Annotated in this window: 55 protein-coding genes, 1 pseudogene and 1 other annotated feature (1 of these 57 running past the window's edge); of the genes and pseudogenes, 15 read left to right on the forward strand and 41 right to left on the reverse strand. The window is 57.1% G+C overall.

Going from position 1 to position 57,671, the window contains the following annotated elements; genetic code table 11:
* Together PEL01S_RS34545 and PEL01S_RS16955 are read left to right on the forward strand one after the other, a co-directional pair.
* Positions 1–364 (forward strand): annotated as a pseudogene (locus tag PEL01S_RS34545) (MFS transporter); the annotation flags it as partial.
* A gap of 36 nt (positions 365–400) precedes the next feature.
* On the forward strand, positions 401–868 hold the full coding sequence (locus PEL01S_RS16955; RefSeq protein ID WP_127461133.1) for a YdeI/OmpD-associated family protein: 468 nt from the start codon (positions 401–403) through the stop codon (positions 866–868).
* A 79-nt stretch (positions 869–947) separates the two neighbouring features.
* Here PEL01S_RS16955 and PEL01S_RS16960 read toward each other — a convergent pair whose 3' ends face one another.
* The 4 genes from PEL01S_RS16960 to PEL01S_RS16975 form a co-directional block, all read right to left on the reverse strand.
* Positions 948–1,478 carry a DinB family protein gene (locus PEL01S_RS16960; RefSeq protein WP_127461134.1) on the reverse strand — a complete coding sequence of 177 codons (531 nt, stop codon included), beginning with the start codon at positions 1,476–1,478 and terminating at the stop codon, positions 948–950.
* Positions 1,479–1,691: 213 nt separating this feature from the next.
* Entirely contained in the window at positions 1,692–3,344 is a 1,653-nt protein-coding gene (locus PEL01S_RS16965) for a methyl-accepting chemotaxis protein (protein WP_127461135.1), read from the reverse strand.
* 22 nt (positions 3,345–3,366) lie between these two features.
* Complete coding sequence (locus PEL01S_RS16970) at positions 3,367–4,368, reverse strand: BMP family lipoprotein (protein WP_127461136.1); 1,002 nt, start codon at positions 4,366–4,368, stop codon at positions 3,367–3,369.
* 188 nt (positions 4,369–4,556) lie between these two features.
* Positions 4,557–4,979: a GNAT family N-acetyltransferase gene (locus PEL01S_RS16975; RefSeq protein ID WP_063177584.1), complete on the reverse strand. Its 423-nt coding sequence runs from the start codon at positions 4,977–4,979 to the stop codon at positions 4,557–4,559.
* Between the two features lie 119 nt (positions 4,980–5,098).
* Here PEL01S_RS16975 and PEL01S_RS16980 point away from each other — a divergent pair, with 119 nt between their 5' ends.
* Positions 5,099–6,508 (forward strand): aminotransferase-like domain-containing protein, encoded by a 1,410-nt coding sequence (locus PEL01S_RS16980; protein ID WP_127461137.1) that lies wholly within the window; start codon positions 5,099–5,101, stop codon positions 6,506–6,508.
* Positions 6,481–6,744 (forward strand): VOC family protein, encoded by a 264-nt coding sequence (locus PEL01S_RS16985; RefSeq protein WP_371860712.1) that lies wholly within the window; start codon positions 6,481–6,483, stop codon positions 6,742–6,744. Before PEL01S_RS16980 ends, PEL01S_RS16985 begins: the two co-directional genes overlap by 28 nt.
* Before the next feature lie 89 nt (positions 6,745–6,833).
* Here PEL01S_RS16985 and PEL01S_RS16990 read toward each other — a convergent pair whose 3' ends face one another.
* The 10 genes from PEL01S_RS16990 to PEL01S_RS17035 form a co-directional block, all read right to left on the reverse strand.
* Positions 6,834–9,062 (reverse strand): metallophosphoesterase, encoded by a 2,229-nt coding sequence (locus PEL01S_RS16990; protein WP_163767709.1) that lies wholly within the window; start codon positions 9,060–9,062, stop codon positions 6,834–6,836.
* 276 nt (positions 9,063–9,338) lie between these two features.
* The gene (gene hutI / locus PEL01S_RS16995; protein WP_127461139.1) at positions 9,339–10,622 is read right to left on the reverse strand and encodes an imidazolonepropionase; all 1,284 of its coding nucleotides are present in this window, start codon (positions 10,620–10,622) and stop codon (positions 9,339–9,341) included.
* 161 nt (positions 10,623–10,783) lie between these two features.
* Positions 10,784–12,442, reverse strand: a complete 1,659-nt coding sequence (gene hutU, locus PEL01S_RS17000; protein ID WP_174806963.1) for a urocanate hydratase — start codon at positions 12,440–12,442, stop codon at positions 10,784–10,786.
* 27 nt (positions 12,443–12,469) lie between these two features.
* Complete coding sequence (locus PEL01S_RS17005) at positions 12,470–13,438, reverse strand: agmatinase family protein (RefSeq protein WP_127461141.1); 969 nt, start codon at positions 13,436–13,438, stop codon at positions 12,470–12,472.
* Between the two features lie 117 nt (positions 13,439–13,555).
* Positions 13,556–14,260, reverse strand: a complete 705-nt coding sequence (locus tag PEL01S_RS17010; protein WP_127461142.1) for an ABC transporter ATP-binding protein — start codon at positions 14,258–14,260, stop codon at positions 13,556–13,558.
* Positions 14,253–15,032, reverse strand: a complete 780-nt coding sequence (locus PEL01S_RS17015) for an ABC transporter ATP-binding protein (protein WP_127461143.1) — start codon at positions 15,030–15,032, stop codon at positions 14,253–14,255. Before PEL01S_RS17015 ends, PEL01S_RS17010 begins: the two co-directional genes overlap by 8 nt.
* Entirely contained in the window at positions 15,025–15,948 is a 924-nt protein-coding gene (locus PEL01S_RS17020; RefSeq protein WP_063177594.1) for a branched-chain amino acid ABC transporter permease, read from the reverse strand. The genes PEL01S_RS17015 and PEL01S_RS17020 overlap by 8 nt, the downstream gene beginning before the upstream one ends.
* 8 nt (positions 15,949–15,956) lie before the next feature.
* On the reverse strand, positions 15,957–16,838 hold the full coding sequence (locus PEL01S_RS17025) for a branched-chain amino acid ABC transporter permease (protein WP_010493189.1): 882 nt from the start codon (positions 16,836–16,838) through the stop codon (positions 15,957–15,959).
* Positions 16,839–16,930: 92 nt separating this feature from the next.
* A complete protein-coding gene (locus tag PEL01S_RS17030; RefSeq protein ID WP_063177596.1) occupies positions 16,931–18,109 on the reverse strand; it encodes an ABC transporter substrate-binding protein in 1,179 nt (392 codons plus the stop codon).
* Between the two features lie 107 nt (positions 18,110–18,216).
* Complete coding sequence (locus PEL01S_RS17035; RefSeq protein ID WP_127461144.1) at positions 18,217–19,410, reverse strand: helix-turn-helix domain-containing protein; 1,194 nt, start codon at positions 19,408–19,410, stop codon at positions 18,217–18,219.
* A 273-nt stretch (positions 19,411–19,683) separates the two neighbouring features.
* Between PEL01S_RS17035 and yqgA the strand changes: the two genes are divergently transcribed.
* Entirely contained in the window at positions 19,684–20,166 is a 483-nt protein-coding gene (yqgA, locus tag PEL01S_RS17040) for a cell wall-binding protein YqgA (RefSeq protein WP_127461145.1), read from the forward strand.
* Between the two features lie 50 nt (positions 20,167–20,216).
* Here yqgA and PEL01S_RS17045 read toward each other — a convergent pair whose 3' ends face one another.
* On the reverse strand, positions 20,217–21,485 hold the full coding sequence (locus PEL01S_RS17045; RefSeq protein WP_127461146.1) for an MFS transporter: 1,269 nt from the start codon (positions 21,483–21,485) through the stop codon (positions 20,217–20,219).
* A gap of 185 nt (positions 21,486–21,670) precedes the next feature.
* On the opposite strand from PEL01S_RS17045, the gene PEL01S_RS17050 reads away from it, so the two are divergent.
* Positions 21,671–22,657, forward strand: a complete 987-nt coding sequence (locus tag PEL01S_RS17050; RefSeq protein ID WP_163767713.1) for a phosphotransferase enzyme family protein — start codon at positions 21,671–21,673, stop codon at positions 22,655–22,657.
* Between the two features lie 81 nt (positions 22,658–22,738).
* On the opposite strand, the gene dhaQ is transcribed toward PEL01S_RS17050, so the two are convergent.
* A complete protein-coding gene (dhaQ, locus tag PEL01S_RS17055; protein ID WP_127461148.1) occupies positions 22,739–23,737 on the reverse strand; it encodes a DhaKLM operon coactivator DhaQ in 999 nt (332 codons plus the stop codon).
* A complete protein-coding gene (gene dhaS, locus PEL01S_RS17060) occupies positions 23,734–24,324 on the reverse strand; it encodes a dihydroxyacetone kinase transcriptional activator DhaS (protein WP_127461149.1) in 591 nt (196 codons plus the stop codon). Before dhaS ends, dhaQ begins: the two co-directional genes overlap by 4 nt.
* Before the next feature lie 177 nt (positions 24,325–24,501).
* Between dhaS and dhaK the strand changes: the two genes are divergently transcribed.
* A complete protein-coding gene (gene dhaK, locus PEL01S_RS17065) occupies positions 24,502–26,259 on the forward strand; it encodes a dihydroxyacetone kinase subunit DhaK (protein ID WP_127461150.1) in 1,758 nt (585 codons plus the stop codon).
* 113 nt (positions 26,260–26,372) lie between these two features.
* Here dhaK and PEL01S_RS17070 read toward each other — a convergent pair whose 3' ends face one another.
* From PEL01S_RS17070 to PEL01S_RS17120, 11 genes are all read right to left on the reverse strand, one after another.
* Entirely contained in the window at positions 26,373–27,230 is an 858-nt protein-coding gene (locus tag PEL01S_RS17070) for an aminoglycoside 6-adenylyltransferase (RefSeq protein ID WP_127461151.1), read from the reverse strand.
* Positions 27,231–27,496: 266 nt separating this feature from the next.
* Positions 27,497–28,972, reverse strand: a complete 1,476-nt coding sequence (locus PEL01S_RS17075) for an amidase family protein (protein WP_127461152.1) — start codon at positions 28,970–28,972, stop codon at positions 27,497–27,499.
* 563 nt (positions 28,973–29,535) lie between these two features.
* The gene (locus tag PEL01S_RS17080) at positions 29,536–30,243 is read right to left on the reverse strand and encodes a YqeB family protein (RefSeq protein ID WP_127461153.1); all 708 of its coding nucleotides are present in this window, start codon (positions 30,241–30,243) and stop codon (positions 29,536–29,538) included.
* A 280-nt stretch (positions 30,244–30,523) separates the two neighbouring features.
* Positions 30,524–31,522, reverse strand: a complete 999-nt coding sequence (locus PEL01S_RS17085) for a hypothetical protein (protein WP_127461154.1) — start codon at positions 31,520–31,522, stop codon at positions 30,524–30,526.
* Complete coding sequence (locus PEL01S_RS17090; RefSeq protein ID WP_127461155.1) at positions 31,519–32,502, reverse strand: 3-oxoacyl-[acyl-carrier-protein] synthase III C-terminal domain-containing protein; 984 nt, start codon at positions 32,500–32,502, stop codon at positions 31,519–31,521. Before PEL01S_RS17090 ends, PEL01S_RS17085 begins: the two co-directional genes overlap by 4 nt.
* A gap of 40 nt (positions 32,503–32,542) precedes the next feature.
* Entirely contained in the window at positions 32,543–33,715 is a 1,173-nt protein-coding gene (locus PEL01S_RS17095) for a radical SAM protein (RefSeq protein WP_127461156.1), read from the reverse strand.
* A gap of 45 nt (positions 33,716–33,760) precedes the next feature.
* The gene (locus tag PEL01S_RS17100; RefSeq protein WP_127461157.1) at positions 33,761–34,048 is read right to left on the reverse strand and encodes an acyl carrier protein; all 288 of its coding nucleotides are present in this window, start codon (positions 34,046–34,048) and stop codon (positions 33,761–33,763) included.
* A gap of 33 nt (positions 34,049–34,081) precedes the next feature.
* Positions 34,082–35,095 (reverse strand): Gfo/Idh/MocA family protein, encoded by a 1,014-nt coding sequence (locus PEL01S_RS17105; protein WP_127461158.1) that lies wholly within the window; start codon positions 35,093–35,095, stop codon positions 34,082–34,084.
* Positions 35,096–35,116: 21 nt separating this feature from the next.
* Complete coding sequence (locus PEL01S_RS17110) at positions 35,117–36,235, reverse strand: radical SAM protein (RefSeq protein WP_082866791.1); 1,119 nt, start codon at positions 36,233–36,235, stop codon at positions 35,117–35,119.
* 150 nt (positions 36,236–36,385) lie between these two features.
* Positions 36,386–37,195, reverse strand: a complete 810-nt coding sequence (locus PEL01S_RS17115; RefSeq protein ID WP_063177611.1) for an ABC transporter permease — start codon at positions 37,193–37,195, stop codon at positions 36,386–36,388.
* A 4-nt stretch (positions 37,196–37,199) separates the two neighbouring features.
* Complete coding sequence (locus PEL01S_RS17120) at positions 37,200–38,006, reverse strand: ABC transporter permease (protein WP_063177612.1); 807 nt, start codon at positions 38,004–38,006, stop codon at positions 37,200–37,202.
* A gap of 447 nt (positions 38,007–38,453) precedes the next feature.
* Here PEL01S_RS17120 and PEL01S_RS17125 point away from each other — a divergent pair, with 447 nt between their 5' ends.
* Positions 38,454–38,930, forward strand: a complete 477-nt coding sequence (locus tag PEL01S_RS17125; RefSeq protein ID WP_127461159.1) for an SRPBCC family protein — start codon at positions 38,454–38,456, stop codon at positions 38,928–38,930.
* Positions 38,931–39,180: 250 nt separating this feature from the next.
* Here PEL01S_RS17125 and PEL01S_RS17130 read toward each other — a convergent pair whose 3' ends face one another.
* From PEL01S_RS17130 to PEL01S_RS17155, 6 genes are all read right to left on the reverse strand, one after another.
* Positions 39,181–40,029 (reverse strand): DUF8832 domain-containing protein, encoded by an 849-nt coding sequence (locus tag PEL01S_RS17130; RefSeq protein ID WP_127461160.1) that lies wholly within the window; start codon positions 40,027–40,029, stop codon positions 39,181–39,183.
* Positions 40,030–40,115: 86 nt separating this feature from the next.
* Complete coding sequence (locus PEL01S_RS17135; protein WP_127461161.1) at positions 40,116–41,186, reverse strand: sensor histidine kinase; 1,071 nt, start codon at positions 41,184–41,186, stop codon at positions 40,116–40,118.
* On the reverse strand, positions 41,183–41,863 hold the full coding sequence (locus PEL01S_RS17140; protein WP_127461208.1) for a response regulator transcription factor: 681 nt from the start codon (positions 41,861–41,863) through the stop codon (positions 41,183–41,185). Before PEL01S_RS17140 ends, PEL01S_RS17135 begins: the two co-directional genes overlap by 4 nt.
* A 102-nt stretch (positions 41,864–41,965) precedes the next feature.
* Positions 41,966–44,209, reverse strand: a complete 2,244-nt coding sequence (locus PEL01S_RS17145; protein ID WP_127461162.1) for a heavy metal translocating P-type ATPase — start codon at positions 44,207–44,209, stop codon at positions 41,966–41,968.
* 99 nt (positions 44,210–44,308) lie between these two features.
* Entirely contained in the window at positions 44,309–44,509 is a 201-nt protein-coding gene (locus PEL01S_RS17150) for a copper ion binding protein (protein WP_010493235.1), read from the reverse strand.
* Positions 44,510–44,522: 13 nt separating this feature from the next.
* Positions 44,523–44,846: a metal-sensitive transcriptional regulator gene (locus PEL01S_RS17155; RefSeq protein ID WP_036686215.1), complete on the reverse strand. Its 324-nt coding sequence runs from the start codon at positions 44,844–44,846 to the stop codon at positions 44,523–44,525.
* Positions 44,847–45,228: 382 nt separating this feature from the next.
* Here PEL01S_RS17155 and PEL01S_RS17160 point away from each other — a divergent pair, with 382 nt between their 5' ends.
* From PEL01S_RS17160 to PEL01S_RS17185, 6 genes are all read left to right on the forward strand, one after another.
* Positions 45,229–46,821 (forward strand): ABC transporter substrate-binding protein, encoded by a 1,593-nt coding sequence (locus tag PEL01S_RS17160; RefSeq protein ID WP_164824291.1) that lies wholly within the window; start codon positions 45,229–45,231, stop codon positions 46,819–46,821.
* 25 nt (positions 46,822–46,846) lie between these two features.
* Complete coding sequence (locus PEL01S_RS17165; RefSeq protein WP_127461164.1) at positions 46,847–47,833, forward strand: ABC transporter permease; 987 nt, start codon at positions 46,847–46,849, stop codon at positions 47,831–47,833.
* Complete coding sequence (locus PEL01S_RS17170) at positions 47,830–48,699, forward strand: ABC transporter permease (protein ID WP_127461165.1); 870 nt, start codon at positions 47,830–47,832, stop codon at positions 48,697–48,699. Before PEL01S_RS17165 ends, PEL01S_RS17170 begins: the two co-directional genes overlap by 4 nt.
* A 58-nt stretch (positions 48,700–48,757) precedes the next feature.
* Entirely contained in the window at positions 48,758–49,699 is a 942-nt protein-coding gene (locus tag PEL01S_RS17175; RefSeq protein WP_127461209.1) for an ABC transporter ATP-binding protein, read from the forward strand.
* On the forward strand, positions 49,689–50,303 hold the full coding sequence (locus tag PEL01S_RS17180) for an ABC transporter ATP-binding protein (protein WP_127461166.1): 615 nt from the start codon (positions 49,689–49,691) through the stop codon (positions 50,301–50,303). Before PEL01S_RS17175 ends, PEL01S_RS17180 begins: the two co-directional genes overlap by 11 nt.
* A gap of 100 nt (positions 50,304–50,403) precedes the next feature.
* Positions 50,404–50,627, forward strand: a binding site (T-box leader).
* Between the two features lie 67 nt (positions 50,628–50,694).
* Positions 50,695–51,867 (forward strand): aminotransferase class I/II-fold pyridoxal phosphate-dependent enzyme, encoded by a 1,173-nt coding sequence (locus PEL01S_RS17185; RefSeq protein ID WP_127461167.1) that lies wholly within the window; start codon positions 50,695–50,697, stop codon positions 51,865–51,867.
* A gap of 15 nt (positions 51,868–51,882) precedes the next feature.
* Here PEL01S_RS17185 and PEL01S_RS17190 read toward each other — a convergent pair whose 3' ends face one another.
* The 7 genes from PEL01S_RS17190 to PEL01S_RS17220 form a co-directional block, all read right to left on the reverse strand.
* A complete protein-coding gene (locus PEL01S_RS17190) occupies positions 51,883–52,692 on the reverse strand; it encodes a DUF3658 domain-containing protein (RefSeq protein WP_127461168.1) in 810 nt (269 codons plus the stop codon).
* A complete protein-coding gene (locus PEL01S_RS17195; protein ID WP_239551180.1) occupies positions 52,689–53,399 on the reverse strand; it encodes an HD domain-containing protein in 711 nt (236 codons plus the stop codon). Before PEL01S_RS17195 ends, PEL01S_RS17190 begins: the two co-directional genes overlap by 4 nt.
* 135 nt (positions 53,400–53,534) lie before the next feature.
* The gene (locus PEL01S_RS17200; protein ID WP_255320118.1) at positions 53,535–54,401 is read right to left on the reverse strand and encodes an alpha/beta fold hydrolase; all 867 of its coding nucleotides are present in this window, start codon (positions 54,399–54,401) and stop codon (positions 53,535–53,537) included.
* A gap of 115 nt (positions 54,402–54,516) precedes the next feature.
* Positions 54,517–54,909 carry a hypothetical protein gene (locus PEL01S_RS17205; RefSeq protein WP_127461171.1) on the reverse strand — a complete coding sequence of 131 codons (393 nt, stop codon included), beginning with the start codon at positions 54,907–54,909 and terminating at the stop codon, positions 54,517–54,519.
* A 194-nt stretch (positions 54,910–55,103) separates the two neighbouring features.
* A complete protein-coding gene (locus tag PEL01S_RS17210) occupies positions 55,104–55,466 on the reverse strand; it encodes a response regulator (RefSeq protein WP_054973428.1) in 363 nt (120 codons plus the stop codon).
* Between the two features lie 217 nt (positions 55,467–55,683).
* Positions 55,684–56,265, reverse strand: coding sequence for a spore coat protein (locus PEL01S_RS17215; RefSeq protein WP_108532723.1), 582 nt, complete (start codon positions 56,263–56,265; stop codon positions 55,684–55,686).
* 217 nt (positions 56,266–56,482) lie between these two features.
* A complete protein-coding gene (locus PEL01S_RS17220) occupies positions 56,483–57,118 on the reverse strand; it encodes a stalk domain-containing protein (RefSeq protein ID WP_063177627.1) in 636 nt (211 codons plus the stop codon).
* Between the two features lie 105 nt (positions 57,119–57,223).
* Here PEL01S_RS17220 and PEL01S_RS17225 point away from each other — a divergent pair, with 105 nt between their 5' ends.
* A protein-coding gene (locus PEL01S_RS17225; RefSeq protein ID WP_127461172.1) for a hypothetical protein crosses the window boundary here: on the forward strand, positions 57,224–57,671 show its 5' portion. 416 nt of this gene lie beyond the right edge of the window; only the first 448 of its 864 coding nucleotides appear in the window; it begins with the start codon at positions 57,224–57,226; the stop codon falls past the right edge of the window.

Below are 57,671 nucleotides of genomic sequence, written 5' to 3' on the forward strand. Positions count from 1 at the left end.
CCGCGGCCGCCTGCCGCTGTACCTCGCCGCGCTCGGTCTGGCGGCTGCCGCCTTCGCGCTGCTGGCGCTGCCGCTGCCCTTCGGCCTCTGGCTTGCGGTCCTGCTCGCGGTGATGCTGGCGAATACCGCCATCACCACGCTCTCGGACACGCTCGCCGCCGACGCCGCCGCGGGCAGCCGCGCCGTCGCGTACATGACGACGTATACGATCGTCGTCGATATCGGGGCCGCGCTCGGCCCGCTGGCCTCCTTCGTCCTGCTGGGCGCGTTCGGCCCCGGCGGCGTCGGCTTCGCCTGCGCCGCGCTGATGGCCCTCACCGCCGCAGCCTGGCTCATTTTTCACCGCAAACGGCGTATGCTATAAGGTGCGGCAAAAGAACGTACGAAGGAGCAAATCGAGATGCAGCAGTTCGAAGCAGTGCTGCACCGGCCCGAAGGGACAGGGACGTGGACGTACTTCACACTGCCCTTCTCTGTGGAGGCCGTTTTCGGCAGCAAAGGACAAGTCAAGGTAAAAGGAACGGTCAACGGCGTACCGTACCGCAGCTCGGCGATGCCGCACGGCAACGGCACCCACTACATGGTCGTCGGCAAAGCGATTCGCGATCAGGCCGGGGTCGCGCCGGGTGATCCGGTGCAGGTGACGATGGAGCTTGATACGGAAGAACGGACCGTCGAGGTGCCCGGCGACCTGGCCGACGCTCTGCGCCGGACGGAAGAAGCCGCAGCCCGATTCGACAAGCTGGCGTATTCGCACCGGAAAGAGTTCGTGGACTGGATCGAATCGGCCAAGCGGCCGGAAACGCGGGCGAGCCGGATCGCGAAAGCCGTAGTGATGGTGCTGGAAGGAAAAAGACCGAAGGGGTAGCAAAAAGCATTGGAAGCCGCCCCTGTCGCCACTCGCCTAAAAAAGCAGGCCATCTCGCGGAAGATGCCCTGCTTTCCCTTTATTCGCTACTTTCCAAATACGCTTTCAGCCGCTCCTTCTGATGAAGATGATGGCGGTAATGCATCTCCACAAGCTCGAACCATTCTTTCGCGTTAAGCCCGCCGAGTCTGGGATGCTGAACGGTATGCTGCGGGGAGATTTCCTCAAGCAGGGGCTCCACCTCTTTCATTCGGCGCACTACCGTATTCAACCCTTCGACGATCTGCTGTTTCGTTAGCGGCTGGTCCGGGATAGCCGTCTGAACTTGAATTCGGACAGGCGGAAATGAGCCATTCCTAAAAATCGCTTCCCCCGCTTCCGTCTTCCCTTCTACTTCGGCGGCCTCATGGGCGCTCTGATGCCTGCAAAGCTCGATATTCCGAAGCTGCATGTTAAGCGCGGTGTTGATCAGATGGACATACATTTGTCCCAGCGACCATTCGTTCTCGCTTGGCTTACGAATCAACTGTTCCATGCTGAAATCATCTAGCTCCTGAATATAACGGTTCGTGATTTCTTCCATACGTTGTACGGTTTCCGCTGTGATCATCGTTTTAATGACCCCTTTCGCATCAGGTATCAGGCTGCCGCCTGCAGCACCAGAACAAACGGCGGCAGGAATAGCCATTCGTTTATGCTATACATGCCGCCGTGCGCCTGTTCTGGATATATATTCTATTTTATCATTTTTATTCAATTTAATCGATAGAATGCTAAGATGTGATCGCGACCGGACACAGAGGCTTCCAAACATTTAGATCTACTACAGCCGGAATCTTTTCAACTCGTGCTGCATTTCCTCGGCGATGAGCCGCAGCGTCTTCACCTTCTCTCCCGCCACGTCAAACGCACGCTTCTGTTCAACCGTCGATGCCATGATCTCTTCGCTGCCAGCCGCCGATTGCTCCGTAATCGCGCTGATGCTCTCAATGGCCTGCTGAACCTGGGTACACATCTCCTGCGAAAGGTTCATGTCGTCCGATAGCGCGGCCAGATGACTCGCGACCTTCTGCACCTTCTCGGAAATTTCGGCAAAAGATTGTCCTGTCGAAGAGGCGGCTTCCTCCTGTACGCGGAATAACTCCATGCTCTCGGACACGGAATCCTTCACCTTATTCATCGCCGAGCCGATGCCTTCGACCGCCTGAAAAATTTGCTTCGCGGCCCTCACCGACTGGTCTGCCAGCTTCTTCACCTCTCCGGCGACGACCGCAAAGCCTTTGCCCGCTTCGCCGGCCCGGGCCGCTTCGATCGAAGCGTTCAAGGAAAGCATTGTCGTCTGTCGGGCAAGGTCGGAGACGTAAACGGTCATTTTGGCAATCTCCGCCGCGTTGCCCTCCAGCTCCTGCACGGTCCGGTCCACAACAAACATGGCGCTCCGATTGTCGGCCACGACCTGCAATTGTTCCTGCATGGCACGGCTGCCCAGCTCGATCGCGCGGACCGCTTCTTCGCCATACTCCGCCGACCGCGCGGTTTCCGCGAGATTCGCCTCAAACTTCCGCTGCATCTCGTCTACGAGAGATACCGTCATCGTCAAATCTTCCGCGATTTTTTGACTGCCGATGGCCAATTCCTCCGTGGCCGTCGCCACCTGGGCGACGATCCCCTGCATCGTATCGTTGTTCCGGTCAATGTCTCTTGCCATGTCGTCCACGCGAGTGCCAGCTTGATCTACCGAACGGACAATGCCGCGCAGGTTGTCGATCATTACCCGGAACGATCCGTTCAGTTCGTCCAGCTCGTCCCGTCCCTTCGTTTCGGCCAGTTCGATCGTCAGGTTGCCCTGCGAGAGATGCTTCGCAGCGTCGTTCAACCGGCGAATTCGCCGGACGAGCTGCCGGGCCGTAAACGTATTGTACGCACCGACCGCTACGAGCAGCAGCACGCCTCCCGCCAGAGCCAGCTGCCACGTGAACCGGATGCTTCGCGTCAAGTGATCGGTATATTCGTCGTACCGCGCCTGCATCCGGAGGTCGAGCATATGAATATCGTTCTGTATGCCCAGCGTGCGAATCGATTGCCGTTTCGCCTCTGGGCTATTCTTTTCGTTTAACGCCTGATCGGCGGCCGCCGTCAGCTCTTTAAACTTCGTATCGATGCTCGCAAGCAGCTTTTGCTGCTCCTCCGACAACGCATTCCCGCCGGACAAAGCCGTGATCGTTTTTGCCGCTTGGCCGAGTTGACTTTTCACTCCCACCTTGTTGCTCTCGGTCATGGAGGACGAGTAATTGTTCAACCCCTGACCGATCTGGATCATGCTGCTCTTCAGCTCCCGGATGTTCATCATCGCAGGAACCAGCTCATTGTTTTGTGAGTTAATGCTTACCAGTTGAAAAATAATATAGGCCACCAAAGCCAAGGACGCGAGCAGCGAGATCATCGCGCTGCGTACCAGTTTTCCCTGCAGTTTCATCGTTTCTTCCTCCGTTGCCGAATCATGGGGTTGGGATCGTGATGCTTCCGGACACAAGCTTCTGGATCAGGTCGTCCACCTTCTGCTGCTGCTCCGGCTGCAAGGAAATGACGCGGATCGGCGCAAGGCCGACGCCATTCTCCTTCAGACCGAATACCATATGCTTCTGTGGAAAATGGCCCGAATTTTGCACAAAAGATTTCACTGCCAGATCGATGGCAACGTCAATATTTTTCAGCATCGAAGTCACAACGGCTTTTTCCGCAACGAAAAATTGATCCGTATCGACGCCAATCCCATATTTTCCGCGCTTCGCCGCTTCCTGCAGCGCTCCGACGCCCGTAAACCCCGCTGCCGAATATAGGACATCGACCTTTTGTTTATCGATCATCCCGCCGGCAATTTGCACGCCAAGCGCGGCATTGCCAAAATCTCCGGCATAGGCTGCAGTGACCTCAGCTTTCGGATTGACCGCTTTGACCCCCTGCTCGAAGCCGTTCTGAAATTTGTGAATGAGCGGCACGTCCGCCCCGCCTACAAAACCGACCGCGTTCGAACGGGTAGTCAACCCGGCAATCGCTCCTGCGAGGAAGCTTCCTTCCTCCTCTTTAAACGTAATCGAAGCCACGTTCGGCAGATCCGACGTCTCGTCGACAATGATAAACTGCCGGTCCGGATGCTGCTTCGCGGCTTTCTCCAAGCTCTCCTTGATCATAAAGCCCAAGCCGATCACAAGATCGCAGCCATCCTGCGCCAGCTGCTCGAACCCTGCATCGTACGTTTTCGTCTTGGCGATCTCCCGATAATCAAAAACGATGCCTTGCTCGTCACGGGCCTTGATTAGCCCCTGAAACGCGGCATCGCTAAAAGATTGATCTCCTAACCCGACTTCCGACAGCATAATCCCGATCTTCATGGGTCGCTGCGCCGTCTTTTCCGCCTGTTGCGCGCAACCGGCAAGCAACCACAGGCTTACTAGAAGTGAAATCCAACGCATCATCGCTTGTCTGCCCTTCCTCTTCATTGTCCGTCACCTCTTATAGATGTAAAAAAATTTAGTACCTTTACTATATCGTGCAGAGACTGCCGTAAATAAAGAGCTTTATTTAAAAAGAGGCATAGCCGCAAAAAAGCTTAATCAAGCGATGCCGCGGCATGCCGATTAAGCTTTTTGGTTGCTGGGCGTTCAGGGCCGCTTGCTCCCCTGCCCCTTTACTGCGCCGCAGCCGGGATCGGCCGCCGCATCAGCTCCAGCCGCTCGAAGCCGTACTGCTCGTACAGCCCGTGCGCGTCCTTGGTGCCAAGCACCATCCGGGTACCTTGCACCGCCGGATGCTCCACCAGAAACTGCATCAGCGACTTGCCGAGCCCCTGCCCCCGGTGATCGGGGTGCACGATAACGTCGCAGACCCAAGCGAACGTGGTGTAATCCGTCACCACCCGCATGAAGCCCACCTGCGCCTCCCCGTGGTAAAGACCGAAGCAGAGCGAGTTTTCAAAACTCCGTAGCACCGTCTCCTTGCTTCGGTGCGCAGCCCAGTAGCTTGTCTGCAAAAGCGCATAAATCACATCCGGCTGCAGCTCTTCCCGGCAATCGTTAATGCGGTACGGCAGTGTCTCATGCTTCCATTCCATCTGTACCCCTCCTGTAGATGTTGGTTTCGTTCATGTCGTTCAGTATAATAGATACAGATGATACCGACTTATTTATTTCTCCCATCTGTACCCGTACAAAATTGAGGAGGACTTTACGTATGAGCATAAGCATAAGTACGAGCACGGGCTGCAAGTTCGAAGCCATCAAAGCGGACATCCAGCGCAAGCTCGCATCCGGCGCCATCCGGCCGGGTGCCAAGCTGCCTTCGATCCGCGACGTATCCGTACAATACGGATGCAGCAAAAATACGGCCATACGCGCGTACGACGAGCTGGAACGGGAACACTTGATTTATTCGGTGCCCAAAAGCGGCTATTACGCCGTCGTCCGCTCCGAGCAGCCCTCCTCCGCCGAACCGTTGGAGCGAATCGACCTCGCCACCGCAACCCCGGACCCGGCGGTTATGCCGTATGCGGACTTCCAGCACTGCTTGAATCAAGCGATCGAGCGGTACCAGGACCGGCTGTTTTCGTATTCGGACCCGCTCGGCTTTATGTCGCTCCGGCAGGCGCTGCAAAAGCATCTGACCACGGCGCAGGTATTCGCCGAGCCGGAGCGGATTGCCGTCGTATCCGGCTCCCAGCAGGCGATTCATATGCTGGCCGGCATGCCTTTTCCGAACGGCAAGACGGCCATTCTCGTCGAGCAGCCCACCTACTTCGGCATGCTCCGCACGCTGGAGCTGCTGGGCATCACGGCCATCGGCATCACCCGCACCGACGAAGGAATCGATCTGGACGAGTTGGAGCGGCATTTTCGGACGAACACGATCAAATTTTTTTATACCGTGCCGCGGTATCACAACCCGATGGGAACAAGCCTGAGCCAGGAGCAAAAGCAGGCGATCGCCCGGCTGGCCGAACGCTATGACGTTTACATCGTGGAGGACGACTATTTGGCCGATCTGGAAACGAACCGCCGCGCGGACCCGATCTACAGCTTGAACCGCTCCGGCCACGTCATTTATGTCAAAAGCTTCTCCAAAGTGACGCTGCCGGGCCTGCGGCTCGGCACGGCCGTCCTGCCGCAGCCGCTGCTGGAGACGTTCCGCCAGTTCAAATCCTCCGCCGATTCGAGTACGTCCGCCTTGTCCCAAGCGGCGCTCGAGCTATACTTGACGTGCGGCATGTTCGACCGCCACGCCGCGCGGATGCGCGAGCATTACCGCATCCGGATGGAGGCGCTTCGCACGGCGGCTGCCCGCTACCTGCCGCAGGAGGTCCGCCTGCATGTACCAGACGTCGGCGTCTTCGCACGGCTGCTCGTGCCGCCGCCGCTGGAGGCCGACGATCTGCTGGCGGCGCTGAAGCAGCAGAACGTCGCAGCCGTGCCGACCGCGCGAAGCTATCTGCGCACGTTCGCGAAGGACAACGGCCTGCGCCTGAGCGTCATGCGCGCGAACGAAGCGCAGATCGACGAAGCGATCCGCCGCATCGCCGACTGGATCGGGCAAGCGCGCCACCGCAAGCCGCCGCTGCAATGGGACCCGGTCGTCGACTGGATCTAGACGGGGGAGATGAGGTCGAAGCCGAACGTCAAATGATGCCGGGAGCGAGCTGGCTTGAGGTCGCGCCGAAGGGAGCGGAATCCGCGCTGGTGCTTTATCCGAAAAGCATGATGAAAAACTGGGCCGAGCTGAAGCCATCCATCGTATTCGTCTGCGACGATGTCGAGAAGACATACGAGACGATGAAAGCGAACGGCGTCACCTTCGAAGGCAATTCGTTTTTGATCAAAGGCTAGAAAAAAAGAGACCGCCCAAACGCCGAAACGTTTGAGCGGTTCTCGCATCTATGGCCGGTCCGGCGGCCGTACACGGACCGCCGCCGTTCTCATTTCCCCGTCGTATACTCGACTACGACCGGATCTGAATTCAGCCTCCCGCTCACCGCCTTGATCACGAACCGGTACGATGGGGACGAATCCTTTTTCGCTACGGTATAGCTGTAGGTGGTCGTTCCGTCGGCATGACGGACTTTGGCCGTCCAATTCGGGCCTACTGCATCGTTTTGCTCGTAAATGCGGTAGCTCTCCACAGCCGGACCCGCGCTGGGAGCGGTCCACGTCAGCTTCATTTGCCCGTCTGCCGTCAGCGTCGCTTTGGCATTTTCCACCTTATTCGGCTTCACTGCCGTTTTCTTCATGCTGTATGCGTCGTACAGTTCCGTGCTTCCGCCCTTCGTGGTCGTATAAGCTTGGAAGGACAGCGTATCGTCCTTGACGGTGACCCCGGTGAACATTTGCTTTTTTGGCTGGCCGGATACGGCCGCGTACGGGAAATCCTCGTCTTTGGGCTTATAAAATTTCGGGCCTGCCGTATTGCCGACGAAATATACCGTCCCCTTCGGGTTCAGAACGTGGCCTTCGCCGTCCTTCGTCACCTCTTGAGGCTGACCGGCGTACATTTGGTAGCTTCGGGTGTACGTATGGTCGTGTCCCGACAGGACAGCGTCGATGCCCAGCTCATCGAACAGAGGCGCCAGATGCTCGCGGAAAAACTTGACGTCCGTGCTGCCGGAATGGCTGGCTACCGAATAAATCGACTTGTGGAACAAGACGATTTTCCATTTTTTGTCCGTTTTGGCGACTTCGTTTCGAAGCCACTCCACTTGCTTCTTGAAGACAGGGTCGGAGTCGCCCGAATACTGCGTGTTGAAGACCATGAAATGGGCCGGACCGTAGTCAAAAGCGTACACCGAGCCTTCCGGGGTCGCGTCCGTTTGCGACTTGTTGGGCAGATGGAAGTGGTAGGCGTAGTTGTTGTAATTTTGGGTTTCATGGTTACCCAGAATCGGCATCAGCGGAAGGCGCGTTAAAATATCCTTCGGCTCATTAAGCAGCCACATCCACTGCTCCTCCACATCGCCATTGTCCACCAGATCGCCCGTGTTGACGATAAATTTGGCATCCGGGAATTTTTGAATCCCTTGCTGAACCGTATTTTTCCAGATCGTGTAGTCGGCTTGCGTCTTGGCTTGGGAATCCGTCGTATACAAGAAAGTAAAGCCGTTGTCGCTTGCAGGCTCCGTCGTAAACGTGCCGATCTCGCTCCAGTTGCCCGGCGTCCCGTCGCCCAGACGGTAAGCATAGGCGGTGCCGGGCTTTAAGCCGTCGGCGATGACTTTATGGCTTGAAAGTTTCGTGTTTTTATGATTGGATTTATCCGCCAGCGTCAAATAAACGCTGATCGCTTGCGAAGTGCCTTGATACGTCTGGACTCCCGTAGACGGAAACGAATTTCCGTTGAGCTTCGAAGCTTCCACGACCTGCAGTTGGGTGCCGGTGATCTTGTCTGACGTGTACCAGGCGAACGCCATGCTGGTTTTCGGATCGTCGTAATACGTCAGCGCGATCGCCGTCGGCTTGCCGCTCGAAGGATTTCCGCCGCTGCCCGAATCGTCCGGATTCGCAACGAGCTTCATATCCCAATACAGATCGGAGCTGCTTGCGCTTCCCTGATGCACCTCGGCCGCGAGTACGTTCGCGCCGTCGCGGAGCTTGCTTTTCAAAATAGCAGTCAGATCGGCCGTGACGGTGCGGGGATCGCTTTTCGATTCGGAGGCCAGCGTAGCGTAGCGGATGTCCCCTTCCGGCATATTGAAGCGGTACGCCTCTTCGCCGTTGACATAGAGCACGACGCCGTCGTCCACCCCGAAGGTGCCTTGGATCTGCTGATAGTCGCTTGCTTTGGCCACGTGGACCGTTGTGCGGAAATACGTGGTCGGGTATTTCTTTTTGGCGTCCGGCCCATAGCTGACGGCGCTCTTTACGGCGCCGAACTCTGCAGTTGCGGTGTCCGCCGGATAGCCGAAAGGCGCTTGTCCGGAACTCCAGGCGGAGTCGTCGTAGGAAACGTTCTTCCAATCGCCGCCCAAATCTTTCCCTCGGTCAAAATAGCGCCATGTGGCGTTTCCGGCCAACAATGTGACGGGACCGGCGGAAAGCGCGGCGTGGCCTTCGGATTCGTCCGCAAGGGCCGCTCCCCCTGTAAGCAGCAGCTGGAACACCAGAAGCAGAGACAATACGATCGGCCATCGTTTTCGCTTCAACCCTCTGTTCATCAACTTCACTCCAATCTTCATAAATTTAAGTATTTAACCTTTGATCAAATCAATTCGTGCGTCCCCTCCTCGCCCATAAAATCCCACTATATGGAAAACAAAACCATTGTAGCTTTCATTGCAAGAAATTTCAACATGGAATAATCCCAGATGAAATTAATCCACCTGCCACTCCCAAAGAAAAAAGGGACATTTCCGTACGCCCCAAGTCGGGCGCGCGGAATGTCCCCATTCTGATCGTGCTATATGCAGTTGCGAAACGTTTCATCCGGCCAGCTAAAACGCCAGCCGTCCATCCCGGACGACGACCTTCCCGCCTTTGACGACCGTATCGACGTGGTTGATGCCGAAATGATACGGCACATACGCCAGATTGGCCGCATCGAAAATGACCAGATCGGCCTGCTTGCCCGGCACCAGGCTGCCGACCCGGTCGCCGCGCCCAATGGCGTGCGCCGCGTTGACGGTCACGGCCGTCAGCACTTCTTCTGGCGTCAGCCCGAGGTTCAGGCAACCGAGCGTCATCACGAGCTGGATCGACTCCGTCGGCGAGCTGCCGGGGTTGTAGTCGGTCGACAGCGCGACGGCGAGGCCGAGCTCGATCATGCGGCGCGCGCGGGCATGCTGCTTCAGCCGCAGGTTGAACGAGGTCGCCGGCAGGCAGACGGCGATCACGCCCGCATCGCGCATCGCCTCGAATCCGGCGTCGGTCGCGGCCAGCAGATGCTCGGCGGAGATGCAGCCGAGCTTGCCCGCAAGCTCCGCGCCGCCGAGCGGCTCGATCTCGTCGGCGTGGATTTTCACGCCGAAGCCGAGCGCCTTGGCCGCTGCGAGAATCTCCTCGGACTCTTCGGGCGAGAACACGCCGTGCTCGCAGAACACGTCGCAGAATTCGGCCAGTCCGAGGCGCTTCACCTCCGGCAGCATTTCGTGGATGACGAGCTTCACGTAATCGGCCGAGCGGCCCTTATATTCCTCGGGTACCATGTGCGCGCCCATGAACGTCGAGACAAGCTCGACCGGATGCGCTTCGTTCAGCCGCTTCGTCACCTGAAGCTGCTTCAGCTCGTCCTCCAGCGTGAGGCCGTAGCCGCTCTTGGCCTCGCAAGTCGTCACGCCCTGCAGCAGCAGCGTATCGAGGCTGCGCTTCGCCTTGGCGTACAGCTCGTCTTCCGTCGCCGACCGCGTGGCACGGACCGTGCTCAGAATGCCGCCACCCTGCGCCAAAATTTCCAAATACGTCGCGCCCTGCAGCTTCATCGCTAACTCGTGTTCGCGCGAGCCGCCGTGCACCAGATGCGTGTGTGGGTCGACCAGACCCGGCGTCACCAAGCGGCCACGGGCATCAAGCTCCTGCGCGACCGGCAGGCCCGCAATCTGCGCGCGCACGTCGGCTTCGAGGCCTGCAGCGACAATAACGCCGTCGTGTATGGCTACGGCGCCTCCTTTTACAACGGGCACGTCCGCCATCCGGCTGCCTGTGCGCGCCCCCGCTTCTCCCGCCATCGTAATCAGCTCGCCGATATGGTGCACGAGCAAATCGATCCGTTGTTGTTCCATCCTTCATCACCTCGACAAAGTCGTCCGACCGATATCGTTCGGGCCGGACGGAATATGGCAGCATGCGGTTCACACGGTCCGCCGGCTTCCCGGCGGATACGGTGACCGCAGCTTACTACGCTTTATTCAGCCGGTTGGCTCGTAGCGCCAGCCACGCCTGCTTAAATCCCCAGCATCGGCACGCGAACGCCGCGTTCTTTGGCCGTCTGTATCGCCAGATCGTAGCCTGCGTCCGCATGACGGATAACTCCCATGCCCGGGTCCGTGTTCAGCACGCGGGACAACCGCTCTTCCGCTTCCTGGGAGCCGTCCGCGACGACGACCATGCCGGCGTGGAGCGAGTAGCCCATGCCTACGCCGCCGCCGTGATGCACCGAGACCCAGCTTGCGCCGGACGCCGTATTCACGAGCGCGTTCAGGATCGCCCAGTCGCCAACCACGTCGCTGCCGTCCTTCATCGCTTCCGTCTCGCGGTTCGGCGAGGCGACGGAACCGCAGTCGAGGTGGTCGCGGCCGATGACGATCGGCGCGGACAGCTCGCCGCTGCGTACCATCTCGTTGATGGCGAGCCCCATCTTCACGCGCTCGCCGTAGCCAAGCCAGCAGATCCGTGACGGCAAACCTTGGAAGGCCACTTTCTCGCGCGCCATTCCGATCCAACGGCGCAGGTGCTCGTTTTCCGGGAACAGCTTGAGCACAAGCTCGTCGGTCTTGTAGATGTCCTCCGGATCGCCGGACAGCGCGGCCCAGCGGAACGGTCCTTTGCCTTCACAGAACAGCGGGCGGATGTACGCCGGCACGAAGCCCGGGAAGTTGAACGCGTCCTTCACGCCTTCGTCGAGAGCGACCTGACGGATGTTGTTGCCGTAGTCGAACACGACGGAGCCCAGCTTTTGCAGATCGAGCATCGCCTGTACATGGACCGCCATCGACTGCTTCGACAAGCGGACGTATTCCGCCGGATTGCCCGCGCGCAGCTCCGTCGCCGCTTCCAGCGAGTAGCCCGCAGGCACGTAGCCGTTCAGCGGATCGTGCGCCGACGTCTGGTCGGTGACGAAATCCGGCACGATGCCTCGGCGTACGAATTCCGGGAAAATTTCCGCCGCGTTGCCGACGAGACCGATCGCGAGCGGACGACCCTGCTCCTGCGCCTCGCGGGCCAGCTTGAGCGCTTCGTCCAGATCGTGCACCATCACGTCGCAATAACGTGTATCGATCCGGCGCTGAATGCGCGTCGCGTCGACGTCGACCCCGATGACGACGCCTTCGTTCATCGTGACAGCCAGCGGCTGCGCCCCGCCCATGCCGCCGAGACCCGCGGTCAGCGTTAGCGTCCCGCGCAGCGTGCCGTTCGCATGCTGCCGCGCCGCTTCGGCGAACGTTTCGTACGTGCCCTGCAGAATGCCCTGCGTGCCGATGTAAATCCAGCTGCCCGCCGTCATTTGCCCGTACATCATCAGTCCTTTTTTATCCAGCTCATGGAACGTATCCCAGTTTGCAAAAGCCGGCACGATCACGGAGTTGGAGATAAGCACGCGCGGCGCCTGGCTGTGGGTTTTGAAAATGCCGACCGGCTTGCCGGACTGCACGAGCAGCGTTTCGTCCGCTTCGAGCTCCGTCAGGCACTCGACGATTTTGTCGTACGCTTCCCAGTTGCGGGCCGCCTTGCCGATCCCGCCGTAAACGACGAGGTCCTCCGGCCGCTCGGCCACCTCCGGGTCCAGGTTGTTCATCAGCATGCGCAGCACCGCTTCCTGCTGCCATCCTTTGGCCGTCAGCTTCGTGCCTCGCGGCGCGCGAATCGTACGTTTATTTTCCATCGTAATCTCTCCCCTTAGGTTTCATCATTAGCCGCGCTTCATCGTGCCGGCCAGAAAGTTAAGAATGACGTGCAGCGTCGTACGTACGGTCGCCCGGCGCGGGTCCTGCATCGGATCGACGCAGACGACATCGAAGCCCTTCACCTTCGGATGGCGGCCGAGCATGAACACCGCTTCCAGCAGCTGCCAGCTCGTCATCCCGGCGGGCACCATCGCCGGAACGCCCGGCGCATAGGCCTGATCCAGCACATCCATATCCACCGTGACATAGATCGCGTCGGTGCCGCTGCCGGCCACTTCAAGCGCCTGCGCGACGAACTTCTCCACGCCCTCCAGCGCGACCTGACGTGCCGTAAACTGCGTAATTCCCTGCTCCCGCGCATAGTCGCGGTACGGCTTCGAATTCGCGAAGCTGTGCAGGCCGATCTGCGCGATATGCTTGCCTTCCACGGCGCCGGATTCGATCAGGCCGCGGATCGGCGTGCCGTTGGACGGTCCGCCGTCCTGCAGGTTGCGCACGTCCATATGCGAATCGATCTGGACGATGCCGACCGGTCCGCCGATTTTGTTCCGGAACGCCTTGACGGACGGGCACGTGATCGAATGGTCGCCCCCGGCAATGATCGGGAACAAGTCCGGCAGCGCCTCGTACACGTTTGTCAGCCCCTGCTCGATGTTCGCATGGCAGCGCAGCAGGTCGGTGACGTGCATTTGAATATCGCCGAGATCGCGGGCGTTCAGCTCCTGCAGATCGACGTCGTGGTCGATGCTGTACGTCGTCACGTTCGCGAACAGCTCCCGCAGCGCATTCGGCGTCATCGACGCAGCGGACACGCTGATCGACGTCTTGGACAGCGGCACCCCGATGAAGCCGAAGTCGACCGGCGCTTCGCCGTCCCACGGCGTGAGCCACTGGGCTACCTTCGTCTCGAACCGGTCGCGCCAGTTCGACCGCCGCGCCAGCTCCGGTGGATTTAACAGATCAATCGTTTTCACGCATATGCCTCCTTTTGCCTTAACGCGCGGATTCCGGCCGGCATCCCTGCCGCCAATGAACCCGCCGCTTAACCTCCTGTATGATTAACCGCATAGTAAGATTAGCCGCCTTAACGGTTAATGGCCCAAATAAGCCTGCTTGACGACATCCTGCGAGCGCAGATTTTCGGCGGTGTCGTGATGGCTGATCTCGCCGTGCTCCAGCACGTAGCCGCGGTCCGCCACCGACAGCGCCATCGCCGCATTCTGCTCGATCAGCAGAATCGTCAGCCCCTGACGCTTGATCGTCTTGATCGTCTCGAAGATTCCTTTGACGACGATCGGGGCCAGTCCCATCGACGGCTCGTCGAGGATAAGCAGCTTCGGCTTCGCCATCAGCGCCCGCCCGATCGCGAGCATCTGCTGCTCGCCGCCGCTCATCGTGCCGCCGAGCTGGGCCCGGCGCTCCGCCAGCCGCGGAAACATCGCATAGATGGCGTCCATCTCCTGCTTTAGCTCGCCCTTGCTCGCTTTACGCGAATAAGTGCCCATGTGGAGATTTTGCTCCACCGTCAGCTTCGGAAAAATGCGCCGGCCTTCGGCCACCATCACGATGCCTGCCTCCACAAGTTTATGCGTCGGCTGGCCGATGATGTTTTTGCCTTGATACAGAATGGAGCCCTTCGAAGGGATGACTCCGCAAATGGCGTTCACGGTCGTCGTTTTCCCCGCGCCGTTCGAGCCGATCAGCGTCACCACCTCGCCCTGCTTGACCTCCAAAGACAAGTTTCTCACGGCATGAATGCTGCCGTACGATACGTTCAGATTGCGGATCTCAAGCAACGGGAATCCCCTCCTCGCTCTCCGTCTTGCCGATATACGCCTCGATGACCGCCGGACTGTTCATGATCTCGTGCGGGTCGCCGTCGGCGATCTTCTCGCCGTGGTCGAGCACCGCCACGCGATCGCACAGCTTGCATACCATGCCGACGTTGTGCTCGATCAGAATCAGCGTCGTTCCGCTGCCCCGGATCGTACGGATCAGCGCTTCCATCTCGTGAACCTCCTGCCCGTTCATCCCGGCCGTCGGTTCGTCCAGCAGCAGCAGCTTGGGGCCGGAGACGAGCGCCCGGGCGATTTCCACCCGCCGCTGGTTGCCGTACGACAGGCTGCCCGCCTGCTCCTGCTCGAAGCCCCGCAACCCGACAAGCTCCAGTACCCGCAGGCTGGCCTCCGTCACCTCGTGCTCCTCCCGCTTGGCGGAGCCAAGGCCGAGTAGCGCCGACCAGAGCCCCGACCGCGTGCGGCCAAACATGCCGACCTTGACATTTTCCAGCACCGACTCGTCCTTCAGCAGCCGGATGTTCTGGAACGTCCGCGTCATCCCTTGCTGCGCGATGCGAAACGGCTTCATGCCCTGGATCGGCCTGCCTTCGAACATAATCGATCCTTCGTTCGGCTGGTACAGTCCGGTCAAAATATTGAAGAACGTCGTCTTCCCGGCGCCGTTCGGGCCGATCAGGCCCAAAATCTCGCCCTGCTTCACCTCCAGGCTGACTCCGCTGACGGCAGTCAGGCCGCCGAACCGTTTCGTGATGCCTTCCACCTTAAGCACGGCCGCCACCTCCCTTGCCGCGCGGCTTCATCTTGATGCCCGTCTGCCCGAAAATCCCCTTCGGACGATAGCGCATGACCAGAACCATCAGCAAACCGTAAAACATCATTTTGTACATATCGAGGTATTTCATATCGAACATTTGAAGGTCGAACAGCCGGAACAGCTCCGGGAGCAGGTACAGCAGCGAGACGCCGAACAATGTGCCGCGGATGCTTCCGAGGCCGCCGATTACGACCATGCTGAGCACCGTCGCCGAGACGGTAAAGCCGAACGAATCGGCGCTGAGGAACGATACTTTATGGGCGAACAGCGCGCCGGCCGCACCGGCGTAAGCTCCGCCGATCGCAAAGACCAGCACCTTGTAGTACGTCGTGTTGATACCCATCGAAGCCGCCACCGTCTCGTCCTCCCGGATGACCATCCAGGCGCGGCCGATCCGCGACCGCGTCATTTTGCGCAGCGCATAGATGCCGACGAGCAGCATAATCAGAACGAACAACAGGTAGCCGACATTTTTCATCTCGATGCCGAAGAACGACAGCCCGGGAATCGAGTCGAGGCCGTAAGCGCCGCCGGTCAGCTCGGAGTTTTTGAAGTACGATTGGATGATGAGTCCGAGGCCAAGCGTCGTAATGGCGAGAAAATCTTCCCGCACCCGCAAGCTCGGCAGCCCGAGCACCGCACTGATGACGAAGGTAATGACAATGGCAAGCGCGATCGCCAGCCACGGGTTCAAGCCCGCTTTTACCGATAAAATCCCCGAAGCGTAAGCCCCGATGCCGAAGAACGCCCCGTGGCCCAGTGATACCTGGCCTGCGTAGCCGGTAATCAGATTCAAGCCGAGGCCGAGCAAAATATAGATGATCAGAAAGACGACGATATCGACGTAGTAAGGGTTGAAGAGCGCATCCATATGATCACCTACACTTTATCGACGTTCTTCCCGAACAGGCCGGACGGCTTGAAGAGAAGAATGACGATCAGAATAATAAACGCGATGGCGTCCTTGTCGATCACCATGCCGGTCATGAACCCGTCGCTCAGCGATTCGACGACGCCGAGAATCAGGCCGCCGATAATCGTGCCGGGAATCGAGCCGAGGCCGCCGAGCACCACGACGCAGAACGCCTTGAGCCCCGGAATTGCGCCCATCGACGGGAATAGCGAGTTGAAGTTCCACGCGACGAGCACGCCTGCGGCGGCTGCCAGCGCCGAGCCGATAACGAACGTGACCGAGATGACGCGGTTCACGTTGACGCCCATCAGCGAAGCGGCCCGCGTGTCCTGCGCCGTTGCCTGAATGGCGAGGCCCATCTTCGTAAACTTCAGGAAGGCGTACAGCAAGCCGAGTCCGACAATGCCGGCCGCGATGATGTATAGCTTCGTATTCGTAAGCGAAATCGATTGGGTGAGGTTCACGACCGATACTTCGATGCCCGTCTCGGGGAACGCCTGCGTATCCGACGTGAAGACGATTTGGAACAGGTTTTCGAGAAAAATGCCGACCCCGATCCCGCTGATCAGCGTGGTGATGGGGTGAGCGCCGCGCAGCGGACGGTAGGCGAACCGTTCGACCGCCATCCCGGCGATAGCCGAGATCACCATGGCGAACACGATGGCCGCCAGGAACGGCAGGTGCAGGTACGTGATGCCGATCATCGCCGCGAACGCGCCGATCATGTAGATGACGCCGTGCGCGAAGTGCAGCAGCTTCAGGACGCCGTATACCATCGTTAGGCCGACGGCGATCAAGATGTAGATGAACCCGAGCGATATGCCGTTAAGCAGCTGTTGCAGCAGCATAAGCCGTTCTTCACTCCTTTCCGTGGAGGTCGCGGGATAAGAAAGGAGACCCCAAGGGCCTCCTCCCTTTGCCTTTGACCAACTGATTGTTCTTAGTTGTACATTTGCGATTTCACGAATTGGAATTTGCCGTCCTTCACGGTCATAAAGATGACCGGTTTCATGACCTCATGGTCGGTGCGGAAGCGGATTTGGCCCGAGGTGCCTTCCAGCTCACTCGTCTCGTTGATGGCCTGCTTCAGCTTTTCCTTGTCGGTACCTGCTTTCTTCATCGCTTCGAGGATCACCATCGCGGCGTCATAGCTTTGCGAAGACAGCATGTCCGGCTCGCCTTTGTACTTGTCGTGCCATGCTTTGACGAACTTCTGGACTACAGGGCGGTTGTCGGTCGTGTAGAACGACGTAGTGAAGGTGGAGCCTTCCGTATTCGATTTTCCAAGCTCCAAATATTTCGGCGAATCGAAGCCGTCCACACCGAGGAGCTGCGCGTTAATGCCGCTTTCCTTCGCCTGCTTCACGATCGCGGCCGCTTCGTTGTAATAGGCGACCACATACAGGGCGTCCGGATTCGTCGCTTTGACCGCCGTCAGCACGGAGCTGAAATCTTTGTCGCCCATCTTGTGTGGGCGGTCGATCGCGATTTTCGCGCCGAGCTTCTCGACGTTTTCTTTGAACGACGTGTAGATCGATTTGCCGTAGTCGTTGTCGACGTACAGAACGGCAATGTTTTTCTTCTTCAGATCGTTCACCGCATATTCAGCCATCGCTCGGCCCTGCACCGGCCCCGTATAGATGACCCGGTTCACGTAATCGCCGCCCTTGGTCGCATCCGGATGCACCGCATAAGCGACGACCATCGGCACCTTCAGCTCCTGCACCTTCGCCGCCGCCGTCTTGGTCGGGCCGCTGTAAGCGCCGCCGACGAGCGCCGTCACTTTATCGTTGTTCACGAGCTTCTGCACCGCTTTGATCGCTTCCTCCGGCTTGCCCTGATCGTCTTCCGCCACGAGCTCGACCTTCTTGCCGTTGATGCCGCCGGACGCGTTGTATTGCTCGACCGCCAGCATCGCCGCATCGCGGCTGTGCGTGCCGTCCGTCGCCGTCGGCCCGGTCAGCGGACCGAACCAGCCGATCTTGATCGCGTCGCCCGACCCTTCTTTGGAAGCGCCTCCATTTGCCGAAGAAGAAGTCGCCCCCCCACCGCTTGCGCAGCCGCTGAGCAGGAATGTAGTCATCATGACGCTTGCTGCAAACATCGAAAACCGTTTCATCTTGAAGTGCCCCCTTTTGCTGTATGTGAATGAAGTGTGAACTTTTCCGGTGCACTCCTATCGTACTTGTAAACGCTTTCGAAAGCACTAGTGAATTTTGCGAAAGTTTAGCACAATTTTGCTGCGCGATATTCGTTCGGGCTGCAGCGAAGATAACGTTTGAACAGCCGGCTGAAGTAATTGGAATCCTGAAAACCGGCGAGCGAAGCGATCTCCTGCACCGGTTTATCCGTGTTTTCAAGGTAATAGACCGCTTTTTCGATTCGGAGCTTGTTCAAGTAGTCGACGAAGGTGCTTCCCGTTTCCTTGCGGAACAGGTGACTGAAATGGTAGGTACTAAGGTAACAATATTGTGCTATCTCTTCGAGGGGAATCTTGCGCTGATGATGCTGTTTCATGTAGGCGATGGCCGTCCGGATTACCGGCGACACCTCCGCTGTCTGCGCCTCGCCGATCCGTGCGGTCAGCTTGCTCCAGTGCTCGCTGACTTTGGCCACGAACTTGTCGTAGCGGATCGTCATGTACAGATCTTGAATAAACCGGGCGTTCTCCGACAAAATGCTCTGCGCATGACCGCCCACATCGAGCGACAGGCGCGTCAGCTGCATGACGAGGTCGATGACCTCGGATTTGAACATATCGACATTGCCGCGGTACGTCTGCCCCATGCGCTCCAGCAGCAGGTGCAGGTACGAAACCGCCCCGTGCACGTCGCCCAGACGGACACGGGCCATCAGCTCCGTCCGTTCCGCTTGCGAGACCGGCTTGTGCGGCTGCTCGCCATCCTGCTTTGGCTTTTCGTACTGGAAAATGAGCCGGTTGCCCTGGAAAAAGCGGTCGATCATCGACTCCTTCGCTTCCTCGTACGAGTAGTGGAGCATATACGGGTTATCGTAGAAGGTGCCTATGCCGACGGAGACGGAAAAGCCCTGCGCGTCGGTCAGCTTCTGCACCTGCTTCGCCATCGCGAAAGCGGTCTTCGCGGGATCGGGATCGCGCCGGTCCTTCGTCCCCAGCTCGACGAGCAAGGCCAGCACGCCTTCGGCCACCCATACCCAGACGAACGGCGCCTGGATGCCCGCATGCAGAGCGTCGATCAGCTTCTGCCCGATATCGATGCGCCACTGGATGGGCTGCCCGAGCGCCAGATCGGGATACCGGTCCATCGAGAAGACCATCGCCAGGTTGGGCCGGAGGTACATATCGAACTCCGCCTGCATCTCCGCGAACGTCGCTTCGTGAACCAGCGTACCGGAGATCAGCAGGTGGGTAAACGTCGCTTGAGTCGGATGTTGCCTCATGGGAGCCTCCTAATGGTTATTCAGGTTAAAAAACTCATATCCAATATAGCATGATTGCCGCAGCAGAACAGGAGACGGCGGCAAGGGAATTTTTTACTGCCAGACGGCCAATGGAACGTACCGGCTCTCTTGTTAGGCTTAACGTCCGACTGGACGTGCAAGGGGAGTCAAACCTTGGAATGTCATGGGGTTGTCCCTTATTTAAGTTATCGGAATATATCGAATTTTTTACAATATTATTTATATAATCCATTATTTTATAGGAGGGTATGTATGATGAAGAAACCGGCATTTCTCGTATCGATGTGTTTGTCCATGGGGTTATTGTATGGAGCATTACCGGCATCAGCAGAACCGGCTCCAGCAGTTCCCCTGCAAGCGGGACATGTTATCAGCCCTACGGTAGATACGGGATGGGTCAAAACATGGGGGGCCGAAGCCAGGCTTTATACGGATCGCGAAAAAGATTACTCTCCCGCTGACAGTTATGTCGAGGTCACTGCCGAGAAAAAAGGATGGGAAACTAATTATTATGAAATTTATCTTTATCGCGTAGAACTTACTGGTCTCCACTTCGTAAACTATAAAACGGGATACATGAGTGTTGGGACGAAAGCGAAATTTTATATTGACGATTTCTTATCTAAGGGAAGCAGCGGTGAATTTAAAGTTGAAATGCAACTTTACAAAGAAAGAAAAGATCGCGACCAATATCTGGGCGAGTGGGGAACTAAGACCTTCAAAATAAATCATTAGTTCAAACGAAGCCGTAGAATTCATTTCTACGGCTTATTCGCTTCCGCAGCCTACCCCGTCTCTTCCGTTTCCACGGACTTGAACCGGCTTTTGCCGAAAAAGACGTAGAACAACACCGAAACGACCGTATACACCACTGCCGTGATGCTGAACGCGTAGACGTAGCCGTAGTAGCTGCCGTATTGAGCGACAAGTCCGGTGCTGACCGGCGAAGCCAGAAACCAGCCCAGATTGAACACCGCTTCTCCGGAGCTGGAGGCAAGTCCACGCAGCGAGCGGTCGACGTATTTCATCTTGATCGTGTTGTAGAACGGATTGGCCGCATTCATCAGAGCTTGCCGGAACAAGTACCCTCCGCTCGCAATCATCAGATTGGTCGAAAACGCCGTAATCAGCAGAAACGGGATCGAGCACAGCTGAAGCACGATGACCGCTTTCGCTTCCCCGAGCCGCCGGGCGATGACCGGACCGATCAAGTACGCGAGCGCGGTCGCGCCCTGTCCCAAGGAGACGATGACGCCGATCACCGATTTCGAGGCGCCGAAGCGGTCTTCGAAATAGACGTTCAAGTAAGGCACCACCATGCCTCCGGCCGTCGAAGTCATGAGCCCGAGCAGTACGAAGAGGCCGATCACTTGAAGCGACGCTTTGTGATGCTGCACGGCATGCCGCCATGACAGCTTCCCGCCGGATGGCCGTTCCTCCCGGGCCCCCTTCAGCATCAGGACCGGAATCAGCCCGAGCGCCGCTATGCCGACGCCCGTCAGCAAGGTCAGACGCAGACTCAGGACACCGTCGAGACCGAAGGTAAACTGGAGCGTGTCGGTGAGAAACCCGCCGAACACGTTGCCGATAACGCTTGCAAACATGACGAGAGCCAGATTCAGGCTGAACAGGTGCACCCGCTGCGACGGGGTGGAATGGTTCGCCATGAACGGAATGACCGTCGCCGACACGACCGCCAGCGTCATGCCGCCCAGAAACGCGGAGACGAGCAGCCCCTGCTCGCCATCGATCAGCGAGCGGGCGGTCAGAGCGGCGATCACCAAAAAGCCCCCAATCGACACGAGCCGTTTCGGACCGAACCTGTCGTTCATGATGCCGGCCGGCACCAGCACGATCGCTGCGGCCATAGCCGCCATTCCCACAATATGCCCGACCATCGTCTGGTCGTAGCCGAGCGCTTTGACATACAGATTATAGACGAGGCCGAACATCCCGAGCCCCAAATTCCATACGAAATTAAAGCAAAGAAACAACCGGAGATTCCGGCTGTACCCGAGAAACTGCATCTTCCATTCATATAATAAAACCGACATCGGCTATCCGTCCTCCGGAGTCATGCAGCATGAATACCACATTTTAAGAGTAACCGATTCCATCGATGATTTGAATCTCTTTTTTTCAACGTTTCCCTTTCCAAGGCTTGGATAAAGATGTTATGCTTGGCAGATACGGAGCGGACAGTCCATACAACAGCTCCGGTTCGGAAGGAGAGACTAGATTGACAAGCTGGCATCAGAGCTTTACTCAAGATTTGTTAAACCAAGCGGCCCGCGCCTACGGGGTGGCCCCGGAGACGGTGAGCCATGTAGGAGGCTTTGAAAATCTCATATACGGCTTCCGGCGCGACGGCCGGGACCTGATTCTGCGCGTGACCCACAGCTCGCACCGCTCGCGGGAGCTGATCGAGTCGGAGCTGCACTTTGCGAGCTATCTCGCGGAGGGCGGCGTACGGGCGGCGAGGCCGGTGCCGTCTTGCTCCGGCGAACGGACGGAAACGGTTGAAACGGAAGACGGCTACTTCACGCTCGCCTGCTTCGAACAAGCGCCGGGCGGTCTCGTCCAGGCCGGGCATCCGGCTTGGGGTCCCCGCCTCTTCGAAGGCTGGGGCGAAATTACGGGCCGCATGCACAAGCTCGCCCGGTCGTACACCGTCCCTGCGGACATGACCCGCAGGCCGGACAAAGATATTTTGACCTTGGACCCGGCTTATTTGTCCCATCCCGACATTGCCTTGGCCCACGGTCGGTACGTCGAGGTGGAGGCGCGCATCAACGCACTTGAGCCGGAACCGGACGGCTTCGGCTTATGTCACCGGGATTTGCATCACAAAAACTTTTTTGTACACGGGGAAACGATCACGGCGTTCGATTTCGACGATTGCGGGTACGACTATTTCGTGCAGGATATCGCCATGGCCGTTTATTATGCCTCGGTACTGGGGGATTGGGCCCGGCCCGAAGCCGACCCGAAGCGCGTGTCCGAATTCGCCAACCGGTTTCTGGACAGCTTTATGAACGGATACCGGCGGGAGCACGAGCTAAGCAGCCACTGGCTGAAGCAGCTGCCGCTGTTCGTGGAAAGACGCCGCTGCGATATGTGCATGATCTTCCTGCAAAACGCAGTCGCCGAGCCTCCGAGTGCAGCGATCCGCGAGTGGCTTGACCGGAATGTGGAACAAATTTCTCACGGGAATACCTTATTATGACCTGTGCAGTTTGTGGAAAATCTAGGTAAATATTTGGTAGCCCCTGGCTTCAAGACCAGGGGCTTATTCTATTTTGCCATCCTACCATTTCGCTACTTTAACGTCCGCTTTCAGCCACGCTTCCCACTTCGGATCTTCGATCTTAAGAAAACTGAGCGAAATTCCTTCCATATCAAGCGAAGTCAAATGCGTGCCGATTTTGACGAACCGGACATCCAAGCTTTCCAGTTCACACAAGCGGCGAATGTCATTGGCAAACGCATACTGTTCAACCAGCGGGGTCGCGCCTAAACCGTTAACCAGTATCGCGAAAGGGTCTTGCCTTCTCCAACGGTATACGCTTTTCAGCTTATTGAACAGCTCGACCGCGAGCTTTTCCGAAGAAGAAAACACCTCTTTGCGGTACCCTTTCTCCCCGTGGATACCGACGCCGTAATACGCTTCGTTTTTTTGCAGCGTAAACGACGGTTCATCCTTCGTCGGATCGTTAGCCGGCGACAGCGCCACGCCTAGTGTGTGCAGCCTGCCGATCACTTGCTCGCCGAGTTCCTTCAGTTGCTCCAGCGTGTAGCCTTCCCGCGCGGCCGCCCCCAATATTTTATGGACCAAAACGGTACCCGCGACGCCCCTTCTTCTTTTGTTGTACGTCACGTCATCTTCGATCGACACATCGTCGTTAACGATCACATGGTCGACCATTCGCCCTTCTTCTTTCGCCAAAGCTTCCGCCGCCAAAAAATTGCCGACATCCGCGGTAAAGTTTTTAACGATGAGCAGCACGCTTCTGCTCCTGTCCACGAGGCGGATTGCCTCCAACACTTGCTCCGGCGTCGGCGGCACGAAAATTTCACCCACAACCGCAACGGAAAGCATGCCGTCGCCCACATAGCCGAAATCCGCCGGCTCATGGCCGCTTCCTCCCCCGCTGATGAGCACGACTTGCTGGCCCATGTCCGCAAGGTCTTGACGGAATATCAAATTATATTTCTCGTTATAGGACACCCGGTCTTTATGCTCAAAATAAAATCCTTGCAGCATATGGCAGACGATATTTTGAACATCGTTGATGATTTTCGTCATTTGTTTTTCCACCTTACTCTGGTTTGTTTCCCGGTCTGCTCGAGCAGCAGCAGTTGATTACGGATCATCTCTTTGATGAGCGAAGACAACACCGAAGGTTGAATGGAGCAATGGTGTTCAATCCAATCTTTGATCGTCCCGACAAACCCGTGACTGTAAAACGACGCCACCATATTTCTGTTCGCCTCGGAGATATGGATCGGCTTGTCCGTCAACCGTTCATCGATGATTTTGATATATAAATTTTTTGTATGTTCAAATAAATACTGGTTAAACGAATTTTGATCGGTTACTTTAAACGCCCTGCGATAAAACCGCTGATTCTCGTAAAAATAGTCCATCAGCAAGTCGAAAATGTTCTCCCACTTCTCATAATCCAAAAAGTCCTCGATGTTTTCCTTCGTTTCTTCTTTGTAAATCCAGCCCAAGAGCTCATACTTGTCCACGAAATGATAGTAAAACGTTTGCCTGCGCATCTGGCAAGACTGCATGATATCGCTTACGGAAATTTCATGGAACGATTTGGTTTCCATCAGTTTCTTTAAGGAATTCGCTATGATCTTTTTGGTAATGAGCGAATTGGTCATGATCATCTCTTCCCAACCCTAGGTTTACTGTTCATCTTAACAAAATCATCATGATTATTGAAGCAAGCGTTGTTTGACAGTTTGCCGTTTTTGTCCGTTTACGATAAAACGTTTTCATTCTATCATAGGGATTAATCAAACAATTTGGAATTTAGTGATCGCGGGAGGTAGGGCAAAGTGAAAAAGATCATCAACAAACCGGAGACGCTGGTCGCGGAAATGTGCAACGGACTCGTCATGGCCCATCCGGAGCTGGAGTTTATCAAGAAATATAAGGTGATCAAGAAAAAAGAAATTAACGAAAACAAAGTCACCTTGATCAGCGGCGGCGGCAGCGGGCACGAACCGGCTCACGCCGGATTTGTCGGCAAAGGGATGCTGGATGCGGCCGTATGCGGCGATGTGTTTGCATCTCCGTCCCAAATTCAGGTGTACCAAGCCATGAAAGCAACAGCAAGTCAAAAAGGGACGCTGCTGATTATCAAAAACTACAGCGGCGACGTCATGAACTTCAAAAACGGCGCTCAACTGGCCGCAGAAGACGGCATCCAAGTGGAATATGTGCGCGTCGACGACGACATTGCCGTTGAAGACAGCTTGTACACGGTCGGACGCCGCGGCGTTGCCGGAACGGTGCTCGTCCATAAAATCGCCGGAGCTGCTGCGGAAGAAGGCCGCGATTTGATGCAGGTGAAAGCGGTCGCGGAAAAAGCGGCGCATCACGTGCGCAGCATCGGCGTGGCGCTCACTTCGTGCACCGTTCCTGCACACGGGTCGCCGACGTTCAAGCTCGGTGAAGATGAAATGGAATACGGCGTGGGCATTCACGGCGAACCGGGCCAGCGGCGGGAAAAAATCGTCAGTGCGGACGAACTGGCGAAGCGGATGACAACTGAACTGTTAAAAGATTTGGGCATCCAAGACGGGGACAATGCGGAAGTTGCCGTGCTCGTCAACGGCTTCGGCGCAACCCCATTGCAGGAGCTGTACTTGTTTAACAACGCGACGGTTCGCGAGCTCGCAGGCCGGAACATCCGGATTTGCCGCACGTTTGTCGGCAACTATATGACAAGCATTGATATGGCGGGCATTTCGCTGACGATCTTGAAGCTCGATGACGAACTGAAGACGCTCGTATCGAAAGAATGTCATGCGCCGGCATTCCGGGTGAACGGTCCGGTACCACAAGTCGAGTATGCGGACATCGCGGAAGTCGACGACGATCGACCGGTTTCCTTCAAAACGGAAACGCCGGAACATGACGCGGTGGTTCAAGGCGGCGTGCTGACGCTTCAAAACATGATCTACATCGTCGATAAAATGAGCGAAATCATTATCGAAAATGAGGTTCCGTTCTGCGAACTCGACTCGCACGCGGGGGACGGCGATTTCGGGATGAGCGTCTCCAAAGGATTCAAGCAGTTAAAGCGGGAGTGGAGCGCGATCGTGGCCCAAGAGCCTTTCACGATCGGTTCTTTCCTGGACGCGTGCTCGATGGTCATTATGGAATATTGCGGCGGCGCTTCCGGACCGATTTGGGGCTCGGCGTTCCGCGCTGCCGGCAAAGCGGCGGCAGATAAAGCGGCACTGACTGTTGCGGAATATGCGGAAATGCTGCAAGCCGCGGTCAAAGGCATTCAGGCAACTGGGGAGCGTTCCTTCGGCAGAGGCGCCGTCGTTGGCGACAAAACGCTGATTGACGCGCTGGTGCCCTTCACGGATACGTTCACGGCAAGCGCCGTGGCGGGCGACGACTTTAAAATCGCCTTTGAAAAGGCGGCGCAAGCTGCGGTGGAAGGCGCCGAAAAAACGAAACAAATCGTCGCCCGAATGGGGCGCGCCGGCACTGTCGGCGAACGCAGCCTGGGCTATCCGGATGCAGGCGCCCACGCGCTTGGCGTCATCTTTACGGAAATCGCCCGCAGCTTGAAATAATCTAGAGAACAGCGGCCGGATGAGGACATTATTTATTGTATAAAATCAGCAAAAAACCGCCGTAAAGAGCGGTTTTTTCTGATTTTCCCAGTTTTATGGTTCAAAATCCTGCATTACCCGTCCAAAGACTGCGCATCCCGGGGCAGGCGCCTGACTTTGTCCACATACTCCCTTACATTGCGCTCTTCGTCCGCCGGGTAGTCGTAGCCGAGCTTTGCCGCAAGCGGCCCCCCGATCCTCCGGACAAGCTCCCCCGCCTGGTACAGCTTCTCCCACTGTTCTTCGGGATCGGCCCCGCAGTACAAGGACAACATTTGCTCGTAAATATCGGGCTCCAGAAACCGCTTGAACCACTTGCCGGCGCTGCCGACATTGACCTTCCAATCATAGTTGGCGCCCACATGCCATTCCAGCAGAAAGCGAAGCGATTCCATGAAGTATTGATCGTACAAATTTTTCGCCCGCGGGATTTCGTCGCGCCACAGCTCCTTGGCAATGCACACCTGAAGCCACCACAGCTCGATGATATGCACATTCCACAAATAGCGGGAAGGCTTTTGGACCAGATAGCTGCTGTCGTTCGGCTCCGGCAGCTTCAAATCGAGATTGTCTTTGTCGAGCAGCACTTTGCTGAGCGAGTCCTGATACACCTCTTGAATGCTGCCGATATCCTTGAAGCTGAGGTCGATCCGCACGCTGTCTTTGAACTGCATCATGTAGATGGACGAGCCGTCCTCGAAATATTCGTATTGCACGACGACTCGCTCGCCGAACGCCTCAATCCAGCTTCGATCCGTATTATAGGGATGGTCCCCCAGATTGGTCATATAAAAATCAATATCGTAATCCTGCATAAAATCGACCGGGGCGTTAGGATTGACCCGCGAACCGTTCATGACGATGCATCGAATCCGATCGTCCCGTTCGGCAAGCTGCAGGAGCTTCGCCAGTACCTCTTGTTCGTTTCTCATCGTTTAACCGACCTCCGCTTTTTTATTGGATGAAACCGTTACGGAAGTCGGCAGAGGCGGTCCTCGTGCATGATAAGAAACGAAGCGCGCGTGAACATACGGTTAGAGCTTATCGAGCAGCTTCTTCATGTTATGCTTCTCCTTTCAAGTCAATTTCTGTAAGTCTATTGTATACGTTCTGCCTCCCTGGGAAAAATGTTCTCCGACGGTCATTTTAAAATCGAATAATAAAGTTGTAGACTGTCCATTCAATCGTATTCGCTAGCTTAGCCCATATCTGGCGGACGACGGAAAAGTGTTGCCTGTTCAAAACTATAGGCGATACGGATTAGCGTGGGTTCACTAAAAGCCTTCCCGGAAAAGACAACTCCAAATGGACCCTGCGTCGAATCGCCATCCGCATCAATTGTTCCTTTGGTCGAATAACCGGCAGGCACCGTAATAAGGGGATATCCTAACCGGGCAGCAATGTACATGCCATCAATGTCACCGGGTAACATTAATGCATCTAGGCCGTGTTGATCGAGTACATAGTCAATCCCTTGCGTTACAGCCGGATGGTTATATTCTTGACGTTTAAGTTGATAGGTTGTCTCGTTTAGCGCATTTTGTTCCGAGCGAATCAGATTGTCTTGGCCGAACTTCAATGCGGAAGCAGCATGTTTCTGATTATAAGCTATCAGATCTTGAAGAGAATGCACGGGCATATCCGAATTCAACTTCGATAAATAGCGATTCAGGCCTGTTTTGAATTCGTAGCAGATCACATCATTGTTCCATGGATGCTGTTCCATATGGAGGTCCACAGGATCGATAACTGTAGCGCCTTGCTCCCGCAGAACATGAATGGCGGATTCCATGATGGAAAGTCTTTCTTCATCCAACGACCGATAGTATTGTCTGGGAATCCCGATACGAGCTTTACGCAGAAAATCTCGGTCGAGATAAGCTGTGTAGTCGTGAAATATACGATGCGGGCTAGTCCAAGTGGCCTTATCGTTATCGTCAATCCCGACGATTGCGCCAAGTAGAATCGCTGCATCAGTGACTGTCTTTGAAATCGGTCCCGGCGTATCCTGACTTATAGAGATCGGGATAATGCCTCTGCGACTCGCAAGCCCTACAGTAGGCTTGATTCCGACGAGAAAATGTTGGCTGGCCGGCCCAATAATCGAACCCGCAGTTTCTGTCCCGATCGCTGCCGCTGTCAGGTTCGCCGCTACGGCTGCAGCCGATCCTGAACTTGATCCGCTGACGAAGAGCTTGCCAGGTCCATATGGATTCAATACATATCCTCCTCTGGAGCTGTATCCGGCTGGCATACGATTGGACATAAAATTCGACCACTCGGTCATATTGGCCTTACCTAGAAGAACAGCGCCGGCAGCCCGAAGCTTTGCGGCTACGAACGCATCTTCGGCAGCAAACAACTCGGCTAATGCGATTGAACCAGCGCTCGTATGCAACCGGTCGTGCGTATCGATGTTATCCTTGAGCAGAATAGGAATTCCGTGCAGCGGCCCCCTACAGCCTGTTTTATTTCGCTCAAGGTCAAGATTCCTTGCGATTTCAAGCGCATCTGGATTGATTTCTAATACGGCATTGATCAAAGGATTATACTTATGAATGCGTTCGATATATGCAAGAACGAGGGCTTCGGAAGTGCATTCACCAGTAGTCATTGCCTTCTGCATGCTCACCAAATCGGCTTCCCGAATCCAATCTTGCAAGTTGATGCTCATCTATTTAGTACCCCCGGCGCTGGAAAATTTTCAGATAGCAGTAACATGGTAACATGCCGCCTTAGCAAGGGTATAGGGAAAGTTTCGATTAGATAAGATCGTATCGGTTAGGCTTAATCTGCCAGTTAGCTTAGCACGAATTCCTGTCCAACAAGTTCAAGAGCCTACTCAACCATGTGGCGCAGTTTCACTCCGTGTTGTCGGTATTTCTGCCATCGAAAAAATTGCTCCATTCGCGAAACTGGCGAACATAGCGGAATTTGAAGCTGAATATGCCGCTAAACTTGAAAAATTCTACTCGCTTGGCCGTGGGGGTTATGATTTGGTTTGGAGCAACAGTGGAGTTTCTTAACGGAGGGGGAGGCACAGGGGAACAACCCCTGTACGAATGAGAAGCTCTGTGGCAGCCTGCCCCAGCTGCCATGACCGGATGCGGCCGCCACGCGTCAGCTAGATACTGGTTAACGTTTGTAAGCGAAGGTTTGTTTTTGGATGAAGCGATTTATCAGCTACAACATGGCGGCTGTTACTAAGACATATGCGTTGTACGCTGCATCACCCTTTTACTCCCCGGTTGTCTGTGCCCGCCAATATTGACGCGTCTCTTCATCCTTGACGACGAAGCCGAGCTTGCTTACCTCGAGGCGCAGTTCTTTGGCTTCGCCCTTTTCCTTCTTTTGAAGCGCAATTTCGCGTGCTTTCAACAGCGCGTTGACCGCAGGCGGCAAATCAGGGGTATCGAGTACCCAGCGGCGGAACTGCTCCTGGTACGGGTCGCCGCCCGGCGACCAAGGATACCCGTGCTCCGTCAAAGCGACGGCGATCCGCCCGCTCGCCCACTCATAGGTTTCGCGGGCAAGCTCCTCTCCCGCATTTCCAAGGATTACAAGCTGCTTGCCATCAAGGAAAACCAGACCTATATCTGCAAGACTGAGATCTTGAACGACCCCGTCTTTCTCCAACCGGATCGTTTCGCCAGAGACCACCACACGCAGCGTATCCTTGATTACCTCCTCGGCGAACCAGAGGCCGGCGAGCAGACCAAGAAGTGAAGTGACGACAGTCACCCACATCCCGGAGAAGGACGTGATTAGCTTAAGCGGCCCTTCAAACGGTACCCAAGGCAAGGTCAAAGCCCACTTGGCAATCAGCGGGATGAAGTACCCGAGCGCAATACCGAGGATAATACACCCTGCAAAAATCAGGACGCGGATAGCAACGGAAAAGCCGATTACGGTCGGTTTTTGGTACGACGGCCGCAATGCATTCATACGATATTACCTCCTAAGATGATTCAAGAGATGGCGGGTTAGGATCGCCGAACCTCTTACTTACCTATCGGTAAGTAAATAATACCACAAAAAATAACATTTGAAAATAATGGATTGACCGCGCCTTACATCATGCCGTATACAAGAGATGCTGATTCATCCCCCCTTATCGAAGAGGGAGTCTTCTCAGCCTTAACGATAAAATGGCCCCATCGCAAAAAGACCGCACTTCAAGTCCGAAGGCGATCTTTTCGCAATATTACGTATTCAACTTGGGAGGCTATCCGCCCGCGCAGCGGAGCGTCAGCAGTCCGATGCCGTAGTCGGCGCTGGCAAACAGGAGCAGGACCGATTGTTCCTCCCTTAGTTGGCCGTTCGATACCGCTTCCTGCAAAGTGAGGAACGGATCGCTGCCCAAAAAATTTATTGCTTTCCACGTTTGCCTTACATAAACAGGAATCCCGCAGCGTTTCCCAGCCTCGGACACAGCCGTAACGAAGGCATCGGACACGTTCTGAATCACCAGCCGATCGGGTGCGTTTCCCGCCGCTTGCATCTCCCGCAGCGCTTGCTCCGCTTGCCGGGCAAGCGCCAGCGTCGTCCGCTCGTAATCGGGCGTCGTCCACGCCCGCATCGAGCCTTCGGGAAAGACAGGCTGTATGCGGTAATCCACTACCTCGTAATCCCCGGCTTCGGCATTCACCATACAGAGCACCGCTGCATCGCCTTTGATCGAGCCTGTCCAAGACATTCGGCTGAACGGATAGTTTGTTCGATCCGCCATGCAGAACAAGCCGTCCGTTCCTTCTCCATATTCCAGCACCCGCTTGCACAAGTCGATTGCTCGAATGCAGGCGAGGCTGCCGAGCTGTCCGAGCACGAACGACTGTGCATGGCGATGCCCGAACTTGGCGCACAGCATTAACCCCGGTAAGGTCGTCAGCGGATGCTGTACGGTCTCGTGGCAGTAACAGATCAGATCAAACTTACGGTCCGCTCCGAAGCGTCGTTTCCCTTCCGCGCACAAATATTCGACCGGATGCTTTCCGAACACAGGAATCTGAACCGCAGGAAGCGTGGAATCCAGCAGCCTGGGTTCCACGGGAGGCCACGGCGAGGACATCCCGGCATGCGCAAACAGCCATTTGGGCGGGCTATCTTCCCATGGCTGTCCCGCCTCTGCGCAATAGGCCTCCAAGGAGCTTTCCGCCTCCGGAACGATGCACCGAAGCCCGCTAATATACAGCTTCGTACCGCCCGTTAAAACATGCGCGCTCACGGCTTCCCTTCTTCCTTGGCCGGAATTCCGAGCCGCTTGATCGGCACATATTGGTGCAGGGCACAGCCGAATGTGCCGGCCATGCCGACGGTAACCGTTAAATAATAGTCCCCCGGCAGCAACGCCCCGTCGGCTAACGCGCGCCAAAGGTTGAAAGGGATGTCCGCATTCGTAATATGTCCGACTTCGTTCATGGTGGCGTAGTAAAACATATCCGGCGAAATCCGCAGTGAACCGGCTACCGTCTCCCATATCTGCCGGATCGTATTGCCGCACACGATGAGACGGATGTCGGAAAAGGTGAATCCGGCTTCGCTAAGCGTCTCCTGCATAATCTTGCGGATGCTCATATAGAAAGTCGCATGGAAATGCCGCAGGCGGGACGGATGGTTATCGTAGACCTTGCCTGCCGTTTTGTACTTTACGGCAAGCGTTCGATGATCGCCGTATTCCCGGCGTAGTAAGCAGGCGCTGGCACTGTCTCCGCTAAGGATGAAATCATTGATATAGTAGAACGGATGAATACCGAGATCGGCGGTCACAAACAGCACCGCTTTGTCCGGATCGCGGGCAAACGAATAGGCGGCCATATGCAGAAACCAATGGAACGTCGAGCAGGAATGCTCCTCGACCGGATACAAGGGAACCTGCTCCCAGCCCCAGCGCAGCAGGATCGTTTTGAACAGATTGCACTCATGCCAAGCTACCTGAGCCGTATGCGCGAACCAGATTTCCCCAATCTCGATGCCTTCCCGCTTGCAACGCTCCGCTACAGGCTCAAGTGCCCTCTCCGCCATTTCCTCCATCGACAGGTGTCTTTCTACCGCAACAGTCTCGAACCCCCGCTCCCGGTAAGAAGCCTCATCGGTTTCAGGGGGATACCCGCATTGCACCGCGTTGGAAATGATGTCCGCAATCGGCACCTTTAGCTCGGGCCGATACACGAAGAAGTCATCCATATGAAACCGCCCTTGGAACATGCGCAGCCCTCTTTCATAGGTTACCGCCAGCTTGCGGCATTTATCGGCCGTAGTTATAGAGCAGCACGCATCGCGAGCAGATCGGCGTCAAGCCGAGGCCGAGCGTCTCCCGGTGCCGCCGGAAATTTTCGCCATGATACACGTCCTTCAAGTCTGCCCCGTTCAAGTCGCCGAGCGTAAACTCAGGGAAAAACTTGCACGGGTTGACCTTCCCATCCGGCATCACATCCACCCGGTTGGCAATGGCCAGGCATTGCTCCCGCTTCATCGCCGGCTTCTCGGAGCCAAGAATGAAGTCTCTGATCTCATCCCGCTCCAGCGCCGGCTGAAACCGGATTCGGCTGCTCCACACCCGCTCGTTGATCCGGTCGATCTCGGCGGTAAGCGGCTCGATATTCGATTCCGAGACGCGGAAGGTGAAGGAATGCCAACTGTACCGCTGCTGCTGGTGCGCCGCTTCCAGCCAAGGGAAGTACTGCGCATAGTAGTCGTCCATCTTCATGGCAATCTCGCTTGGGATGTACCACGGAAACACGAAGTAGACCGTGTCGACGCCTAGCTCCTCGAAGTATGCCATGAAATCGTACAGCTTCGTGACCATCGCATCGCTAATGGTCAGACTGAGCGAGATCCGGCCTTGATACTCGCCGGTTCGCTGCAGGTCAAGCAGCAGCTTCACTGTTTGGACGACTTTCTTGTACGTGCCCTTCCCGCGAATGGCATCGTTCTCCGCCTCGAAGCCGTCGAGACTGATCAGCAGCGTCATGTCCTTCGAAATTTTCAGCACGGAATCCAGCTTCTGCTCAACCAGCAATGCATTGGTGCAAATCGTCGTGTTGCGGGGATCGCGCGCCAGCAGGTCGGCGAAGTCGTCGAAGCGGCTGTAATACAGCGGTTCGCCGCCCCAAACGAACAAGCGGGATTTTCGCTCGCGGGTTTGCTCCAGCAGACGTTCGAGCATGGAAAACTCGATCTCCTGATTCTTTATTTCCTTCGCCATATCATGATGGAAACCATCGCTAGCCCATTCGAAGCAGTGCTTGCAGCGCAGATTGCAGCCGTTGTTCAGCTTAATGCCGATATCCTCGGGAATATCCAGCGCGAACGTCGGATCGTGCCTTAGCGCTTTGCTTGCCACGGACATGTTGCGGATCGTCCGCTTCATATTTTGAAACGTGCTCTGGTCGAAGGTGACCTTTGTTTGCGGTTGCATGGACACTCCTCCTATCCTTCGGTGAATGTTTTTTCTTGTTCGATACTAGATCGGCTGTCCTGCTGCCTGGCCGCCTGTGCTGTTTGCGACCGCCGCCCGCTCCTTTTCCAGGAAAGTCACAAAAGCTTGGACGGAGCCCAAGTGGTCGATGTCGAAATGGTCAAAATCGATTTCCACATCGAAAGCATCTTCGATGGCCAGCACGAAATTGATCATTTGCAGCGAATCGAGTCCGACCTCGTTAATGATATCCGTCTCCGGCTTTAACGTGGACAGCAGCTCCGGAGACTCCTTGATTTCGCTCAAAATTTTGATCACGGTTTGCAGAATCATAAGAAACTCCTCCTCATCTAAGTCAGTCTGTGGCTAGCCTGAGGCCAGCGGATTTCCGGGCCGCTTCGCCCTCGCCAGCGCCAGCAGCCGCTCATGTATCGCCATGCGCTCGTACGATTGAGCGATCGGCACATTGTCTTTTGTCCCGTCCAGCACGTCGCTGAAAAACGCCAATTGATTCACGAAGTAATTTTGCGGCTCGAAGGCCAGCTTCTCCACCGCCCCGCTCTGCTTATCTTGAATGCGAATCGCAATGCGGTACGTTCCCATACTGGCGCGGAAAAAATCGTCTACGGTCACAACGGCACGCTCAAATTCGAGCGTATGCCGGGAAATCCCCGGCAGCTCGAAGGAGGCGACAAGCTCGGCGCGCACCTCGTCCGCATACTCCAGCGCCGCACGAAACGTCCAATCACAGCCGCCCGGCCCCGCAAAATCCGACTCCGCATCGCAGCCCGACGGCTCCAGCCCCAGCACCGCTTGAAGAAATTGCAGCCAATAGCAGCCGAAATCATAGAAGGCACCGCCGCCGCGTTCCGGGAAGCTGCGATAGTTTTGCCGCTCCGGGTCCTGAAACGGAACCGAGATTTGCGAGCGTACCTGCAAAAGGCGGCCGTAAGCGTTCTCGCCGACCATCCGCTTGATCTTGCTCTGCCAAGGATGGTGCTGCACCATCAAGCCTTCCAGCACGGGCAAGCCGGACGCCGCCTGCGCGTCCATCAGCCTCCGAAGCTCCTCCGTGTTCAGACAGATCGGCTTCTCCACCAACACCGGCTTCCCGGCCTGCAGCGCTCGAAGCGTCCATTCCGTATGCAGCTCGTTGCTGAGCGCGATATAGACGAAGTCAACCTCCCCGCAGGCCAGCAGCTCATCATAGCTGCCGAACGCGTGCGGAATGCCGTGCTTGTCCGCATAGGACTCGGCCTTAGGCTTCGTCCGGCTCGCAATAGCGTGAACGCCGAGGTGTTCGAGACTCTTGAGGGGCGTGAACAGCGCCCGGTCGAGGATGTGAGCGCAGCCGAGCACACCGATTCGTTTCTTTCTCATGGGCACAACCTCGTGCTTCCTTTATTTTTCCGTCTTCGTCTTGAAGTTGAGACAGCAGGCCTGACAGATCGGGAAAGAATTTTTTTTCAAATAATTGCGGTATTGCTTATACTTCGGTCCATTCCAGATATCAAGCAGCCGCTGCTCGTTCACGTTACCGAGCGTCAAGTCGTAGAAGGCATGACAGGAGGTCACGTCACCTCTCGCATTGATCTCCGTGCTGAGCCAAGGGAACTCGCAGCGCTTCTTGGCATGCGACAGCTTGTGGCTGTTTCCGCTGAAATATAGCTCGACCGTCTCTTCGGTCATGTTTTGCGGGTAGGCGTTGAAATAAACGCCCTTCTCCTTGCAGTACTCCTCGATGTTGCGTACCTGACGGGAGATATCCTTTGCATTCATCTCGCTAAACTCGGATAATTCGCGGACGAAGCCCTTGGAAACGGCTGCATTCGTGTCCAGATCAAAATTATTTTTCAAAATATTCCGGTAATTCACGTGATCTTCCGGCGTAATAAACGACTGAAACTCCAAGCTGATATGATCCAGCTTCGTAATATCCATACTTTTGAAGAACAGTTCTTCCACATGCATGTACGTCAGCGGGGTAATGATGAAGATCGTGCCGATTTTCGGAAACTCCTTGCCCTTCTCCTCCCGGAGCGCATGAAGCTTCTCAATGCCTGCGGTCGCTCTCTTGAACACGCCCTTGCCGCGCTGCTGGTCGTTAATTTCCTCCGGACCGTCCATCGACACCCATACGCGGTGCGGCTCATTCTCGATAATCATCTCCGCATGCTTCTCCAGCAGCGTTCCGTTAGTCGGGAAGGCGACTTGGCTTCCGTAATATTTTAATGCAGCCAGAACCTCGTCGATCTGCGGATACATCAGAGGCTCTCCGCCAAACAGATCGTAATACGGCTTGACCGGACTGCAATCCTCGATAATTTGCTTAACCACTTTAATATCCAGCTGCGTTAACATCGTTCGTTCCTTGTAGGCGCCGTTATCGCCCCATTCGTAGCACATTTTGCACCTTAGATTACAGGCCTCCAGAAGCTGCAGCCAAATCCATCGGGGCGCCGACGTACTCAAGAGCGGTGAAATCGGTGAAGCCGTGTCGTTGCGAAGTTGTACGGACATCGTCTAACCTCCTCCAATTTTCGAATCATTGTCGGTATAGGACCTGTCGATTCAGCCTAGACTGCCTCATCTGCGGAGCCTTCCCGCCTGCGCTTGTTCCGGACGGCATCACCTCCCTTTCGTCATTTGCCGCTTCGGACGAATGTTCCGCTACAGATTCGAGCTGCTGTACACGCCCAGCGCCCGCTTCCACAGGAAGCGGACCAGCAGGAAGCAGACGACCGGCGCCAAAGCGGCCCAAGCCAATTCAGCGGCAGACAGCTTGCCGAGCACAAACATCGGGGCAAAGTTCGTAATCAAAAACACCGGAACGACGAACGTTCCTATGCGCTGAATCCACTTGTTGTACATCGATGCGGGCATATTGTTGGAATCCCATACGGAGTACGAAATTTCGCTGGCGGCCGACGTGTTCACGAACCAGAACGAGAGCAGCGAAGGGATGATCATAATGCAGTACGTAAGGACGGTGGCCGCAAGCAGAAAGGCCACAAATCCGGCAACATGGAGCAGCGTCAGCGGAATGCCCGCGGCGCTCCAGCCAATCGCGATCATCACAGTACCCGCAATCATATTCGGGATCGGCATCCCGACCTCGATAACCCGCAAGGACACGAGAAATTGCAGCGAAATCGGCTTGACCATCATCAGATCGAGACTACCCGTGCGGACATGATCACTGAGACGCAGGAAATTGTTAAAGAACAAGCCCATGTAAATGCCCGTCAGCCATAGATGCGTTCCCATAAACATCAGAATCGTATCCGGTGACAGCCCGTTGATCCGCACATTCGTTTTGTACACGACGACCGCATACAGCAGCTTAGCCATCAGGAACGCCGCTTCGACGAATATGCCCGTTATAAAATTAAAGCGGTATTCCATCTGGGAAATGACCGAGTTTTTGGCGAATAACGCCAGAATGTGCAAATGCCGCCGCAGTTCGGTAACGAAGTTCAAAAGCTCAGCCTCCTAGCCCCAAGTACCGTTTCATCCCGCGCTTCCAGGCCAGATGGCAGACGATCAGCATCAGACCGATCCAGATGCCTTGTCCGGCGATGCCTTGCCATATAAGCCCGCCCGCGATTTTGCCGTTCAGGACGTTGACAGGGAAGTAAATCATATAGTGGAAGGGCAGGTAACGAAACAACTGCTGCAGCCCTTCTCCGAAAATTTCAAGCGGAAACATGCCGCCGCTCATAATATTGACCAACAGGCTGGTAACAACGAAAAAATAGGAGATTTCCGACAACCAGAAGGCGCACGCGCAAAGGGCGTACGAGATCAGAAAGCTAAGAATGACAGACAGGCACAGGGAGAGGAAAAAAGCCAGCAATCGTTCAAGTCCGGTATGCTGCTTATAGAATGAGTTCAATGCGAAGGTTAGAGCCAGTATGACGAGCAGGGAAATCGCCACATAGATCAAGCGCTGCCCGATAAACGAGCAGATGCGGAAGCCGAAATACGCGACCGGCTTGACGATATATTTATTCAATCCGCCGCTTTTGATATCTTCGGCGATGGCGTGCTCCATATTCGTAATGACCAGCTTGGAGACGACGGCGGCGATGATCGTATACATGATCATCTCTTGATAGGAATAGCCGAACAGTCCGCTCTCTCCGGCGCTCGCGTACACCGCCGTCCATATGTAGTAATTCACGACGATCGGAAACACCGCACTGAACAGGGAGAGAAAAAAATTAAAGCGGTATTCCAGCGAGCTTTGGAAGCCGATGCGGAACGCGACGACATACTTGTGATGAGCCATGGCGCTACCTCTCGCGGAGTCCGACGATGCCGTCTTCGGTCGTCAGTCCTCAATTTTGTGAATGATGGGGGTTGTCCCGAAACGGTTGCTTGCTTGAACGACGTGCGGCTTTCGTCAAAATTTTTGGGAATCAACAATTTTTTCAGAAAAAAAACGTCGCTTCTACATCTCGTCATACTCAAAGCACTTGACAAATGTTGGTGTGACAAAAATTACCTATTTTCCAGAAGAAATTACCGTATAACATGTAAAATTAACCCATTGCTTTCATTCATTGTATTGAAGAGCTGGGTACTTTGTCCATAGTGCACAGGGATCAATTGTCCCCCAAGCGCTTGGCAAGAACGACGACATCTGATATCGACAGACAGCAAACGATGTAATATTGTGTCGGATGTGACATGCTATAGTACAAGAAACGGAAAACGATGAAAGGAGAAATGTAGGATGACAACCCTGCATCAAGCACCGGCCGCAAAAGCGGAAATGCTTATCCGCAGACCGGTGGAAGAGGTATTCGAAGCTTTCGTCGAACCGGCGGTTACGACGCGATTCTGGTTCACCAAAAGCAGCGGAAGGCTGGAAGCCGGAAAACGCGTGCGGTGGGATTGGGAAATGTACGGCGTTTCTACCAACGTCCGTGTCAAAGAAATCGAGGAGAACAGGCGCATTCTCATCGAATGGGAAGCATCTTACGGCTTCACCACGGTCGAATGGACATTTACCAGGCGGGCGGATAACGAAACCTTCGTGACAGTAACGAACACAGGGTTTCAGGGAGATGGGGATGACATCGTCAAGCAAGCGATCGGCTCGACGGAAGGGTTTACGATCGTACTGTGCGGGCTGAAGGCGCTTCTTGAGCACAACATCGCCTTGAATCTGGTGTCGGATAAGGCCCCCGACGCCCATGTGAACCGGTAGGAACTGGCTTATGAAGAATAAGACCGACTCAGCTTCTGCGAATCGTCGAGATTGTTTGGAAGCCTTTGCTTTAGAAAAACTCAGACAAATAGAGGTGGGGTATATCTCGTAAGAGTTTACGTCCGCCTTTGAAGCCCGTGAAAATACCGCTAATTGTAATCAAGTTCACGGGTTTCAAGAGCGGCTGAAGGGATATACCCCACCGGCGTATGCAGAGAGTTTTATACGCAAAGCGGGTTTCTCAACAAGCTCAAGCGGGCACCTTCACGACAAAAGGAACGGTGAACACCTTGCCTTCGTGCTGGAACTGGCCCCACAGCTTGTATACGCCGCTTTTCGGAAATTTCGTCATGAACTTGGCGTCCGGCCCGGAAGCCTTCTCCTCCATCGGATGAACGTGTAGATACTGCTCGGCATCGGCACTCAAAATAACCACATGCCCGACCGCCCCGAGATAAGGCTGAAGATTCGTCACAGGCTGCTTCGAAGCGGCGTCGCGAATCGTAAAGGTCAGATTTGCGTCCATTCCCGCCATCAGATGGTCGATCGCAAGCGTGACTTCTTTGCCGTCCACCGTTTTGACCAGCGTGGACTCGGGTTCGACCGCCGCGGCTGCGGGCGCATCGCCCTGTACGCTGATCCACTGCGTCTGCGTCACCGCTCCTTGGCCTGTCGGCACGAAGTCCGCAATCAGCTTATAATCGCCGCCGCCCGGGAACTCCGTCGTGATGTCGAACCGGCCGCCGCCCTTATAGTCTGGGTGAATGTGGTTAAAGAACGATAGGTCTTTGCTGACGACGATCAAATGCAGCTTCTTCTCGTGAGTAATGTCGAAGTTGTCCACCGGCTTGTTGTTCTTATCCGTAATTTGAATCGTGAGCGGGGTATTGCTTCGTGCCTGCGGCTTCTCCGGCGTCAGCTTGAAGGAGGTGACGACCTCGGCGCTCTTCGGCGCTTCCGACGCCCCGTCGCCGTGATTGCCGTGTCCGGCTTCTTCCTTCGGAGCCTCCTTCGGGGCCGAGGCTTGTTTCCCCTGCTGGCCGCATGCGCTAAGAAGCAGCGCCGCACCCAGCAATGTCGCTATGGCTGCTTTTTTCATAAATACCCTCCTGTTTTCTCTCGGTTGTTTTTAGTGTAAGGGAAGCTTTTGAAGATCTTGTGAAGATCATCACTCTCCGCCGCGCTTTAACCCGGAAAACAAATCCGCACCGCCGTTCCCCGGCCGACCTCGCTCTCGATTTCCATGCGTCCGCCGTGCGCTTCCGCCAGCCTCCGGGCGATGGTCAGCCCGATGCCGCTGCCTCCCGTACTGCGATTCCGCGACTTGTCCGTACGGTAGAACCGCTCGAACACATACGGCAGCTCCTCGGCGGAAATGCCGATCCCGGTATCCGTGACAACGACCCGCACCTCGCCATAGGCGTGCTCCACCGTCACCTCGACCTGGCCCCCGGTGGGCGTATACTTCCAAGCGTTGCTGAGCACATTGGCCAAAATTTGCCCGATCCGCCGGCGGTCCGCTTGGACAAGCACCGGTTGTTCCGGGGCGACGAACCGGAGGGCCACTTGTTTTTGCGCGAATGCGGCTTTAACGGTCTCCACGCTCTGAGCAGCGATGGCCGACAAATCTTCCGTCTGCAGGCGAAGCCGAAAATGAGGCGAGTCCATCTGCGTCAGCTGTTCCAAATCGCCGACCAAATGGCTCAGCCGCTCGACCTCCTCGTGACAAGCCGCGAGCCGGACCTGCGTCGGCTCCCAGACGCCGTCCATCATCGCTTCCATATGGCTCTTCAAGGTAGCCAGCGGGGTGCGAAGCTCATGGGCGACGTCGGCCGTCATCGTCTTCCGCAGGCGCTCCTGCTTCTCCAATTGCGCAGCCAACGCGTTAATCGCCTGCGCCAAGTCGGCCAGCTCGTCGTTCCCGCGAACCTCCGTACGGGCCTCCAGCTCGCCGCCGGCCATGCGGACCGCCATCGCTTTCATCGACGTGAGCGGCGCAGCCATCCGCTTCGCCGCGTACAAGCCGGCCAAGGCCGCCAAGGCAATGCCTCCGGCGGCAATCCAAGCGACCGACTGGACAATCGCCTGCTCCAGATGCGCGTTGAACATCCCTAAATCTGCGCTCGCTGCCGCCTGCTCCTGATACATCATAAAATGACGGTGCGCCTGCACCAGCAGTACCGTGAACGCGAGGATCAGAATTCCGCACGTTAATCCGACAAATACGAGCGCGAATCTGGCATACAGCCCCCTCACGGCAAAGCCCCTCCGGCAAACCGATACCCTGCGCCGTACACCGTTACGATATACCGCGGCGCTTTCGGAACCGGCTCGATCTTCTGCCGCAGGTTTTTGACGTGTTGATCTATCGTGCGCTCGTCGCCTTCGAAGTCGAAGCCGAGCACCTTCTCGATCAGCTCGTCTCTCGTGAAGCAGCGCTCCGGGTGGCGGGCAAGCGTAAGCAGCAGCTTGTATTCGTTGGGCGTTAGAGCGACCGGACTGCCATCCTTGTATACTTCGCGCTTTAAGGTGAGAATAACCAGCTCGCCGCCGCCGAACGCCATCCGGTCCGCCAGCAAAGCGTCGTCCTGCGTGCGGCGCAGGATCGCCCGGACCCGGGCGGCCACCTCCCGCGGACTGAACGGCTTCAGCACGTAGTCGTCCGCGCCGATGGACAGTCCGGTCACCCGGTCGTTCTCGGACACCTTGGCCGTCAGCATTAGAACCGGCAGCGAGGACCTTTGCCGGATACGTCGGCATACCTCCTCGCCGGACATATCGGGCAGCATCAGATCCAGAATGACGAGATCGACCGCCTCCCGCTCCAGCACGTCCAACGCTTCCGAGCCGCTGGCGGACTCCAGCGTGCGGTACCCGTCCTTTTGCAGATACGAAGCGACGACATCCCTGATTTTCGCCTCGTCGTCGACCATGAGAATCGTCTTGTTCACCGCGGCTTTGCAGCTCCTTTCCGATCCTGCCGTATTCACCGAAAGAAGGGCGCCCGGCAACCGGGCACCCGCCTTCCGCTCCGCTTAGAGCTTCACCTTCTGCAATCGTAGCGCGTTGAGCACCACCGACACCGAGCTTAGCGCCATCGCGGCTCCCGCCACCCACGGGGCAAGGAAGCCCAGCGCGGCGATCGGGATACCGAGCGTATTGTACGCAAGCGCCCAGAACAGATTTTGCTTGATGTTGGCCATCGTTTTCCGGCTCATCGCCGCGGCGTCCGGCAGGCGGATGAGATCGCCCTGCATGAGCGTCACGTCGGCCGCTTCAATGGCGATGTCCGTCCCCGTGCCGACGGCGATGCCGACGTCGGCCGTCGCAAGCGCCGGCGCATCGTTGATGCCGTCGCCGACCATGGCGACCTTGCGCCCTTCCGCCTGCAGCTTCCTCACCTCGGCGGCCTTCCCTTCCGGCAGCACCTCGGCCAGCACGCGGTCGATGCCTACCTGGCGGGCAATCGCCTCCGCCGTCCGGCGGTTGTCGCCAGTGATCATGATGACCTCGATGCCCCCCTGTTTCAAGCGGGCAATCGCTTCTTGCGATGTTTCTTTGACCGCGTCGGCTACCGCGACCATGCCGGCATACTGCCGGTCCACGGCGATCAGCATAGCGGTTTTGCCTTCCGATTCCAGCCGCTCCATCGTACCCTCGGCCTGCGCGAATTCGATCCCTTCGCGCCGCAGCAGCTTGCGTGTGCCGACCAGCACCTCGCGGCCTTCGACGACGGCGGCGATACCGTAGCCCGGTATGGCCTCGAACCGTTCCGCCTCGGAGAACGCGATGCCTTTCGAGCGGATGCCTTCCACAATCGCTTCCGCCAGCGGGTGCTCGGATTGTTTCTCCGCAGCAGCAACCAAGCGCAGAACCGCCGCTTCGTCCACAGATTCGATGCTCACATCGGTCAGCTCCGGTTTGCCTTTGGTGACCGTTCCTGTTTTATCCAGCACGATCGTATCGATCCGGTGCATCGACTCAAGATGCTCTCCGCCCTTGAACAAAATCCCGAACTCCGCCGCGCGGCCCGATCCGGCCATGATGGAGGTCGGCGTCGCGAGCCCCAGGGCGCAAGGGCATGCAATGACAAGGACGGCGATCGCTTTCTCCAGCGCATTGGCGAATTCGCCCGGAACAACCGCAAAATACCAGATCAAGAACGTAAGCACCGCAATCCCGACGACGATCGGCACGAAGATGCCGGAGATCCGGTCGGCCACCCGCTGAATCGGCGCCTTCGAGCCCTGCGCGTCTTCGACAACCCGGATAATTTGCGCCAGCGCCGTTTCTTTGCCGACCTTGGTCGCTTGGATCCGCAGACTGCCATTCCGGTTGACGGTCGCGCCGATGACGGCGTCGCCCGGCTTTTTCTCGACCGGAATGCTTTCGCCGGTCAGCATCGATTCGTCAACCGCCGACATGCCGTCAAGGACGAGGCCGTCGACCGGAATTTTTTCGCCCGGCTTCACCAGCACGACGTCTCCGGCCAGCACCTCTTCCACCGGCACGCTCAGCTCGACGCCGTCGCGGACGACAAGCGCCGTTTTGGCCTGCAGACCCATCAGCTTCTTGATCGCTTCCGAGGAACGGCCTTTCGCCAGCGCCTCGAACCATTTACCCATCACGATCAACGTGATCAGCACGGCGCTCGTCTCGTAATACATGGAAGGCATGCCATGGTGCGACGGAGAGCCGGCCGCGGCCCACTCGAGCGTCAGGTACAGGCTGTAAAAATAAGCCGCCGACGTGCCCAGCGCGACGAGTACGTCCATATTCGCGCTTTTGTTGCGCAGCGCTTTGTAAGCGCCGGTATAGAACGGCAAGCCGATGATGAACTGCACGGGCGTCGCGAGCGCAAGCTGCACCCATGGATTCATCAGCGCTTCCGGCAAATAAATCCACGAGGTGAACGAAAAGTGGCTGACCATCGCCCACAGCAGCGGGAACGAAAGAATGGCGGAGAAAATCAGCTTCGTGCGTTGCGCGGCAATTTCTTTTTGCCGGTGGTCGCCGTCGTCCTGCCGTTCCTCCTTCAGCCCCGCTTTATAGCCGAGCTGCTCGACCTTCCGGATCATTTCGTCCACCGATACCGCCTGCCCGGAGTATTCGACGTGAGCCGTCTCCAGTGCAAAATTCACCGTCGCTTTCCCGACGCCAGGCAGCTTGTTCAAGCCTTTCTCGATCCGGTTCGCGCAGGCTGCGCAGGTCATGCCCGTAATGGCAAGCGAGGCTTGCTGCTGATCCGGCTGCTGTTGTTGTTCCAATCGCTGTTCCATAGCTTAGCACCTCTTCCCAATATACCCGTATGGGGTATATTTTAATCAAAAAAAGAGAGCGGCCGGAGCCGCATCTCGGCAATACCGGTGAATCCCGGATTAAACCACGTCGTAGCCTTGGTCTTCGATCGCGGCTTTGATTGCATCCGGATTCGTTTTCGACTCCTCATACTGCACTTGAACGGATTTTGCGGCCAAGTCGACCTTGCCAGTTGCGCCGATGTTTTTCAAAGCGCCTTCGATGGAATTCACGCAATGATTGCAGGACATGCCTTCAACTTTCAATGTAATAGTTTGCATAGGGGATCTCTCCTTATTTCATTAATTTTTGGATGGTAGTAAGCAGTTCTTCAACGACTTCGTGCTCGCCCGCTTGAATGCGTTCGATCACACAGGACTTCATATGGCCTTCGAGCAGCAGCTTGCCGACGCCGTTCAGCGCCGATTGGATCGCGGCGATCTGGTTAAGGACGTCGTCGCAATAGGTGTCTTTCTCGATCAAGCCCTTCACGCCCCGGATCTGGCCTTCGATGCGGTTCAAGCGGGTGATGAGGTTGGCTTTGACTTTATCGGAATGATGGCTTTTTCTCTCGCTGTCGGTGGAGCAGCAATGTTCCGCCTCCGTAATGTTATCCATTGTGTTCCCTCCTCTTGGATTCATATTACTATACCCCCCTACCCTATGTCAACGGGTGAATTGCATTTTTTTTCAAGCTGCCGTCCGGCTTTAGTTTTCCATTTCCTAGGCTATTTTAAACCAAGCCTGAACGTCCGCCCGCCCCCACTCCTCGCAAAAAAGCTGCATGTCCCTGATTCGGGGACAATGGCTTCCTCCAAGTCAGCTGCGAAAAATCCAACGGGTGCGCAGCTCGACCGCGGCGCCCTTCCGGTCGATTTTTTTCCGTTCGTAGTGACTCCCCCTATAGCGTGTGCTACAATATCATTGAATCGTAACACGATGAAAAAAGACGATAAGATAACTACGGATTTGGAGTTGAGAAAACGTGAACAAGCCCGCAATGTTCAAGGTGATCGTATGGGGACTTATCCTTGGCCTTATCTTAACCGGATGCGCCCCGACCGCTAAGAAGGAAGAATCCCCGGTTGCTGCCACGAAGGACGAGCTGATCCTTGCCGTCGGCTCCGAGCCGGAAGCCGGCTTCGATCCGACGACCGGCTGGGGACGGTACGGCTCGCCGCTGTTCCAAAGCACGCTGCTGAAGCGCAATGCCGAAATGAAAATTGTAAACGATCTGGCCACCGGCTACGAAGTGAGTGGCGACGGGACGGTATGGACCGTCAAGCTGCGGAGCGACGCGAAGTTTTCCGACGGTAAGCCGGTCACGGCCGCCGACGTGCAGTATACGTTCGAAGCAGCGTCCAAAAACGGCTCCATTATCGACCTCACGAATATGAAGAGCGTCGAAGCCACGGACGACGCCACGGTCAAGTTTACGCTCAAGGAGCCGCAATCGACGTTCCTGACGCTGCTCGTGCAGACAGGCATCGTACCGAAGCACGCCCACGGCCAAGACTACGCCCAGAAGCCGGTTGGGTCCGGGCCGTACAAGCTCGTGCAATGGGACCGCGGCCAGCAGGTCATCGTCGAGGCGAATCCCGATTATTACGGGCCGAAGCCGTTTTTCAAAAAGCTGACGTTTCTGTTCGTGAACGAGGATGCCGCTTATGCCGCCGCCAAGGCCGGAAAAGTGGACGCCGCTTACATCCCCGCCGCCTTCAGCAAGCAGCCGGTCGCCGGGATGCGGGTCGAAGCCGTACATACCGTGGACAACCGGGGCATCGTGTTCCCTTATCCCCGTTCCGGGAGTACTACGAAGGACGGCAATCCCATCGGCAACGATGTGACGGCCGATATCGCGATCCGCAAAGCCGTCAACACGGCGATCGACCGCAAAGCGCTCGTCCAAGGCGTGCTGGAAGGGCATGGCACGCCAGCCTACACCATCAACGACGGGCTGCCCTGGTGGAATCCGCAGACGGTCACTCCCGACGCCGATGTCGAAGGCGCGAAGAAGCTGCTCGCAGAGGCGGGCTGGAAAGACGCCGACGGCGACGGCATCTTGGAGAAGGGAACGCTCAAAGCCCAATTCCCGCTCATCTACCCTTCGGGCGACGTGACGCGACAATCGTTGGCGCTGGCTGTGGCCGACATGCTGAAGCCGGTCGGCATTCAAGTCAACGTCGACGGCAAGAGCTGGGATGATATCAAGAAGCTGATGCATTCCAGCGCCGTCATGATGGGCTGGGGCAGCAACGATCCGCTCGAAATGTACAACGTATACAGCAGCAAATACCGCGGCGTCGAATATTACAACAACGGGTATTATAGCAATCCGACGGTCGACGCTTGGATGGACAAAGCGCTCCGGGCCACGAAGGAAGAAGACGCCTGGGAGTTTTGGAAAAAAGCCCAGTGGGACGGCACGACCGGCGTCAGTGCGCAGGGCGACGCGCCGTGGGCGTGGCTGGTCAACATTGACCACCTGTATCTTGTCAAGGACAAGCTGGATATCGGAAAGCAGCGCATTCATCCGCACGGCCACGGCTGGCCGGTTACGGACAATATCGAAGAATGGAAATGGACGAACTAGGCCCGGAAAATGAGGTTATGAGACGATGCGCAGCTTGCTTACGTTTTTAGGCTTGAAAGCGGTCCGGCTGGTTTCTTTGCTGGCGGCGATCAGCGCGATTTCCTTCGTGCTCGTCAGCGCCTCCCCCATCGACCCGATTCAAGCCTACGTCGGGGCCGACATGATGCGGGTGAGCCCGGAGCAGCGGCAGCAGATTGCCGAGCATTGGGGACTCGATAAGCCGCCGGCCGAACGATTCGCGAATTGGGGGACGGCCTTGCTGCAGGGTGACCTGGGCACCTCCATGATTTACCGCCGGCCGGTGGCGGAGGTGATCGGAGAGCGGTTCGCAGGTTCGCTTGCGCTAATGTTCGCCGCCTGGCTGCTGTCTGGCCTGCTCGGCTTTACGGCAGGCAGCTTGGCCGCGATGAAGAAAGATACGTGGATCGACCGACTGATCCAATGGTACTGCTATACGCTGGCCTCCACGCCCGCGTTCTGGATGGGCTTGCTGCTGCTTCTGCTGTTCGGGGTGTGGCTGGGCTGGTTTCCGGTCGCGCTTGGCGTTCCTGCCGGGGTGCTGGCTCAGGAGGTCACGTGGAGTGACCGGGTGCAGCATATGATCCTGCCCGCGCTGACCTTGAGCATCGTCGGCATCTCGAACATCGCGCTGCATACGAGGCAAAAGCTGCTCGACGTGCTCGCCAGCGACTACGTGCTGTTCGCCCGGGCCCGCGGCGAGCGCGGCTTCCGGCTGTTCCGGCGGCACGGTCTGCGCAATATCGCGCTGCCCGCCCTGTCGCTGCAGTTCACCGCGTTCAGCGAGCTGTTTGGCGGGGCGGTCTTGGCCGAGCAGGTATTTTCCTATCCCGGCCTCGGACAAGCCACCGTCGAAGCCGGGCTGCGGGGCGACGTTCCGCTGCTGCTTGGCATCGTGCTGTTCAGCGCCCTGTTCGTGTTCACCGGCAATCTGATCGCGGATTTGCTCTACCGCTTGGTCGATCCGCGAATCCGGGAGGGACGGGCGCTATGAATAAGCTACAACCGTCCAGCGGTTCGGCGCACTTTCGCTCCCAGACGCGGCTCGGCCGGAGACATCGAGCGCTGATCGCGGCGATCGGCGCGGCCGTGCTGATTCTGGGAACCTTGCTCATCGGGCTGCTGCTCAGCCCGGACAACCTGTCCACCCGGTTGGAGTGGCGCAATCTTCCGCCGTCGCTGCAGCATCCATTCGGCACCGATTGGCTCGGGCGGGATATGTTTACCCGCACTCTCAAAGGCCTTGCGCTAAGCGTGCAGGTCGGCTTGATCGCCGCCGCTTGCAGCGTGGTCATCGCGACGGCGCTGGGGCTCATTGCCGCGACGATGGGCCGGACGGCCGACCGGATCGTCGCATGGCTGATCGACTTGTTTTTGAGCGTGCCGCATCTCGTCACGCTCATTCTGATCGCGTTCGTCTGCGGCGGCGGCATGCGCGGCATCGTGATCGGCGTTGCCCTGACGCATTGGCCGAGCTTGGCGCGGGTCATCCGCGCGGAGGTGCTGCAGCTGCGCAGCGCCGAATTTGTGCAAATTTCGCGGCGGCTCGGGCAGTCCCGCTGGCAGGTGGCGACGCGGCACATGCTGCCTCACCTGCTGCCGCAGCTGCTCGTCGGGCTGCTTCTGTTGTTCCCGCACGCGATTCTGCATGAAGCCGGCGTGACGTTTATCGGCTTGGGCCTGTCGCCGCACCAGCCGGCGATCGGTATTATTTTGTCCGAGTCGATGCGGTATTTGTCGACCGGCATGTGGTGGCTGGCCGTCTTCCCCGGCCTCTGCCTGTTGATCGTCGTCCGGGCGTTCGACCGGGCCGGGGAAAGTCTGCGTCTGCTGCTCGATCCGCGGAACCCGCAGAGCTGAAGCATCCGGCCCCGCAGTATGATACGAAGAGGAGGCTCGGCGCAACGTGCCTGAATCTATGCCACAAACTATTCATGTCCCTGTACTTGAAGTGAATGACTTATCCGTCGCTTTCACGCGGTACGACCGCGGACTGCGGCAATCTACGGTGGAGGTCATCCGCAACCTGCACCTGACGGTCGGACGGGGCGAGCTGCTCGCGGTCGTCGGATCGAGCGGCTCCGGCAAAAGCCTGCTTGCCCACGCCATCCTCGGCATCCTGCCGGATAACGCCGCCGTCTCCGGGACGCTGCGGTACGAAGGCGAGCCACTAACTCCTGCCCGGCAGGAGGCGCTTCGCGGCAAGGAGATTGCGCTGGTGCCGCAATCGGTCAATTTCCTTGACCCGCTGATGCGGGTAGGCGACCAAGTGCGGAGCTCGGTCCTCGAAGGCGATGCCGACGCCGAGGTTCGCCGCATCTTCGACCGCTACCGTCTTGCCCCCGGGACCGAGCGGCGGTTCCCGTTCCAGCTGTCGGGCGGCATGGCGCGGCGGGTGCTCGTCTCGACGGCGACCGTCGGCGGCCCGCGGCTCGTCATTGCCGACGAGCCGACGCCCGGTCTCGACCCCGCGGCGGTGCGGGAAACGCTAAGCCGCTTCCGCGAGCTGGCGGACGAAGGCTGCGCCGTGCTGCTCATCACTCACGACATCGAGTCGGTGCTGCCCTTCGCCGACAACGTCGCCGTCTTTTATGCTGGGACGACGGTCGAAACGGCGCCCGCCGGCGACTTCTCCGGCGACGGAGCGCGGCTGCGCCATCCGTACAGCCGGGCGCTTTGGCAGGCGCTGCCGCAGAACGGCTTCACGCCGATACCCGGCGTCCAGCCACATCCGTCCGCGCTGCCGCCGGGCTGCTTGTTTGCGCCGCGCTGCGCCGCGGCCGGCACGGATTGCAGCCGCGAACGCCCGGAGATGCGGGAGCTGCGCGGCGGGACGGTGAGGTGCATCCATGCGACTTGAAGCGCGAGAGCTTGGGTACCGGCGCGGCCGGGACGCCTGGCTGTTCCGGGGTGTCGACCTTATGCTTGCGCCGGGGGAAATGACCGGCCTCGTCGGTCCGAGCGGCTGCGGCAAGACGACGCTCGGGCGGCTGCTGGCCGGGTATGAGGAGCCGCCGGAAGGGCGCATTACGTTAGGCGGCAATCCTCTCCCGCGCACCGGCTACCACCCGGTGCAGCTCGTCTTCCAGCACCCGGAGAAGGCGGTCAATCCGAAGTGGCCGATGCACCGTGTCCTGCGCGAAGGCGGAGAACCCGATCCGGCGCTGCTGGAGGCGCTGGGCATCGAGCAGGAGTGGCTCCGCCGCCGGCCCGGCGAATTGTCCGGCGGCGAGCTGCAGCGGTTCTGTGTCGCGCGGGCGCTCGGACCGCATACGCGGTTTCTCATCGCCGACGAGATGACGACGATGCTCGATGCGATCACGCAGGCGCAAATTTGGCAGGCCGTGCGTGCGATCGCCCGGCAGCGCCAGCTTGGCGTGCTCGTCGTCAGCCACGAGCCGGGCTTGATCCACCATCTCTGCACCCATGTCATAAACTGGAACGAGCTTACAGGCGCGGACTGAACTTCGGATGGTCCAATGTGTTGTCGCGGCGACGCTGCCTAAAGAGAACGATTGACAGCCGAAAACGACCCGTGCTATAGTACTGTTAATTTATTTTTCGTGAAAGACAACGATGGGGAAAGTAAGCACGGCGTATTTCCAAGCGACCCGGGGAAGGTGCGAGCCCGGGAAAGAAGCCCTGCCGAAAGCCACCCTGGAGTCGCCCTCTGAAGCTAGCAGCCGTAGGAGTTGGCCGGTGTTCCGCCGTTATAGGACCGAGTGGACTTTGTATGTATTGGAGTCAACGAGGGTGGTACCGCGTGAGCAACAGCTCTCGTCCCTTTTTTGGGGACGGGGGCTTTTTTATTTGCAAATTTGCACGAACAAATCCATGTAAAGCTGGTGAATGGTTATGACTTTGAATTGGTCCGAACGCCTCTCCCCCGTCATCCGGGATATGCCGCCGTCCGGCATCCGGCGGTTTTTCGATCTCGCGTCGGAGATGACCGGCATTATTTCGTTAGGCGTCGGGGAACCCGACTTTGTGACGCCTTGGGCGATCCGGGAAACAGGGATTCAGTCTTTAAGGCAAGGATACACGATGTATACGTCCAACGCGGGCTTGCTGGAGCTGCGCGAGGAAATTGCCGCTCACCTGCATGGATTTTACGGTGTGCATTACGAGCCCCGCAGCGAGGTGTTGGTGACGGTCGGGGTCAGCGAAGCGGTCGATCTTGCTTTGCGCGCCATCGTGCATACCGGGGACGAGGTGCTGATCGCCGAGCCGTGCTACGTCTCGTACGGGCCATGCGTCACGATGGCGGGCGGCGTGCCGGTTCCGATAACCACGACGGCGGACAACGATTTCCGGCTGACCGCCGCACAGGTGGAAGCCGCGATCACACCGCGGACCAAGGCGCTGCTGTTCAACTATCCGAACAATCCGACCGGCGCGACGATGTCCCGGGAGGATCTGCTCGAAATTGCCAAAGTCGTGGAAAAGCATAACTTGATCGTCATTTCCGACGAGGTGTACGACAAGCTGACTTACGAGGGCGAGCATACGTGCTTTGCGTCACTGCCGGGGATGCGGGACCGGACGATTTTGCTGAACGGCTTCTCCAAGGCGTACGCCATGACCGGCTGGCGGCTCGGGTACGCTTGCGGGCATCCCGAAGTCATCGCCGCGATGACCAAGATCCATCAATACACGATGATCTGCGCGCCCATTACGGTGCAAAAAGCGGCAATCGAAGCGCTCCGGAACGGCACGGAGGAAATGAAGGAGATGGTCGGCTCGTACAATCAGCGGCGGCGGCTCGTGCTGAAAGGCTTCCAAGAGATCGGCCTGCCCTGCTTCGAGCCTCGGGGAGCCTTCTACGCCTTCCCGTCGGTCCGGCACACGGGCCTTTCCTCGGAGGCGTTCGCCTGGCGGCTGCTGGAGGAGACGAAGGTTGCCGTCGTGCCCGGCAACGCTCTCGGCAACGCCGGGGAAGGCCATATCCGCTGCTCCTATGCCTCTTCGGTGGAAAATTTGACCGAGGCGATCGAGCGGATGGGCCGCTTCCTGAAGCAGTTCGAGTAATACGAGTCCGCTGGGCTAACCGGCCGAATCCGTAGACGTGGCAAGCTTTACGGCGTAATCATGCATGGCTTCCAATGAGCCCGTATAGATGAGAATGCCTCGTTCGATTAAACGGCGAAGCCGATATTCGATCCAGCTATGGGAAATCGGACAGTCCAAAGCATGAAAAAGAATTTCCCCGATCAGCAGTCCGATTTTAACCCAGCCCTGGGCCTCTGCCTGTAGGGTACGGACGACCTGAACGATCGTTTCGTCGAAATAGCTTTCATCCGCCGTCCGAAGGTTACCATTCTCATAAATACGAAGCAAGCCCGCTTCTTCTACCAGTCTCCGCCAGTCTTGGATAAGCCGCTCTCTGGTCCGCGGCGCAAGCGGCTCCGCATTCCCGATCCACGAAGCCAATTCGTCTGGGGCGGCTTCCCCGGTATGGCGGAGCCGTCCTTCGGAAGCGACGGTGACGTTCATGACGGATACGGAAACGTCGGGCGGCAGGGAAGCAAGCACGGCGCGAAGCCCGGTTTGTTCAAAAACGTTGTCGGCTGCCCAGATCACGACAGGAACCGGATTCGCGGAAAGACGGGAGAGCCATTCCCGCCAAGCTTCCATGTTGCTTTTCAGATACGGCAAGTATTGCCGGGCCTCCTCGTTGTCGATGGTTTCCCGCCAGCGAAGACGCACGTCCTCCCAATTCTGCGAGGCCGCGCAAACCGGAGGACCCGACATCAAGTCGTCTTCCCAATGAAGCACCGACTTGTCGGGCCTGGTTCCCATGGCAACCTTTAAACAGCCTGCCGCTGCCGCACCGAAGACGATCTGGACGGTCACCGGGACGTCGTCTCAGTCGGAGAAGCAGTCTCCCCGGCGGGATCCAACGCTCCATCCATGGCGTCCCATTCGTTATAAAACTGCTCCAAATACCGCTCCATAAAGCGGTGGCGCTCCTCCGCCAAGGCGCGGGCGGCGTCCGTGTTCATCAAATCCTTGAGCTTCAACAGCTTCTCGTAAAAGTGGTTGATCGCCGTCCCCGGATGGCTGCGATATTCCTCCGGCGTCATGTTCTCCCGGACCGGCTGCTCCGGATCGTGCATCGGCCGGCCTTTCCAGCCGCCGTAAGCGAACACCCGGGCGATTCCGATGGCGCCGATCGCATCAAGACGGTCCGCATCCTGCACGATCCGGCCTTCGGCGGTGCGCATCGGCTGGCCGCGTCCTCCTCCAAAGGACATCGTCGAAATAATGTCCATGACATGAGCGCGGTCCGCTTCGTCCGTTCCCGCTTCGGCGAGCCAATTCTCCACCTTTTGCAGTCCGGCTTCCTTGCTTGGGTTCAGCTTTTCATCCGCTACGTCATGCAGCAGTGCTGCCAGCTCGCAGATGAACGTGTCCGCCCGTTCGACCGCCGCCAGCCGCTTGGCCGTGCGGGTCACCCGGACAATATGCCACCAGTCGTGGCCGCTGCTGTCTCGTTCCAATTCGGCTCTCGCATAAGCAGCCGCCTGCTCCAGCAGTTTTTCTCGTTTGATCGGGTCCATAAGCGTATTCATCCTCTCCGGGTTCTCTATCGTCTCGCTATTGTACTATGCCTCAGAGCGGCACGCAAAGAAGGCCGCAATCGCACGGATTGCCGCCGGGTGAGAAATCCCTGCGTGAATCATCGAGCTAGGCGTTTACACCTCTGTCGTCTCTTCGACCTCCGGTACATCCGGCGGGAGAAAGGCTGGCAAAGACGGTACCTGCTGGCGAGATTTGTCCGCCGTCTTCCAAGGATGGCGCTCATCGATCCAACGGCGGATTAACGCATTGACCAACGAAGCCGACTTGGTCGGAAGCTGGTGGCCGACCTTGGGCAGGAAATGCAGCTCGCTGTCGGACAACCTGCTTTGGAGGATATGGGCATACCGGTGAAATTCTTTATCTTTCACCCCGTAGAGAAGCAGGACCGGCGTTTGAATCTGCCCCAGCTTCTCCGTGCAGTTGTACGTCAGGCTGCACTTGAAGTAGTCGTTCACGTTCCGCAGCTGTCCTTCCGTGGCCGTGCGGTAAAGACGCCGGAACGTCTTCCATTTGTTCGCGTTGCCCCAAGCGATAACCGCCGCAACAATCCGTTTGGCCCGAAGCCCCATTAGCCCGACCGCCGCCCAAACCTCGCTGCGCCGGTACCAGTCGCTTAACTCCGACATGGCGCTGATTAGAATCGCCCCGTAGAACCGGTCGGGATAGCGGAGCATCGCTTCCAACGCGACCGATCCGCCGGTCGAATACCCGCACAAATAAGCTTTTTTCAGCTCCAAATGGTCGAGCAATCCGCAAATGTCTTCCGCCAGCAGGCCGTATGTAAGCCGCTCCGCGGACTGCCCGCTCTGTCCGTGGCCGCGAATATCGAACGCAATAATCTGGTATCTGGCCGAAAGATGCTCCATCTGGTCCGCAAAGTTGCTGCTCGTCAGCATCGGAGGATGAATGAACATGATCGGAACGCCGGAGCCTTTCACTTTATAGTACATCGTCGTTCCGTTAATCTTGGCGAATGGCACGACCGCTTCACATCCTTTCTTTTCCAAATTGAAAGGGAAATGCAATTCCTAGCATACCCTTCTCTTTCGGAAAAGATGCACTCCCGTTCCTGCCGCCCTTTTCTGCCCCGGATGCTCACGGTTCCATCATTAACGTAAGTCCGCAGGACGGGCATTCCCGCTCTTCCGCCGCCACACGTGTCAAACAAGCTGGACACTGCTCCATAGCACCCGCTTGTGCGCAGCATACGTCGTCTTGCGGCAGCGGCGCGTCCGGATCGGCCAGCCCTTCGAACCAGTTGCTTACGGGTTTGCCGTCGACTTCAAGCACCTGCAGCTCATCTGACGGAAACCAACGGATGATTCCGTTCCTGTCGCACACCGCCGCCACCATAACTTCGCCCGATTTCTTGCGCAGAAACCAATCGTCGCCCGGCAGTCCCGCTCTCTGCGCTTTGTGAGCGCCGAATCCCGTGCCCAGAAAAAGATATTTCCGCCCGCTCGGTTTATGACATACAATCGTAGCCAACGGTTCGTCCTCCTGTCTTATGTAACATTTACCCATTAGACCTGACGAACCGCAAAAAGGTTGCTCCGCTTGCAAAAAAACCGGCCGTTCCGCCATTCGGCGAAAACGACCGGTTTTTCATTTAAAAAGAAGGGAAAGCGATTCGAGCCCGTTATGGATACGACAGTCGGCAACCCGAATGCCGCCGGAGCGTGTTACAAGCCTAGCACCTTGTTGACCGACTCGATGACGCGGTCTTTTTGAAACGGCTTGACGACAAAATCTTTCGCGCCCGCCGTAATGGCTTCCAGCACCATGCCCTTTTGGCCCATGGCCGAGCACATGATGATCTTCGCGTTCGGGTCGTGCTTGCGGATTTCTTTGACCGCCCCAACCCCGTCCAGCTCCGGCATCGTAATATCCATCGTGACCAGATCGGGCCGGGCGGACAAATAAGCGTTGACCGCTTCCATGCCGTTCGTCGCTTCCGCCACCACTTCGTGCCCTTCCTCCGTCAGCATCGTTCGCAGCATCATCCGCATGAAAGCGGCATCATCAACTACCATTACTTTAGCCATAGGCAATACCCCCAACCGTCTAAGGTGAATGTTGTATCCCTATTATGACAGAGCTTTATTAAGAAACTGTTAGGTTAAGGAACAATTTGTACACTTTTTTGCCGAAAGTTGTTATTTTCCCTGAGAAAGGATGCCCGTCAATCGGATGTCTTAAAATAAAAAAGCCGGTTTCTCCTGAACAAGAGAACGACCGGCTTCCCGAAAACAGCGGGGGCTATTATTGAAAGTGCGTCTGGTAAGGCTGCTGGGGCTCCGCAGGCTGCACGGCTTGGATCATGGTGCGCATCGTATGGTCGGCCAGCTGCGGTGCTTGGTAGAAGCCTTTGTAGTTCATGTATTGGAACATTTCCCAAGCCATCTCCTGGCAAATGTTCGCCGACGTCGCATGGTACTGGCGAATTTGCGGATCTACGCATTCGCAGGCCCATAGCATGGCGACGGCCGAGCCGGTTTTGTGCAGATTCAGCGCGATGGTCGCGATGGACACATCGGACAGCTGCGTCGCGTTCGGATTCGGCCCAGGCATGGACGGCTGCTGCAGTCCGGCTTGCGGCCTTTCATATATGCGCAGCTCCGGCGTATGCGGCGTCATGGCGATGCCTCTGCCTTGCAGCAGGCCGATGCCGTAATCGTAGCCCTCCAGCATCCGTCGCTGCTGATTGAACAAAATATCTTTCAAGTGCGTATCCTGCGCCATCGAGAACAAAACGCCGTACAGTTCGATGTGCGCCGCTTTCGTGCGGACCGCCTCTTGGGTTTCCAGAAATTCGTGGGCGGCAAAACGTTGCTGCGTGTGCATAAAAACCTCCTGAACTGGAATGGATATTCGGAACACCGATAGTATGTCCAAGGATTGGAAACGATTATGCACCACATATCCAAAATTTTGCAGACAGCCGCAACCGATAGCATTTATCCTACGTCTAATGTGATAGATTTCACAAGAAACTGGGAGCGACGGCCTCTCATCGCGCAATAAAAATAAGCCGGTTCCCCGAAAGGACCCGGCTTCCAGCCTAGTTTGCGGCAGCGGACCCGCTTGTGGAGCCGTCGGGGTATACGGTGAAGGAGGATACGCTGCGCGTTCCGTCCGCAGCTTTTTTCGCCGTCCACAGCTCGTACCGGTCGACTTGCCCGCCTGCGTTCCAACGAATGAACAGCTGCCCCTCCAAGTCGCCGCGGCGCAAGCCGTCGGCGTCGGCGCTGAGACCGCCGCTGCTATAGCCGGCCGATGCTCCGAAATCGTAGCGCCACAGCTGCTGCTTGGAGCTATCGATCAGCGTCAGGAAGGACGGTTCGCCCAGTACGCTCTTCACATCTTTGGCCTCCATACCGCGTTCGAGGCGGTACGTTGCCGCCCATATTTTTTTCTGCGCCTCGCTGGCGTTCTTCGGCTCGGAAACGACCGAAACGGTGCGGGCTTCCGCGTCATAGACAGCCCCGGCCGCAAGGTTTTCGGCCATGAAGCGAAGCGGCACATACGTATGGCCGTCATAATTCAAAATCGCGAACCGGGAACCCGTATCGCGAACCTCTCCATTGAATTTCATCTTTACGGGAAACAGCGTCGCCCGGATTTCATCCGAGGCGAAAACGGCAGTGGAAGCGGCAAGCACGGCTCCGCAGAGCAGTCCAAGTATAAATTTTTTCATAAGTACCTCCTTGGATTCGTTGTTGCGGTCCTATTCATTATACTAGGGATATGACGTGGTTGGCATGGAAAAAGGTTGCATAATTGTTAACCGAAAGGGTGGCTTATGGAGACTAGACTTCTTCCTTATGGGAAACGGACGGCGGTTTATGTGCTGAGCAAGCTTTCGGGAGCGGGACTGGGCATTGCCGCGGGACTCGCCTACATGTGGGTGAAAAGCGACTTTGACGCCTTCGAGCCGTTCGAAGCGCTGCGGCCCGATGCGGGATTGGGAGCCGGTATCGGTATGTTTCTTTGGCTGATGCTGTACGCGTACGGCATGCTCGCGACGTTCGCCATCGATGGGCTGGCGCGCTGGAAGCCTGCCTTTCGCAGGAGCGCCGTTCAGGCTTTGCTCCATACGGCTGCCGGACTTCTGTGCTTCTTGGTCATACCGTTCCGCGCTCCGTTCCCGGGCAGCCTTGTCATTACCGGAATCGCCGGAACGGTCGGGGCGGTTTTCGCCCTCTTCTTCTACGCGGGGAACCGCTTGGGACGGCGGTCGGCTTGGGTCC

This window comes from Paenibacillus elgii NBRC 100335 (assembly GCF_004000865.1).
GTDB classification, from domain to species: Bacteria; Bacillota; Bacilli; order Paenibacillales; family NBRC-103111; genus Paenibacillus_G; species Paenibacillus_G elgii.

What these genes read in the sequence shown, in the direction of transcription:
- PEL01S_RS16955 (WP_127461133.1), top strand. Translation starts at nt 401, where the DNA reads ATGCAGCAGTTCGAAGCAGTGCTGCACCGGCCCGAAGGGACAGGGACG.
- PEL01S_RS16960 (WP_127461134.1), bottom strand. Translation starts at nt 1,478, where the DNA reads ATGATCACAGCGGAAACCGTACAACGTATGGAAGAAATCACGAACCGT.
- PEL01S_RS16965 (WP_127461135.1), bottom strand. Translation starts at nt 3,344, where the DNA reads ATGAAACTGCAGGGAAAACTGGTACGCAGCGCGATGATCTCGCTGCTC.
- PEL01S_RS16970 (WP_127461136.1), bottom strand. Translation starts at nt 4,368, where the DNA reads ATGAAGAGGAAGGGCAGACAAGCGATGATGCGTTGGATTTCACTTCTA.
- PEL01S_RS16975 (WP_063177584.1), bottom strand. Translation starts at nt 4,979, where the DNA reads ATGGAATGGAAGCATGAGACACTGCCGTACCGCATTAACGATTGCCGG.
- PEL01S_RS16980 (WP_127461137.1), top strand. Translation starts at nt 5,099, where the DNA reads ATGAGCATAAGCATAAGTACGAGCACGGGCTGCAAGTTCGAAGCCATC.
- PEL01S_RS16985 (WP_371860712.1), top strand. Translation starts at nt 6,481, where the DNA reads ATGGGACCCGGTCGTCGACTGGATCTAGACGGGGGAGATGAGGTCGAA.
- PEL01S_RS16990 (WP_163767709.1), bottom strand. Translation starts at nt 9,062, where the DNA reads ATGAACAGAGGGTTGAAGCGAAAACGATGGCCGATCGTATTGTCTCTG.
- hutI (WP_127461139.1), bottom strand. Translation starts at nt 10,622, where the DNA reads ATGGAACAACAACGGATCGATTTGCTCGTGCACCATATCGGCGAGCTG.
- hutU (WP_174806963.1), bottom strand. Translation starts at nt 12,442, where the DNA reads ATGGAAAATAAACGTACGATTCGCGCGCCGCGAGGCACGAAGCTGACG.
- PEL01S_RS17020 (WP_063177594.1), bottom strand. Translation starts at nt 15,948, where the DNA reads ATGGATGCGCTCTTCAACCCTTACTACGTCGATATCGTCGTCTTTCTG.
- PEL01S_RS17025 (WP_010493189.1), bottom strand. Translation starts at nt 16,838, where the DNA reads ATGCTGCTGCAACAGCTGCTTAACGGCATATCGCTCGGGTTCATCTAC.
- PEL01S_RS17030 (WP_063177596.1), bottom strand. Translation starts at nt 18,109, where the DNA reads ATGAAACGGTTTTCGATGTTTGCAGCAAGCGTCATGATGACTACATTC.
- PEL01S_RS17035 (WP_127461144.1), bottom strand. Translation starts at nt 19,410, where the DNA reads ATGAGGCAACATCCGACTCAAGCGACGTTTACCCACCTGCTGATCTCC.
- yqgA (WP_127461145.1), top strand. Translation starts at nt 19,684, where the DNA reads ATGATGAAGAAACCGGCATTTCTCGTATCGATGTGTTTGTCCATGGGG.
- PEL01S_RS17045 (WP_127461146.1), bottom strand. Translation starts at nt 21,485, where the DNA reads ATGTCGGTTTTATTATATGAATGGAAGATGCAGTTTCTCGGGTACAGC.
- dhaQ (WP_127461148.1), bottom strand. Translation starts at nt 23,737, where the DNA reads ATGACGAAAATCATCAACGATGTTCAAAATATCGTCTGCCATATGCTG.
- dhaS (WP_127461149.1), bottom strand. Translation starts at nt 24,324, where the DNA reads ATGACCAATTCGCTCATTACCAAAAAGATCATAGCGAATTCCTTAAAG.
- PEL01S_RS17070 (WP_127461151.1), bottom strand. Translation starts at nt 27,230, where the DNA reads ATGAGAAACGAACAAGAGGTACTGGCGAAGCTCCTGCAGCTTGCCGAA.
- PEL01S_RS17075 (WP_127461152.1), bottom strand. Translation starts at nt 28,972, where the DNA reads ATGAGCATCAACTTGCAAGATTGGATTCGGGAAGCCGATTTGGTGAGC.
- PEL01S_RS17080 (WP_127461153.1), bottom strand. Translation starts at nt 30,243, where the DNA reads ATGAATGCATTGCGGCCGTCGTACCAAAAACCGACCGTAATCGGCTTT.
- PEL01S_RS17090 (WP_127461155.1), bottom strand. Translation starts at nt 32,502, where the DNA reads ATGTTCCAAGGGCGGTTTCATATGGATGACTTCTTCGTGTATCGGCCC.
- PEL01S_RS17095 (WP_127461156.1), bottom strand. Translation starts at nt 33,715, where the DNA reads ATGCAACCGCAAACAAAGGTCACCTTCGACCAGAGCACGTTTCAAAAT.
- PEL01S_RS17100 (WP_127461157.1), bottom strand. Translation starts at nt 34,048, where the DNA reads ATGATTCTGCAAACCGTGATCAAAATTTTGAGCGAAATCAAGGAGTCT.
- PEL01S_RS17105 (WP_127461158.1), bottom strand. Translation starts at nt 35,095, where the DNA reads ATGAGAAAGAAACGAATCGGTGTGCTCGGCTGCGCTCACATCCTCGAC.
- PEL01S_RS17110 (WP_082866791.1), bottom strand. Translation starts at nt 36,235, where the DNA reads ATGTCCGTACAACTTCGCAACGACACGGCTTCACCGATTTCACCGCTC.
- PEL01S_RS17120 (WP_063177612.1), bottom strand. Translation starts at nt 38,006, where the DNA reads ATGGCTCATCACAAGTATGTCGTCGCGTTCCGCATCGGCTTCCAAAGC.
- PEL01S_RS17125 (WP_127461159.1), top strand. Translation starts at nt 38,454, where the DNA reads ATGACAACCCTGCATCAAGCACCGGCCGCAAAAGCGGAAATGCTTATC.
- PEL01S_RS17130 (WP_127461160.1), bottom strand. Translation starts at nt 40,029, where the DNA reads ATGAAAAAAGCAGCCATAGCGACATTGCTGGGTGCGGCGCTGCTTCTT.
- PEL01S_RS17140 (WP_127461208.1), bottom strand. Translation starts at nt 41,863, where the DNA reads ATGGTCGACGACGAGGCGAAAATCAGGGATGTCGTCGCTTCGTATCTG.
- PEL01S_RS17145 (WP_127461162.1), bottom strand. Translation starts at nt 44,209, where the DNA reads ATGGAACAGCGATTGGAACAACAACAGCAGCCGGATCAGCAGCAAGCC.
- PEL01S_RS17150 (WP_010493235.1), bottom strand. Translation starts at nt 44,509, where the DNA reads ATGCAAACTATTACATTGAAAGTTGAAGGCATGTCCTGCAATCATTGC.
- PEL01S_RS17155 (WP_036686215.1), bottom strand. Translation starts at nt 44,846, where the DNA reads ATGGATAACATTACGGAGGCGGAACATTGCTGCTCCACCGACAGCGAG.
- PEL01S_RS17160 (WP_164824291.1), top strand. Translation starts at nt 45,229, where the DNA reads ATGTTCAAGGTGATCGTATGGGGACTTATCCTTGGCCTTATCTTAACC.
- PEL01S_RS17165 (WP_127461164.1), top strand. Translation starts at nt 46,847, where the DNA reads ATGCGCAGCTTGCTTACGTTTTTAGGCTTGAAAGCGGTCCGGCTGGTT.
- PEL01S_RS17170 (WP_127461165.1), top strand. Translation starts at nt 47,830, where the DNA reads ATGAATAAGCTACAACCGTCCAGCGGTTCGGCGCACTTTCGCTCCCAG.
- PEL01S_RS17175 (WP_127461209.1), top strand. Translation starts at nt 48,758, where the DNA reads ATGCCACAAACTATTCATGTCCCTGTACTTGAAGTGAATGACTTATCC.
- PEL01S_RS17180 (WP_127461166.1), top strand. Translation starts at nt 49,689, where the DNA reads ATGCGACTTGAAGCGCGAGAGCTTGGGTACCGGCGCGGCCGGGACGCC.
- PEL01S_RS17185 (WP_127461167.1), top strand. Translation starts at nt 50,695, where the DNA reads ATGACTTTGAATTGGTCCGAACGCCTCTCCCCCGTCATCCGGGATATG.
- PEL01S_RS17195 (WP_239551180.1), bottom strand. Translation starts at nt 53,399, where the DNA reads ATGGACCCGATCAAACGAGAAAAACTGCTGGAGCAGGCGGCTGCTTAT.
- PEL01S_RS17210 (WP_054973428.1), bottom strand. Translation starts at nt 55,466, where the DNA reads ATGGCTAAAGTAATGGTAGTTGATGATGCCGCTTTCATGCGGATGATG.
- PEL01S_RS17215 (WP_108532723.1), bottom strand. Translation starts at nt 56,265, where the DNA reads ATGCACACGCAGCAACGTTTTGCCGCCCACGAATTTCTGGAAACCCAA.
- PEL01S_RS17220 (WP_063177627.1), bottom strand. Translation starts at nt 57,118, where the DNA reads ATGAAAAAATTTATACTTGGACTGCTCTGCGGAGCCGTGCTTGCCGCT.